Below are 56,587 nucleotides of genomic sequence, written 5' to 3' on the forward strand. Positions count from 1 at the left end.
ACTCTTTTTTACACGAAACCTTAGTCCAAAAGAAAACAATTTTCTTATTTTGACTATTGAACTCAACATATTTTTCATCAAATACCTTGATAGACTTGACAAATGGTAGAAAAAAGCCAAGGCCGACTAGCCTTGACTGAACACTACCAACGAGGATTGGCTTCAAAGATCCAGCGACGGGTCCAACTATGACTTTGCCCCGGCGAAAGCCTAATGGTCTGAATAATTTCTGGACTGACAATGTGGTCAGTAGCCCATAGGAGTAAACTGGTCGGCTTGACACTATCAATCCCAGTTACGCTAGCCTGGGCTCCCTTATGACTGAGTTTCCAGGTAAATGTATCACCGAGGTTTGCCTTATCGGTGCTAAGAACACTGAGGGAAACATCCGTTTCACATTTTTCGAAGGTGATGGCCTTACCATCCGCAATAAAGTTGTTATGGTCATAGCCACCAAAACCTTCTAAGCGATCATGACCCAGATCATTCATATCTGGCAAGTCCAGATGGTAATCCGGTGAAATAGCCATACCGTCGATACTCAAGAAATTATGGCAATATTCTTCTGTTTCAAATGCCTTGTCGCCAACATTGGTGATTGTGGCTTCTAAAATAAGAGCATTCTCCTCGATCCGAATAGTCTTTTCAATCTCAGCAGCAATTCCCAAACAAGCTACCGCTTCTGTAAAAAATGTAGCAGAAGTTTCCGTATGGCTGTAGGTGACAGGATAGGGAATGACCTCATCGTATTTATGGGCAAATTGGTAACCTAGTTCACTATCCTGCTTAATCAAGCCCACACCTAATTTTGGGAAATAGTCACCAACTTGGGCCCCAGCAGAAAAATCTCCTGAAAATTCGCAACACAGCCCTCTACCACCAGACGATAAATGCCGTAGGTTCATAGGCTCATTAGCACCAAAGTGTGTATCGCCATCCAGTGTAACATCTGAAATAAAGCCTGCTCGATCAAAACGAAAAGTATCATTTGGCCGTTCGCCTGGTTCAGAAATTTCAACACGTAAACGATTATTGGTCAGTAAAATCATAAAAACCCTCCTTGATTCAGCTTTATTATAGCACATCAAAGCGGGTTATTCAATATTCATTATATTATTCTTTTGAATTTTTGTCTGGTAATTCCAAGACCATTCGGTATTCTATTCGCTCTGCTCCTAGATTGACAATTTTCTTTAGGCCATCAAAACGGAAGCCAACCTTTTCATAAAAGGCAATCGCACGCGCATTCCCCTCCAATACCCAGAGAGAAACCCGATGGTAGCTCTGCAATTTTTCCAAGGCCGCCTGCATAAGCTGGTAGCCAATTCCTTGATCGTAGTAATCCGCCAGAACATAAAGGGCATAAAGCTCGCCAGCCCCCTGTAAATCTTCCTGACTGCTGGCACCGTAACAGGCAAAGCCAACCACTTGCTCATCCACCATAGCCACCAGGATATTTTTAGGATAGCGAATAGCCCAGTCTTGACACCGTTCCAAGGTGTAGGTCTTTTGGAGAAAATCCTGCGGTAACAAATCAGCATAGGCCTCCTGCCAAGCCTTCCAATGAACATAAGCCTTGCCTTGAATTTCCTTCTCGGTTTCCATATCTTTGATAAACATATACTACCTCAAACTTTTAAGAGTACATTTTATATTATATCATTCTACATGGTATTAACAAGATAAAAAGGCTCTTCCTTACCAAGACAGCAATACCTGACTGGAGAATAGAGAGCCTTTTACTTTCATTAAATTGGATTTTATTGTAAATCGTACCAAATTACAAGCTCTTCCATTATAACTACTAGTCACATCTGAATAAGAGCTACTTATCTTCGCTAGGTTTGATAGGGTCCATCTAGGCTAGATTGACCCTGCCATTTTCTGCAAAAAATCTACAAGAAACCAATTATTTTCCTGATAAAATTTTCTTAGTGATAGTTAGATTTTTTTGGGGGGGGAGAGTTATCTTTAATAAATCATTTGATTGGTAAACAATCATTTTCTAGTAGACAATCTTGCAGCTTTTACCCTAGCTAGAAAGGACGATATATAAAATACCACTACTAGTATATCACCCCCCCCTCATTTTTCAAGGGTTTTGCTTGAATTGTATAAACAATTTTAATATTTACTATTCCAAACCCAAAGCTCGAAATAATCTATCTAAAAATGGGAAAAAGGGAGTGGGAAAGAACTCGACTAGTTAAAAAAGAGTTCGTCTTCCCACCCCCGCACAGTTGATTAGGTCAGATTTGGAGTGTAAAACACGAACAAATCTGCCAATCAACCGCTGCGCTGAGATGTTGACACGAACTCTGAAAAGTGGTGCTAGGCTTGAGCCCAGCCTCTTTCAATAGATTATGGATTGAAAATAGATGTTCTAAAGTCGTTTGTTGATTGCATCAAGGCTTGATAAATCTTGATTTTCAAAGTTGATAGTCGGCTCTTATCGCTACCATAGGATTTATTTTGGATATCCGCATCAATCGCTTCTCTAATCAATCTTTGAAGGTCATCATAGCTCGCAATACTTACTTCTTTCGTTGAGTTTGCAACACCTAATTCATACTGAATCGTGAATGGTTTCAATTTACCTGCTTGGGCCTTATCCACACGCTCCATGAACATGGCTTTCTTGAACTCTTCCCAACTTGCATACTGGCCATTAAAGACTTGGTCAAAGACGTGTTTATCTGTAATCAAGCCTGTATTTTTCTTGTTCCAAGTATCATAAGTAATAGAGTTTTGGTTCATGGCATAATCAGACAACTGATTAGATGCGTATGGTATGAAACCATCTGTGTAACCTTTGGCAGCAATTAACTCAAAGGCCATGCGACGGAACATAAAGTCACCTGGTGAGCCATTTGGATTAGACAAGGCTGAATAGTTACCTGCAAACATCGGAACGCTGTAGTAGCCATTACGTTGTAAGTTTTGGTCGTATTTAGCACTTTGATAGCCATAGCGATCAATGATACTTCCATTGATTAGGTCATCAAACGTAGTCAATTTAGCAGCATCTTCCTCTGTCAGGGTCGTCATTCGGTTACCAGCATGGGTATCTTTACCATTTTCTTGAATGTAGTAATTTTCCAGTTTGAGGAACCAGTCCTTCTTAACGGTATTTGGCTTTTCAAGGACAGTCATTCCTTCGATGTAGTCTAGTAGATAGAGAACATCAAATTGATTGTGGAAATACTGGTTAAAGTCCGCTTCGCTGTTGAAACGAGCAGTCGGATCTCCGACATGCACACGATTAGCAGCGTCACTATTGAAGACAGCATTGAAACCAAGGATTGTTCGGTCGACAGAAGATACGTTTTGGAGCAAGCCATCTGCATATACTTCCATTCCTTGTCCCATCCGGCGACCATATCCTTTAAGATAGGTACTTCCATCCTGGTTATGCACCATTTCATGGGTATAGAGAGTTGTACCATAATTGTCTAGCATATTATAGAGGACATAGAAGGTTTCTTTTCCGTTTGCATAGGCAGTTTTGGTTCCACCCTCTGCATACCACTTGTTAATCGGGCCATAGTAGTCTTGAATTGCATCTACATCGGCGAGTAAATTACGATAGACTTTCTGACCATCTGGGCCATTCATTAGGAAGCCTTCATTATTTAGCACCGTGCGGAAGAGCTTGTCACGATTTTCTTCATCAAGGATCTTATACCAGAAGTCAGCATTGTCCCGCTGCATTTCAGCCGCCTTATCGACCAACTGACGGACACTATCTCGCTTGACAGGATCTTTATAGTCATCTACATAATGTTCATAGGAACCTACTGCTAAGGTGTTCATGTTGCTGATGATGAAGATGTCCTCTTGCGGCAGGGTCAATAGAGGCAAGAGCATCTGACGGTATTCCCAAGCTGGATTGGTAATCTTATCGTAAACAGCAAGTGCGTACTTGCTATGTTTCTCAGCACTTTCTTGCTTGGCTGCCGCTTCTGCAACCTGTGATTTACTCTCAACAATATAGGCCTTGGTTGTTTGTTTGAACCAGTCATTGTCTGATAGATTTGGCAAGAAGAGTTTACGGTAGGCTTCCACCATGTCGAATAGACTAGCCTTGTTATTTTGCTTACCAATAGCTGCAGCATAGGTACTTACGTTGTTATGGGCACGAAGAACCTCATAGCCACCATTGCCAATTGCCAAAATCATATCAAGGGCAGAGGCAGCATCATTTCCAAAGAAATCAGGCTCAAAAATGGTCAATTCTTTGGTATTCACATCCCCGTAATTGATATCATACCAACGGTTCAAGTAGGTCAAACCGAGAAGAAAAGCATCCTTATTATTGGTAATTTTCTCTTTAATATAATCTTCCGCTGCCTGACCTTGACCGTTTAGGCTAGCAACCAAAATCTTACGTACATTACTCTCTAGGTTAGCCTTAACTTGGTCAAAACTTTCGCCAAAGTAGAAATCTTTTGCTGTCCCTGTTTGTCGGTTGGCATCCAATTTAGTTGGATAATTGACAACGGCTTTCATAGCATCTGAATCCAGAACCACTGTAGACAAGCTGCTTACCAAATCATTTACAAGAGAACTTCTATCATTCAAGAAGGACTCTGGCGTGTAAATCAAGTCCGTACCAGCAATGGTGTATTCTACCACATGGTTATTCTTGAAATCTTCAAGGTATGAAACCGCCTTATAATCCACCGTGCCATCCGCATAATGGAGCATGATTCTGTTGATATTAGCTTTTTCAGTATGCACATCTGCTATAAAGGCAGTATCCTTCATTGGAACAACATCAAGCAAACGAACTCTGTTGAGTTTGTCATCTGTCGCAATCTTATTTCCATAGTAAACAAGGAGTTCCTTGTTGTAGAATGGAAGGATTTTCTCCATGTTGTAGTAGGCCGTTTCGTGGTCTGCCTGTGCCTTATCTAGAGTTAGATAATTGACGGAATAAGGGTTAAGATTGAGAGGTTTTGAATCTTCCAAAGTCGCTTGGATGCCCATTGCTTGAACTTTTGCTTGTGCTTCTTCATTCGTGATAGCCTTGACATTGCCCAATGTATCTGAAGTTGTTGTGAAGCCGTCTTTAATCTTACCGGTTGGATTTGCTGGTTGACCGATAATACTTGTCGCACCAGTCATATCGCTGATAACGTTATTAACATTACCACTATATGGAGCATAGGCACCAGTTACTTGGTTGGCACCTGCAATGCCGCCGACTATACCACCTGTTTCTGTCGTCACTATAGAGCCTGTTGCGTACGAATTATAGACACTTCCTGGTACATCGTAGACAAGCATGGTACGTCCGACAATACCACCAGCTACTTGGTTTTCTGTACCTGGGAGAGTAATAGTTGCATCAACCTTGGCATTTCCAACACTTGCCATCGTACCGTTACCCAAGATACCACCAGTTAGACTTGCAGCGGTTCCAGTTAATTCGATACTACCCTTGAAGGATACATCCTTGATAGTTGTATTAGTTGCCGAATGAACTAAACCAGATACGTTTTGCGGTCCTTTTAGGTTGGCTTCTACAGCCACGTTTGTGACTAATGCATTATTAGCATTAACGGCAATGGTAGCAAGAGGATTGGTAGTGCTTGTGCTCAAGTTTGCATTCTTGATATCCAAGTTTTGAACTTTACCACCGAGGTTATAGAAAAGTGGAGCTTTCAAGTTACTAATTGAGAAAGCATAGCCATCATTTACTCCATCCAAACTACCACTAAAATTCTGAACATAAGAAGCTACATCTCCAACAGGGACTTCACTTGCGTCCAAATGAGAACCCAATTTAAATGTGCCGCCTGGATTTGCCTTCATGGCGTCAATCAAGGCCTTGAAGGAGGTATAGGTATTTGCATCCGTCGTCATCTTCGGAATGTAAAACTCACGATTTGCAACGTATTGGCTGTTCTTATCCTCTACCAACTGGTCAAAGGAAGAAACCAATTTGAAGACTGTCTTGCCATCTAAGGTCGTTTCTTCAACGCTAGAAACCGGAAGGTAAACTTCTTTAAAACGATCGGATGTTACCTTGATAAATAGTTCATTAGCCGATGCTGGAAGTTCTTCTAAAAACTCTTGACCGACATACTTACCATCTTTACGGCGGTAAACCGTCACTGCATCAATGTCCTTGATTTCAATCTTCTTGTAAACTAGATCAAACTGGCGCATACTTTCAAGAATAGCTTCTTGCTCAGAGCTTTGTTCCTGCTCTACCATTGTATAGAAAATCTTAGTTTTGACTGTATAGTCTGTGTAGAAGTCCAGATTTTCAAGTGTTAACTGACCATTTGGATCGTCAATAGCTTGTTCCTTAACCAAAGCACCTGTATTGTCATAGAGGAGGGCAACAGCACGGAGGAAGTTGGCTGTTTCATCTGTCAACTTATAGCTGATTGTCGCTGACTTAGCATCGTCATTTTCTACCAGATCTGTGATAATCACTTGTGGTACTTTCTCAACTTTTGTACCACGCGCAATCACTTCATTTACCGGTTGTTCAGTAATTTCTTCGGTAACTGTCGGATTTTCCTGACGAACGCCCTTGATGGTCTTATAGGTTGTAGTAATCGTCTTAGAACCATTGACACCCTTGGTCACTTCTTTAGTTTTACCTTCTAAAAGTGTTGGGTCATCAATGTATTCTGTTTCAAATGGAATATCGACCGTTTCTTTGTCTTCTTCCGTACCTTCAATTGGCTTGGTTCCTTTGAGAACTTCCTTTGTCGTTGGCTCAAGGATAACTTTTTCTGATACGGTTGGATTTGGCTGGCGAACACCTTTGATAGTTTGGTATGTAGTAGTTATTTCCTTGCTACCGTCCTTACCTTCAACCACTACTTTTTCTTCATCCGTGTAGAGGTCAACACTTTCGCTTACCTTGGTTTCAAAGGCAATGGCTACAGTTTCCTTATCTGTTTCTGTTCCTTCGATTGGTTTGGTACCTTTGAGAACTTCTTTGGTCGTTGGCTCAACTAGAACCTTTTCAGTCACAGTTGGATTTGGCTGGCGAACATCTTTGATAGTTTGATATGTAGTAGTTATTTCCTTGCTACCATCCTTACCTTCAACCACTACTTTTTCTTCATCCGTGTAGAGGTCAGCACTTTCGCTTACCTTGGTTTCAAATGGGATTTCAACTGTTTCTTTTACAGCCTCTGTCCCCTCAACTGGAGTTGGGCTAGCGGGTTTCGTGCCACGAGCAACAACTTGAGCCACTGGCTGAGTAGTTACCAATTCAGTAACCGTAGGATTTGCTTGACGAACACCGTTAATGACCGTATAGGTTGTCGTAATAGTGGCAAGACCGTTTTGACCAGCAGTAATGATTTTTTCTTCTCCAACTGGCAAGGTCGCATCGTCCTGATAACTAATCTCGAACGGAAGGACTTTGGTATCTTGCTCTGTTTCCGTGGTAACCACATCAGCTTTCTTTGTACCAAGACGAACAATTTCCGTCACTGGCAAGCTTGTTACGGAGCTTGAAACTTGCTCAGATTTAAGCAAAACACCATCAGCGTAGAAATTCTTGATAACAGTCGTTTGAACTCCAGCTTTACCAACTTGTTCCACATTTCGAGTTCCTTCCGCCAAGGTGTCATCATAGATGACTTGACTTTCAAAAGGTATAGATTCCGTATTTGTCGTCGTATCATCCGTCAGGACTACTGCTGGTACTTCATGCGTCGGAGCTGTATCTGGTAGAGCAGTAATGGGTTTGGTACCAATTTTCACGACCTGATTAACAGGAGCTTGGCTGACCATTTCTGATACAACTTCTGACTGAACCAAGACACCACCAATAAATGTTTGCTTGGTTGCAATAGTCTTTTGACCAGCCTGACCAGCCTGAGCTGTCTGTCTAGTTCCCTCTGGTAAGGTATCATCATAGACTTCCTCTGTTTCAAAAGAAATAGATTCTGTATGTGATGACACTTCTTCAGTAATAGCTACAGCTGGAAGCTCATGAGTTGGAGCAGTTTGAGGAACTTCCGTAACTATGGTTGCCTCAGCTTTCTTGGTTCCAATCTCAATGATTTTTGGTGTGACTGTCTTAGAAATTTCTGACGAAACTTCCTCTTCCTTCAAAAGCTGACCATCTGCAAATGTCTGCTTAATTGTGATAGTACGCTCACCATTTTGACCTTCTTGAACAATTTTTTCTGTTCCTTCAGCCAAAGCAGTATTTTCTACAATCTGAGTATCAAAAGCAAGCACTTCTGACTTTGTAATAATCTTTTCAGAAATCTCAACAGTTGGCACTTGATGACTTGGTGCTGTATTCGGAACTTCCGTAACTGTTTCTTCCGTAGTATCCTTTACAGTTTCTTTTTCAGGCGTTTTTGGGGCTTCAGTAGACAATTTCTCTTCTGCTCTGCTATCTTTAAAATAGCCCACATAGACATAGCCTTCAATTTCAGCAGGCGCTGGCAAGGCCTGGCCTGCTGATCTTTCTACCGCATGGTTGAACTGAGCCAAAATATGACTGGTCAAGGCAGAGCTGGTTGGTGCCAAGAAGCTTGCACCAGTAGCCGCTAATAAAATAACACCTGCAAGCTCCTTCTTCCCTTTTTTGCCAATTTTTATGGCAAGAACAAGGAGAGAAATTCCAGCAAGGGCCATTACGCCTGTTTCCATAACACCTGTTTTCGGTAAAATTTCCAAACGACTGTTTGTATCTACAGCAGTGGATGGCTTGCTTGCTCCGACCGGACGATAGACTAAATAATAATTAGCATCCGTCGCCTGAGCCAAACCTGGCAGGTCACGAATAATCAATTCTTTTTCCGCATCTGTCAATTCTTGCTCAGTTACATAAGTATAATTGATTGACTGAGCACTAACAGATGGTGCAGCCGCAATGGAAGTCGCAAAAAATAGGCTTGCTACCGTTGCTGAAACAAGACCTACTGATAGTTTACGCAGTGAAAAACGCTCTTGTTTCTCGTTAAATTGTTTCTTCATTATCTCTCAAATCCCCTTAAAAATATACCCCTTCATTATACTCTCTCAAGGATAAGGAAACAAGTATTACGGCTCATTATTCGTAGAAAAAATGAATTCTGTCAGAGCGCTGAATAATAGACATATTTACAAGGATTAACTAGTCTACCATAAGAGAAATAATTCAGATAAAAAACGACTGGAATCCTTTTCCAACCGCTATTTATCTTCTTTGATTACATATTCTTCAACTCAATGACCATATCACGAATCTGAGCTGCCAGTTCAAAGTCAAGCACTTCTGCAGCTTCTTGCATTTGTCCTTCCAGTTTCTTGATCATAGCCTTGCGTTCGTCTTTGTTAAGAGCATTGAAGTCCACCACTTCTTCCTTGTCCTGAGTGACAGCCTTGGTCACGCTAATCAGGTCACGGATTTCCTTCTTAATGGTCTGTGGAATGATGCCATGTTCTTCATTATAAGCCATCTGGATCTGACGGCGGCGGGCTGTTTCTTCCATAGCCTTCCGCATAGACTCGGTGATCTTGTCCGCATACATAATCACGTGGCCTTCAGAGTTACGAGCTGCCCGACCGATTGTCTGGATGAGCCCCCGTTCATTACGGAGGAAGCCTTCCTTGTCAGCATCTAGAATAGCTACCAGACTGACTTCTGGCACGTCAATCCCTTCACGTAAGAGGTTAATCCCTATCAGAACATCAAAGACACCTAATCGAAGATCACGTATAATCTCCGTACGCTCCAAAGTCTTGATGTCCGAATGCATATACTTGACCTTGATGCCCATTTCTTTCAGGTAGTCGGTCAAGTCCTCTGCCATTTTCTTAGTCAGGGTAGTGATAAAGGTCCGCTCGCCTTTCTCAACACGGGCATTGATTTCACCTAAAAGGTCGTCCATTTGGCCCATGGTTGGACGGACTTCCACTTCTGGATCCAAAAGCCCTGTCGGCCGAATGATCTGCTCGACAACGGTATCGGTCTGCTCCATTTCATAGTCACCCGGCGTCGCAGATACATAGACAATCTGGTGGACATGGCTCTCAAATTCTTCCCTGCGCAGCGGACGATTGTCCAGTGCACTTGGGAGGCGGAAACCATAGTTGACCAACATCTCCTTGCGAGAGCGGTCACCATTGTACATCCCCTTAATCTGCCCCATGGTCATGTGGCTCTCGTCAATCATAATCAGGTAGTCTTCAGGGAAAAAGTCCAGCAGGGTATAAGGAGGCTCGCCCTCGCTTCGCCCGTCCATGTGTCGTGAATAGTTCTCAACTCCGTTGGTGTAGCCCATTTCCCGTAGCATTTCGATGTCGTAGTCGGTCCGTTGTTTCAATCGCTGAGCTTCTAAGAGTTTTCCTTCTGCCTCGAAGACCTTGAGCTGCTCTTCTAGCTCCGCCTGAATCTTGGCAATAGCCGTTTCCATATGGTCATCGTTGGTCACGAAGTGGGTGGCAGGGAAAATCGCCAAGTGGTCCACATCACCCAAAACCTTACCTGTCAAGCTTTCAATCTCACGAATGCGGTCAATTTCATCCCCGAAAAACTCCACACGGAAGGCGTGTTCATCACGAGAAGCTGGGAAAATCTCCACCACATCTCCACGTACACGGAAACGTCCCCGTTGGAAGTCGATGTCGTTGCGCTCGAACTGGATATCAACCAAGGAATTGAGCAACTGGTCACGGGAAATCTCCTGACCTGGTCGCAGGCTGACCACGCTATCAGCATATTCCTTGGGCGATCCCAAACCGTAGATACAGGAAACAGAGGCCACGACGATGACATCGTTGCGTTCGAGAAGAGCTGAGGTCGCTGAGTGGCGAAGTTTGTCAATCTCATCATTGACCGAGCTGTCCTTCTCGATATAGGTATCGCTGGAAGGAACATAGGCTTCTGGCTGATAGTAATCATAGTAAGACACGAAGTATTCGACCGCATTTTCTGGGAAGAATTCCTTGAACTCACTGTAGAGCTGACCAGCTAGGGTCTTGTTGTGGGCGATGACCAAGGTAGGCTTATTGACACGGGCAATGACCTGGCTCATGGTGTAGGTCTTACCAGTACCTGTTGCTCCCATGAGAATCTGGGCTTTTTCACCCCCCTCGATATTATCCACCAAGGTTTCAATGGCTTGGGGCTGGTCACCAGACGGTGAGTATTTAGATACAAGTTTAAATTGGTTTTCAGTATTTCGATTAATCATAGGTCTATTATAGCAAATTTTTCTTGTGGATAGGATTTGTGAGTTTCTTAACTTTTTTCTAAAAAACTATTGCAATTGTACTAGCTCAGTAGTATAATAATTGTAATTTATTATATTTATCTAGGAGGTTCTTATGATTCAATTTAACCACGTTAGTAAAGCCTATGGCGACACCTTAGCCCTTGATGATTTGGATTTGACCATCGAAAGTGGGGAAATTTTCGGCTTGATTGGGCATAACGGTGCTGGTAAGACAACAACCATCAGCCTGCTCACTTCCATTATCCAAGCCAGTCATGGAACCATCTCCGTCGACGGGCTTAATCTGGAAGAAAATCGAGATGAGGTCAAAAAACGGATTGCCTATGTACCAGACTCGCCTGATATTTTTCTTCACTTGACTGCTTTTGAATATTGGCACTTTATGGGCAAGGTTTACGGAGTGAACAAAGACACTGTTGACCAACGTATCAACAAGCTGGCTACTCTATTTGATATGAGCGCTCGCCAGTATGAGCCCATTGACAGTTTCTCCCACGGTATGCGACAGAAAACCATTATCATCGGCGCCCTCATTCCCAAGCCAGATATTTGGATTTTGGATGAACCCTTGACTGGACTGGATCCCCAGGCCTCATTTGACCTCAAGCAGATGATGAAGGACCATGCCAAAGGTGGTAACACCGTTCTCTTTTCGACCCATGTCTTGTCTGTTGCAGAACAACTCTGTGACCGTATTGGCATTCTCAGAAAGGGACGACTTATCTTCGTAGGTAGTCTGGAAGAATTAAAATCCCAATATCCTGACAAGGACTTGGAAACCATCTACCTAGAATTAGCAGGTCGCCAACAAAGAGAGGCAGGTGAGGTCGGATGAACAAATCTCTGATTTGGGAATTGGTCAAAATCAATATCCTCTACTCCAACCCGCAACTGCTAGCTTCCGTCAAGAAAAAACAAAATAAGAATAAAGATGGACGTTTTTCAGCCTATCGGAGCATCCTTATCCAACAAGGCTTCCTCATTCTGATGATGGCTATTCTCTACTCCGTCTTCTTTCTAGGGATTGATTACAAACGGTCCACAGGTTTCTTCTCCCTACAACTAGCCCAATTTGCTATACTGGCAACCGTATACGGTTTCACAGGCTTCTTTTCTGTCTTCTACGACAGCAAGGACACCAAACTCTATCTACCTCTTCCCTTAAAAGCAAGCGAGGTTTTTATCGCCAAATTCTTATCGGCTCAAGGTATGGTCTTGCCCTTCCTCATCCCCTGCCTCTCTCTTCTTATCATTACCTATTGGCAAATAGGTGGACCAGCCTTTGCACTTTTTGCCTTGCCAAGTTTTATTCTCCTATGGTTCCTAGTCAACCTTCTCAATATGATTTTTATGCACTTTATCGGAGAAATCTTGACTAAGAGCCCACATAAGACAACCATTTCTACCATTCTTCTGACAGGCTCATCTCTGGTTTCAATGGGAGCGCTTATGTTTCTCCAATCCCAGCAGACTGTTTCCCTCCAATCAGATGGTTTTGTTCAGTTTCCAGAATTGCCACTTTTTGTCGGTTTCCACTACATCATCAGCCAACCAATTTCGTTGGGGACAGTTATCAATCTCATCCTTCCTATTTTCTTCATGTTGGGATTGGTCCACTTTGCCTTTAAAACTGTTATTCCGAATTATTTCCAACAGGTTTTGGCGATTGATACTGCTTCATCAAAACGTAAGGTCGGCAAACCAAGGAAATTACCTCAGAATTTAAATCAGGCCCTTATCAAACACCATTTATCTACCCTCAACGATAGCAACCTGATGGTACAGACCTTCTTGCAGTCCTTGGTGATGGGGGTTGCCCTGCTCCCTTCAATTTCAAAAATTACTGAAGGTGGTAGACTGGGTGTTCTTTCATGGGAATATTTCGGAATTGCTTTATTGGCTGGCTTCTTGCTAGGTAGTATGTTTGCTGGGTCAACGACCTTTATCGGAACAGCCATGTCCTTGGAAAAAGAAAATTATCACTTTATCCGTACTTTGCCCATTAACTTCAAACAGTTTATTATTCAAAAGTTTTGGGTGATTGCTGCGGTTCAATTCCTGGTTCCGACTTTGCTCTATCTCATGTTAGCCCTATTTGTCATGAAAGTAAACATGATCTTAGCCCTCTTCTTTGGTCTAGGCATACTTGTTTCTGCCCTACTAACTGGTCAAATATACTACTGGCGGGACCAACGCCTACTCATGCTCAACTGGCAGAATTCCAACCAGCTTTTCGGTCGCGGAGCAGGGCAGTGGCTGATTGCTGGTTCCATCATACTAACAATGATTCTCGGAGCCATCTTGCTCGTCATCAGTAGTATAATGGCTGGTATCATTGGTCCAACCTTAGTAAGCTCTGGTCTGGCAACCTTAATAGTCGTCCTTTCAGGATTACTCCAGCTCTTTCTCTATAAATCCTATTGGCAAAAATTGTAAAAAAAACCAGATTTCGCTCGTCGAAATCTGGTTTTTGAATGCTATTAGTCTTGTTCAGCGTAGTATTCTTGACCGTAGCCTGCTACTTCAGCATTGACTTGCCAGTGGATACCGAATTTGTCTTGCAAAGAACCATAAGCAGGTGACCATGGCACAGCTTGCAAGTCCATCGTAATCTTCATGGCACCTTCAGATAGTTTTGTGAACAAGTCTTGGGCAGTTTCTGCATCATCCGTAATCAAGGCAACTGTAATGTTGTCACCAACTGAATAAGGCATTTCTGGATTATTGTCAGAAAGCATGAACCGTTGTCCGTTTAAACGGAATTGGGCATTCATGACAAAGTTTTCCAATTCTGGTGGGCAGTTTGGCACAAAATCTTTATACAGATTGACTTGCTCTACCTCTGCACCAAGTGCATTTTTGTAGAATTCAATCGCTTCTTGACCGTTACCGTTAGTTACCAAGTAAACTTCCATTGCTTTTAGCATGGGATACCTCCAAATTTTTGATAGCCCATTATATCACGAGTTAGTTATACGGACAAATTTTTTGTTTAAAAAAGTTGAGTTGCCATCAACTCAACTTATACTTTATTCATACCCGCCACCAGGAACTCCGAAGTATTCTTCTAATGTTAGTCCTGAATTGTAAATATCCGTCGCTTCTTGTCCAATATAACGGACATGCCAGGTTTCCGCCATGTAACCTGTCGAGCTTTCTTTTCCAGGCAAATAACGTACGATAAATCCATAATGATGGGCGTTATCAGCCAACCACTGGGAAGCAACTGGTTCTTCCAAAAGATTGCCGTAGCTATCTAAAAGATCAAAGGCAAGACCTGTCTGATGCTCACTATAACCTGCACGCGCTGAATAGGTATCCGCTGCTGCTTGACCATCTTGATTGACATAGGATTGGTAGAGGCCAGCCTGGGTTTCATAGGAGCGGAAACCACTATAATTATTGGAAATGGCAAAACCGTATTCCTGCATATCTGCAATCAACTGCTGGAAAGCTGCCAAGGCTTGTGGATCCTCACCAGGAGCATAAGTTGCGGCAAGAGGGTGCTTCTTATTAGCGATAATGACTTCCCCATATTTTCCTTGAACACTATAGTAAGACCCGTTATAAGTAGCGGTTGTTGCTAGCTCAGTCTGACTGCTTGTAGCTTCCTCACCAGTCGTCGAACTTGTTTCTGTTGAACTGGTAGAACTTTCCTGAGTTTCTTGACTAGAGCTAGCTTGCACCGGCGAACTACTAGTGGTAGACTGGCTTGATGCTGAACTACTGCTACTTGATGGACTGGCATCCGTTAACTTCTGACCACAGGCTACTAATAAAAGCACCATCGGAAGTAATAAGCCTAGTTTCTTATACATTTCTCTCCATCCTTTCGTCTATTCGTCATATACCTTTATTCTAACATAAAATGAATTAAAAGATTGGACAGAACCAGCTCCAATCCCTAACTTTCCAATTAGCAACTCCATATAGAAGGGCCAGCTATTATTTCAAAATCCCAAATAATTCCTGGTAATTGGAAATGATATAAGTCGGCTGGGCTGAACCAGTCAAGGCAGATTTTGTTGGATTATACCAGACCGAATCCATGCCCGCATTATTTGCGCCTTGGATATCAGCTGTCAAGCTGTCACCAATCATGAGAAATTTGGCCATATCTGAACAGCCAATTTGCTCTGCTATTTTTTCATAAAAATCAGCCGCAGGCTTCTGTGTCCCCATCTGTTCTGAGATAAAGACCTGCTTGAAATAGGGAAGGATTGGCGAATTCTGCAATCGATTTTCCTGAATATAGGTCACGCCGTTGGTCGCCGCATAGAGCTGGTAACCACGGTCAACCAGTTCTTTAAGTAATAGGTCTGCACCTTCAAATATCTGACCTTGCTGACCAATAAATTCTTGATAGCGGAGGGCCATTTCACGACCATCCACTTCCCTCCCAAAATGTGCAAAGGTTTTGGAAAAGCGCGTGTTAATCAATTCTTTCTTGGTAATTAAACCTTTTTCAAGTTCCTTCCACATGCCTTGGTTGAGCGGACGATAGATGGCTTTAAAGGCCTCTATATCCTCCACATCCATGAACTCCAAAAATTGAGTGAGGGCTACTTCTTCTCCTTGGTTAAAATCCAAAAGTGTGTGATCAAGATCGAATAATAAATATTTATATGACAACTTTATATCCTCTCTTTTACTAGTGTTTCTGCCTTTTCCGTGCCTAAGCTCTCCAGCGTTGGGTTTTCTTCAACATCATTGGATAGCTTGCTTTCATGAGAAATTTTATAAATGCATTTCCTTGACCATTTGAAATAGCATGTTTCCCCTTTATAAGCATTTGTTCAAAGGTAATATCTGGCTCTAAAAATTCACCATTGGCATAGCAGTAAGAGCAAAACAAATTAGAGTGGCTGCCGTCTTTCTCTGATCCACGAACATCTTGACCATGCAAATTTAAGGGCATGGCACAAAATTGACAAAATTTTTCCATTATTTTCATACCTCATTTTCGAAAATAGTCTATTCTATCATAAAGAAGTCTGTTTTTTCTACTCTTCCCTACTAATCGGTGCCAGACTTGCCAGGACCTTCTTAAGTCCCATCTCTGGGAAATTGATTTTGAGTTCTTGGTTGCTGCCTGTACCTGATACTTCAAGAACAGTTCCGCGACCCCATTTCTTATGGACAGCGATGTCACCAACTGACCAGTTGGTGCCTGAGCCTGACGATTTGTTGCTTGATGCGAAGGGCATACTGCCTCCGAGCTTGGCAGATGGTTGTACGGTTGCTTTTCGACCTTGCATGGCCTCTTGTAAGCTCATACCTTGTCCAAACTGTGTCGCTCTGCCATTGACATAAGAGGCCTTAAAGCTGGTATTGGCTGGACGAGCAAGACCTTGATAGTCCAATAGGTCGCTGGAGATTTCTCGAATAAAGCGGCTTGGCTGATTGTAGTTGCTGCGACCAAAAAGGAGTCGAGAATTGGCATTTGTCAGATAAAGGGTCTTCTCTGCCCGTGTGATACCCACATAGGCAAGTCGACGTTCTTCTTCTAGCTCATCCTCATCTTCTGCTGCGCGACTGAGTGGGAAGACATTTTCTTCCATACCAATTAGAAAGACAACAGGAAATTCCAAACCTTTGGCTGCGTGGAGAGTCATGAGGGTGACCTCCGATGCCTCACGGCTATCGTCGTCCGTATCAGCAATCAATGCCAAATCAAGCAGGAAACGAGTCAAGCGATCCAGACCTGTTTCTTCTTCCTCAGTATTCTTCTCATCGAAGTTTTTGGTCACAGATAGGAATTCTTGGATGTTTTCAATGCGGGCATTGGCTTCTAGTGTGTTCTGAGCTGCAAGGGCATCGACATAGCCTGTTTGCCGCAAGACAGCCTCGACTACTTGGGTCACGGTCAAGTCATCCAGTTGATTGCGGAGCTTATAGAGAAGGTTGGCTAGGTCGAATACTGCCTGCGCTGCCTTGCCCTTGACTGGTGACAACATAATATCCTGCGAAGCCTCCAGTAAGGACATGCCATGTGTGTTGGCAAAATCGCGGATCTTATCGACTGTGCCAGGTCCCACACCACGCTTAGGCTCGTTGACAATACGTTCGTAGGAAATATTATCCGATGGGTTGGCGATGATATTCAAATAGGAAATGACGTCCCGAATTTCCTTGCGGCTGTAGAACTTGGTACCACCGACCATTGTGTAAGGAATGTTGGACTTAAGCAGGGCTTCTTCAATGGTACGGGATTGGGCATTGGTCCGATAAAGAACGGCAAAATCCTTATAAGCCTTGCCTTCTCTGTTTAACTGGTCAATCTGCCCTGCAACATAAATCGCTTCATCATTCTCATCTCTGGCACGATAATAGGTAATCAAACCCCCTTGGGCATTCTGGGTCCAGAGTTTCTTAGGACGACGGTTGCGGTTGTTTTCGATGACTTCATTGGCTGCCTGCAAAACAGTCTTGGTCGAACGATAGTTTTCCTCCAAAAGAACGACCTTGCTTTCTGGATAGTCCTTTTCAAAGTCTAGGATATTCTGCATATCTGCCCCACGCCAGCCATAGATTGACTGGTCCGCATCACCGACCACACAGATATTCTTGAAACGCGATGCCAAGAGCTTGACCAACTGGTACTGGGCATGGTTGGTATCCTGATACTCATCAACATGGATATACTGGAATTTCTGCTGGTAATAGGTCAGGACCTCTGGATTTTGATCAAAGAGGCGGAGCGTTAACATGATCAAGTCATCAAAGTCAACAGCCTCTGACTGCCTTAGTTCCTTTTGATAAGCCGTGTAGCATTTTGCGACAATCTGCGTGTATAGATCACCTGCCTGGGCTTCAAATGCCTTGTCATCAATCAAGTCATTTTTGGCATTGGAAATGGTTCCCAGGATAGAACGTTCACTCCACTTTTTCGGATCTAAGTTAAGATTTTTCAAAATCCGTTTCATGAGTGTACGCTGTTCACCTGGATCGACAATCGTAAAATTGCGATTGTAGCCGATATGGTCGGCATCACGGCGCAAAATACGGACACACATGGAGTGGAAGGTCGCAATTAAACAATCCTGAGTTGCAGGATTGAGGGCATAGGCCCGCTCCTTCATCTCCCGTGCTGCCTTGTTTGTAAAGGTAATGGCCAAGATGTTCCACGGGTTTACCATCTTTTCATCAATCAAGTAAGCGATACGATGGGTAAGAACACGGGTTTTTCCCGAACCAGCCCCTGCCATAATCAAAAGCGGGCCTTCAGTTGTCTGCACCGCTTCCGCCTGTCTGTCATTCATTCCGTTTAATAATAGGTTCATTTTCTCATACTTTCTCTAAAAAATCATTCTCTCCATTATACCAAAAAATCTCTCGATAGGCAGTTCAATGTGATAGATGGCAAGCAAAAAAGCCCAGAGATAATCTCTGAGCCTTATGTATCAAAAGATATTATTTAGCACCAAGTGCTGCTACTGTGATGTAGTTGTATGGTTTGTTGAAGTGAGGCAAGAAGAACAAGTCAGTCAATGCCAATTTCTCAATTGTTACGCCTTCTTGGATTGCCAATGAGAAGAGGTGGATACCCAATGAGATATCTTCACGAGCTGCCATTTGAGCACCAAGGATACGACGTGAATCTTTATCGTAAACGATCTTGATAGTTACTGGGAAGTTACCATGCTCCATGAATTCTGGTTTTTGGTTGTCAGTTACTTCAGTAACAGCAGCGTTCAAGCCAAGACGAGTAGCTTTTTCAAGTGTCAAACCTGTTGATACAAGGTTAAGACCATAGATAGAGATACCGTTAGAACCTTGTACACCGATACCTTCAAGGTCAGTACCACAGATGTTGTGAGCTGCTACGATACCAGTACGTACTGCGTTTGAAGCCAAAGCGATGTAGCTTGTGTCGCCAGTAGCGTTGTCGTAGATAGTTGCACAGTCACCGATAGCGTAAACGCCTGGGATTGAAGTTTCTTGGCGTTTGTTTACAAGGAAGGCACCGTTACGGAAGCGCTCAATTCCTTCACCTGCAAATGCAGTGTTTGGGCGGAAACCAACAGCCAAGATAACCATGTCAACATCGTATTCGTTCTTGTCAGTGATGATTTTTTCAACTTTACCGTTACCAGCAACTTCTTGAACTGTTTCACCGAAGGCAAGTTTGATACCGTTGTCTTCCATGTTTTTAGCCATAAGGTCTGACAAGTCGCGGTCATAGTAACCAGCCAAACATGTGTCTACAACGTCGATAAGGATAACTTCTTTACCTTTACGTTGGAAAGCTTCAGCAAGCTCAACACCGATATAACCAGCACCAACAACTGCTACGCGGTTGATGTCTTTGTTTTTCAATTTTTCAATAACATCTGCTGAGTTTTGGTACAATTTAACGAATTGCAAGTTTTCAAGAGTTGCTTCAAATTCAAGAGAACCTTCTTTGATTTCCGCACCTTTGATTGGTGGCAAGATTGGTTGTGAACCAGTAGCAAAGAGAAGTTTGTCGTATGCTTCAACATGTTCTTGACCGTTTACAAGTGCAGTAACTGTTTTTGCTTCGTAGTCGATAGCTGTAACAGGTGACTCCATGTAGACTTTCGCGCCCATGCTTTCCAATTGTTCTTTATCTGAGTAGAAAAGTCCTTCTGGACCAGCAATTTGCTCACCAATCCACAAAGCCATACCACAACCCAAGAATGAGATGTTTGAGTTTTGGTCAAATACAACGATTTCGTTTTCTTGACCGTAGTTTGTCAACATAGTTTTGATTGCGGCAGTACCTGCGTGGTTAGCACCGACAACAACGATTTTAGACATAAGTAAAATCTCACTTTCAAAATAAATATTTTTTTACATCATCCATTATACTACAAATTTGTTACCGATTTCAAAATTTTTGCTCAGAAAATCACATTTTTTTCTTTAAACCTGTGGCTAAGCCTTAAAAGCAGCCTAAACATAGTCTACATTGTAGCCATTATTTTTTAAATCATTGCCAAAGACAGGTTGTCAACATAAAAAATCCCATAGGCACGAACTACGGGATTCAACTAGTTAGATTGGGATTAACTAATTTGATTATACGCTAATGGTTGGTTGTTTACAAATACTTTTTAAATATAGATTGTTATAGCTTTTGACTATAACAAAAAGAACAGGGAAGAAAGTTAACTTCGCCACTCTCCATATCTTTTCTTTATCGAATTTGCTCAAAGCGTAAATGAACGACAATCTTGTCAGCATATCCATTACGTTCCAAATCACGTTGCAAACGATAAGAAATATAATGTTCAGCTATGGTAATATAACCGGCATCCAATAAACGATGCTCAACTTGTGACTGAACCATGCTAATAGTTGGACGTTCTGTATGAGCTTCTTCCAAATCAAGCACGACTTTTTTAGTCACTTGTGCTAGGTTCTTCCGCCATGTATCGTCGATTACATATACAGTTTGAGCTGCCTTGATAATGGCTTGGTAAATTTTTTCTGGATCAAATTCAACAATTTCACCACTTCGTTTAATAACCTGCATATCAAACTCCTTTCTGGTTTTCAGTAAACCCTTTCATACTTCTATTATCTAGGTTTTTCCGCATTTTGTCAAGTTTTCTTTTCATAAATTGGTCTAACATTATTTCTCCTCAAACCATTTCTTATGTTATAATGTAGCTATCACTATCAAACAAAAGGAGAATTGTATGATATCTGCAATGCCAAAGCGTCAAGAAATTGATGTGCAATTAACATGGAATACAGATTTGTTGTTCCCAACCCCTGAAAATTACCAAGAACACCTATCTGCCTATGCCAAACAGGTCGAAGCTTTCGAAGTCAACTATAAAGGAAAGTTGTCTGATAAAGAAACCATCGTAAGTGCTCTCACAGAATATGAGAAAATTGTTATTCTGGATAGCAGACTTTCTCACTATGCGTTTCTTCCACTCGAAGTCGATAAGATGAACACTGAGCTTGCTAGCCTAGCCAACGAATACGACCTCGTTTCTGCCAAGGCACGTCCTCAACGAGATTTCCTCTATTCAGAACTTGGTCAGTTAGATGAAGCCTTTCTTCTTGAATTAAAAGAAGAACAACCACAATGGGCTGCTTTCTTTGATGCTATTCTACGTGACAAACCTCATCAACTCCACCCACTTCAAGAAGAGCTTCTCTCAAACTTTGCACCAACATTTGGTCAGCCTTATAACAATTACGGTGTGACCAAGTTTGAGGATATGACCTTTGATAGTTTTGAAGCCAATGGTGAAACACTTGGAAACAGCTATGTTCTCTTTGAAAATGATTATGAACTCAGCCACGATACCGAAATCCGTCGCAATTCAGCTGCTGGTTTCTATTCAACCTTGAAAAAATACAAGAATACTACCGCAGCGACATATCTATCTCATATCAAGAATGAGCAAATCGAAGCTCGCTTGCGTGGCTTTGACAATACCATTGACTTCCTCTTGCATCGTCAAAACGTTTCCCGTGACCTCTTCGACCGTCAGATTGATGTTATCATGAAGGAATTGGCTCCACACATGCGCCGCTTTGTGAAATTGGTTGCCAAGGCTCATGGTTTGGATAAAATCACTCATGCTGACTTGAAAATCAGCTTGCCATCGGAATACAACCAACGCATCACACCTGAAGAATCTAAGCAATTCTTGATTGACTGCTTAGGCATTCTTGGTGAAGATTATGTGAAAATGATTGAACAATCATTTGATGAGCGTTGGATTGACTTTGCTCAAAATGAAGGTAAGGCTACTGGTGGCTTCTGTGCTACTCTTTACGATGGACCATCCTATATCCTACTCTCATGGACAGGCTTGATGAATGAGGTCTTGGTATTGGCTCACGAATTGGGGCATGCTGGTCATTTCCAATGGGCGAAAAAACAAAGCGTACTTAGCTATGAGCCTTCTCTTTACTTCATCGAGGCTCCATCTACTGCTAATGAAGTCTTGACATGTAACACCCTTTTGAAAAACAACCTAGACCCTGGCTTCCAGGCTTACTTGATTAGCGAGTTGATCAGCCGTACTTACTTCCACAACATGGTCACTCACTTGCTTGAAGCAGCCTTCCAACGTGAAGTCTACACTCGTTTGGACAATGAAGAATACCTCAACGGTGATATTCTCTGCCAAATCAAGTTGGATGTCATCAAGGAATTCTGGGGCGAAGATTTTGAAATCGGTGACGATGCAGGTCTGATCTGGATGCGTCAACCTCACTACTACATTGGTTTGTATCCATATACCTACTCAGCTGGTTTGACCATTGGTACAGCCATGGCGAAACAGTTGGAAGAACATCCTGAAGAAGTTGTTAAAAAATGGTTGGAAACCTTGTCACTCGGTGCAAGTCTTTCTGCCCAAGACCTTGCAAAACACGCAGGTGTCGATGTTTCGACTGATCAACCACTTAAAGAAACCATTGCCTATGTCGGCTCATTGGTGGATAAATTGGAATCACTAATCTAAGACACATAAAAGACTTGAACGTATTGGTTCAGGTCTTTTTGTCTATTCTTTCTTGATACCAATCTTTGATATAGGTCAATTCATCCTGACTTAAAAAATGTCCCTTGTCAAAACGAGCTAGGTTGGCTCTGGGAAAGGCTGACACTCTCCAGTCATCTACAAGATTTTTAAGAGTCACTGGCTCAATCAACACATCATTCTGTCCCAGTGTAAACAATATCTCTGCTCTGCTATTTTCCATAGGAAAAGCATAATCTAAGGCTGAAGGGTGGAGCAAGATATAATTGTCCGCCAGATTTGACTGCTTGGTCAACAAGCCCATGATAAAGTTTGCACCGTTTGAAAAACCTACGAAAGAAATCTGACGATAATCTCGGATGCCCAAGTCCTGCCAAAAATCCAGAAAAGCCGACAAGCGAATTTCAAAATCGACAAGATCCAACTGACCGTCAATCAGCGGTGCAAAGAACCGCCTTTCCCTGCCTTGGCCCCAACTTCCATCCAAGGAAAGGACAAAAGCTTCTGGATCCAGCTGTTGACGGAGAAATAGCATGGATTCCTTATTGCCACCTGTGCCGTGGAAAAAGACCAAAAGACGGGGACTGGTCCCTTTGATAAAGCGATAATCCATATCTCTTTTCTCCTAATAACGGTGGGAGAGATTTTTTTCGATTTCCTGTCTGTCCTCTTCAAAAAAACTTGGCAAAAACAGTTCAACATTATCTAGCTGCTTATCTTGTCTTGGCATAGCAGCCTCTCTTTCGCCAGCCATGGTCGCAACTTCAAACATGAGATAATTTGGCGCTTGGAAGTACAAGGAATGCATGAAATCTCGATTGATAATACCAGAATGTGGACGATTGATGAGATTTAAGCGACTAATCAGGTCTTCCAAGTCGGACTCATCTAAGACACCAAACGCGATATGATGAATAGCCCCAACTCCCATCACGCTGATTGGCGACCCTTGGTCAAGAATCAAATAAAGTCGATGTTGGAAGGTGTTGTCAAAGAGTAGAGAAATCACCATCTTATCTTCAAAGACAAATCGGCTTTCCTCGACAAATCCAAAGGTTTCGGTCAGCAAACTTAGTAATGCCTTTTCTTCACGAATTCGCATGTGAAGACTGGCAATACCAAGTATGGCGTATTCCGATGAAATTTCATCTGTTTCATACGGAAATATTTCTCCAATTGAGTCATGATAGCTCAAGCCAAGCAACTGCCCATCTTCATCTTGGAAATACAAGATATGCCCCTTTCCAAAGGCCTGAATTCCTTCGTTTTCCACTGCAAACTCTGTCAGTCTTTTCTGCCAGAATTCCAAGGCAGCAAAATCTTTAACCAGAAAAACGGTTCGTTCCAAACGATTGCTGCCAGTCCGATGCCTAGGATGATTGGGCATATCAAAAATGGTAAATTCCGTTCCATAGCGGCCCTCATCATCACCGAAAAAGAGATGATACATGCTTGAATCTTCTTGATTGACAGTTTTCAAGGTCAATTTTAATCCGAGAATATGATGATAAAAATCATAGGCCTGGTAAATATTGCCAACTAAACTTGAAATATGATGGATACCTGTATTATTCATAAGCACTACCTCATTTCTATCTGAAATTTTATCACTAATTAGTTGTAAAATCAAGAAAAATGCACAAAGAAAACACCTGAATGTCTTCAAGTGCTTCTAGGAGATTATATGAAAAAGATGGTTTTATTATAAGGCACTTTCCTTAAACTAATCTAAACTAAAAACAACTAGAATAAATGTTCTAGCTGTTTCTATCTATTATAAAATGAAGGAGAGGATTAAGCCACCTAGTATACCACCTACAAGTGCTGCAAGTAGATTATTTGTCGCTTTACCAACTTTTCCGCCTCTGGCTGCCGAAGCAACAAATAAGCCGATACCTGCTGCCAATCCCATGTCAACCCAAACTGCGCCAGACTGGGTCATGAGCCCAACACCGTGGTTAAGGGTCCAAATTGTTCCGACAATCATAGAAGCTGCCATCCATCCTCCAATGGCACCCCAGTGCTCAACCATTTTTCCCCACATCATGCGAATGACAAATGGGAAGATAAAAGCACCTACAATTGTTGCGATTGCTTGTTGAATTGTCATTTCTACTCCTCCTTAATCTTTTTCCATATCTTCTTCGACTTTTGCAGCAACCAAGCCACCCAAAACAGCGCCTACTGTAATCAGAAGAATGGTTGGAAGAGAATCTGCCAGTGTTCCAAATCCATTGAGAAAGGCATCACGGAAAATACCACACAGCGCAATTCCCAATCCCATATCGACAAAAGCTGAATCAGAATCGTGTTTGATTAGACCTAGATAGTGGTTCATAAACCACATAGGTCCAATGATAATAAAAGCCGCGAAGAAACCACCGATAATACCATAAGCTTCTGCAAATGCTCCCCAGACACTCATGACAATCATACCAGCAATCATATAGCCAATAGTTGAACGTAAAAATTTCATAACTTCTCCTCTTGTATCAATCTCTTATTGATAAACTGGTGGGGAGCTTCTTCCATAGAAGAACAAGCTCCTACCTACCAATAGATTATTTTTCTTTTAGATAGCTCAAATCATTTTTGTGCAAGGTTTCCGCAAGTAAGCCTTCCTGTTGAGCCACTTCTTCCTCTGACCAAGCATAATAGGCTGCCATTTCCTTGATGATTTCAGGTGCTACTGCATCCAATTGCTCACGCATGAAGAGCATGTAGTTGGTACGACGGAGAAGATAATCCACTACTGTCAAGGTCATTTCTTCCTTCATAGCATAGTGAAGAGAAAGCAAATCACGCTTGTTAAGGGCAGACACAGCCTCTACTTTATGGTTCAAGGCAAAGACTTTTGGAGCATTTGATCCGTACAAGTTAGCAAGATAGAGGGCATCGTCGTAGTCCAAACCTTTTTTCACACCTAATTGAGCCAAGTGTTCGATTTCTTCTGCTACATTAGCTGGGTTCAATTCACCACCAGATACAGGATAGGTCTTAGAATTGATGAGTTTAAAGCTACGACCATGCTCTTCTTTGAGGATATCTGCTACTTTTTCTAAAGCACCTTCTGCCATCTTACGGAAATCGGTAATTTTACCACCGGCAAGTGTCAGCAAACCATTGTCATCACGGTCAAGGGCAGAACCACGCGATACAGCAGACGGATCCAAGTGTTTTTCAGAAACACTACCTTCCAGATGGGTCAAATCGTGTTCCACATCGTCACGAGTCTTTTCATTGTTCAAGTAGCCTTTGACCGTTTCAATCAGGCTATTAAAGCTGTCATCGCTGAGCTTACCATTATTTCCACCATTGTAGTCGGAAGCACCATTTCCAGACAAGAGAGGACGAAGACCTGCCCAACCGCTCTCAATGTCATCCAAGGTCAAGTTTGCTTCTGGGAAGCGATTGTTGACAATATCAAGCAGGTAGTCAACGTCTTCTTGAGTTACCATCGGATTCGCCAAATCACCAGTATAGTCCGTATCGGTCGTACCAAAGTAGGTTTTATTTTCACGTGGAAGGACAAAGACCATGCGACCATCTGCATGACCTGTATCAAAATAAGTCGGCTGTGGCACAGACAAGCGAGAGCTATCGACAACTAGGTGCACACCCTTGGTTGGACGCATTTGAAGGACACCTGAACCTTCGCCACCCAGATTTCGTACTTCATCACTCCAAGGTCCTGTTGTATTGATAACCAAACGCGCACGAATTTCAAAGGTGCTGTCTGTCAATAAGTCACGAGCGACAATTCCGACAACTTTTCCAGCCTCATCCTTGATGAATTTCTCCGCTTTGACACGGCTAGCAATCAAGGCACCATCTTTGGCTGCCCGTTTGATATTTTCAATTACTAGGCGAGCATCATTGTTACGGAAGTCAAGGTAAACTCCACCTCCAAGTAAGCCTTCTTTTTTCAAGTGAGGTGCCCGTTCTAGGACTTCTTCTCTCGTCAACACCTTATTGGCAAGGTCTGTATTGTTGACGCCAGCCAAGAGGTCATAGAGGTCCATAGCCACTTTCAAGCGAAAGAGACTAAAGGTCGAACCTTCTTCATCATAGACTGGAAGCAACATTGGGTCTGGCTTGGGAATGTGAGGCGCAATATTTTGTACAACCGCACGTTCTGAAACTGTATCGGAAACCACTTCTACATCAAATTGTTTGAGGTAACGAAGTCCACCGTGAACCAATTTTGTTGAACGGCTGGATGTCCCCTCGGCAAAGTCTTGCATTTCAATCAAGGCTGTTTCCATGCCACTAGCAGCAGCTTGGAGGGCTACGCCAGCCCCCGTAATCCCACCACCGATAACCAGCAGGTCCAACTGTCTATCTTGCATTTTTTCAATCGCTAAGCGACGTGTTTCTTTTGAAAATTCCATGTTTTCACACTTTCTACTTCTTTACTCTTCATCCAACTGTGCAAATAATTGCGTTGCAGCAACTGCTTTTTTCCAGCCTTTATAGAGCTGTTCTTTGCGCGCTTCGTTCATAGCTGGCTGGAAGGATTGACCAACTGCATTTAATTCTTTCAATTCATCCAAATCTTTCCAGAAACCAACTGCCAAACCTGCCAAGAATGCTGCACCAAGAGCAGTTGTTTCAAGGTTTTGAGCGCGTGCGATTTCGATACCCAAGATATCTGCCTGGAATTGCATAAGGAGACTGTTCATGGCTGCACCACCGTCAACCTTCAAGACTGAAATATCAATCCCTGTATCCAATTGCATGGTATCAATAACATCACGAACTTGGTAGGCAATGGATTGTAGTGTAGCTTTGACGAAGTCTTCTTTGGTTGTTCCGCGAGTTAAGCCGAATACTGAACCACGCGCATCTGAATTCCAATACGGAGCACCAAGTCCAGTAAAGGCTGGTACAACATAGACTTCATCATTGCTAGTAGACTTACGAGCAAGTTCTTCTGACTCAGGTGAAGTTTCCACCATTCTCATGCTATCACGAAGCCATTGAACCGCAGAACCCGCGATAAAGATTGAACCTTCAAGAGCATAGTAAACTTTTCCGTTGATTCCATAACCGATGGTAGTCAAAAGGCTATTTTCAGATAGCTGCATTTCTTCACCAGTGTTCATCACAATGAAGGAACCAGTTCCGTAAGTATTTTTCACCATACCAGGCTCAAATGCCAATTGTCCAAAGAGTGCTGCCTGTTGGTCTCCTGCCATACCTGAGATTGGAACTTCTGCGCCGTAAAAATGGAATGGAGCAGTTGTACCGTAAATTTCAGAGTTTGAACGAACTTCCGGCAACATGGCTTTTGGAATGTTAAGCAAACTTAGAATCTCATCATCCCACTTCAACTCTTCGATGTTGTACAACATGGTACGAGCCGCATTTGAGTAATCGGTCACATGGCACTTGCCGTTGGTCAATTTCCAAACCAACCAAGTATCGATGGTTCCGAAAAGAATTTCACCTTTTTCAGCACGTTCCTGCGCACCTGGTACTTGGTCTAGAATCCAACGAACTTTCGTTGCTGAGAAGTAAGCATCGACTACAAGACCTGTCTTTTTATGAATCATATCCGCATGTCCATCAGCCTTGAGTTGGTCAGCGATATGAGATGTTTGACGAGATTGCCATACAATGGCATTGTAGATTGGAAGACCTGTTTCTTTATCCCAGACAACCGTTGTCTCACGTTGGTTTGTAATCCCAATCCCTTCGATTTGGTCAGGACGAACACCACTTTCGATAAAGGAACCTGCAATAACAGACTGAACAGAATTCCAAATTTCGTTTGCATTGTGTTCTACCCAGCCTGGTTTAGGAAAAATTTGTGTAAACTCTTTTTGGTAGCTACCGACTTTTTCACCCTTTTTGTTAAAGATAATGGCACGCGAACTCGTTGTGCCCTGGTCAATGGCCATGATGTATTTTTCAGTTGACATAAGATGTCCTCCTAAATTTATATTGTTTTTGAAAACGCTTCCGTTTTCTTGGTAACTCTATTCTAACTCATTCTTGTGAATTTTTTCTATCATTTTTTTTAAAAAAATAAAAAAATCTGATAAAAACTAGTTAGAAACGGCATTCTAACAAGCTTTTACCAGCTCATAATATTTTTTAATCGTCAGTATTAAAGAATTGAATATTTCACAAACTCGCTCTCACAGATTATCTATGTTCAATCGGAAATTTATGCTCCTGGATAAGCTTTTTTGATTCAAGTAATTTCAATTGATACAATTCTTGAATCATCCCTTTCAAGGCATGGATATCCCTTTCCTTGATCCTATCAGTTATATAATAAACAGGCAAATCGGTAGTCTGAAAATAATCTGTAATCAATAAATCTACTACTGTCTCTGCATTAAAGTAATCAATCTGGACCTGTCGATTGCCTTCCAGTCTTTCCCTTAGTTGCATCAGTTTAGGATAGGAAAATACTTCGTGTTGAGAAGAAGCAAAACCAACCTTTACCTGAATCGGCTCAACTTGACTTAAGTAAGTGAACAAACTTTCCAGCATGGAAACTAGATGACTACTAGACTCATTCTTCCAGTTTCTCTTTCGGTAAATTGTCTGGTTGACCTGCTGAATAATTCTCTCCGATTCCTCCCTGTATGTTCCATTTTCGACTTCTTCCAATAGGATAGAGGATTGAAAAAAGTAGAGTTGACTCATGATTTGGTTAATATGGTACAAACCTTCTTCTGACACAGCATATTGCCCACCAGTAAATTGTCGAATCTCTTGAACGACTCTTGAGGTAGCTTCCATAACCGGACCACCAAAACCTAAAACTTGTTCCAATTGGTGGGGAGCCAAGATAAAATGACTAAATAGAAATGCAAAAAGAGACATACTTTCGCCTTCTTGAAATGTAACTGCTTGTTGCTGAATAAGTGTAAAATACATTTTTCTCAAGGCCTTATAAAATTTATGTTCTAGATAGGGCTCCATCAACTGATATAAGGGCTTAAAATCTAATTGATTCAGTTTAAATCGCTTTTGAGCAATCACAAGCCATAATAAAACTGAGTCAGCCTGTCTTTTGTTCAAGTTTGATTGGTAGAATCGTTCAAAAACAGGTAATAATCTCTCTAAATCCGTCAACAAATGACTGCTTTGCCAACTAGATAGCTCATTTGTCAAATTAAATAGCTGATGATAGAAATAACGAATTTGGAGTTCACTGCCCTTGAGTCGCCCTCCTTTGATACTAATTTTAAATTCAGATAAGAGTTGATTGAGACTTGCTAACTGGCGATTCAAGGTCGCTTCACTTAACAGTGTATCCTGCGCTAACATTTGAACTGATAGATGATCCTTATCAAAAAGAGCGCAGAGAATTTGGTATTTCACACTCGACCCACACAGAAATGCTATGATTTCTTGACGACTCAAGTTTCCCTCTCTCTTTAAGAAAATCTGCTCTTTTGACATTTGGAATTCCAAGCCCAATCCTTCATCGTTGGCTTGCTCATTAAAGGTTTCAATATAGCGAACAAGAGTTGATTTGGAGAGTTCGAGATAGGCACAGACTTCCTTTAGAAATGGTTGATCTTTTCGATTTTCCAAATAAAGAAGCAGTTGATAGATAGCACGTTCTCGTTTTTCAAATAGACGGTCAATCTGCATATTCCTCCTCCTTCTCTCCATTATTTTGTCGAATCCATTCTTGGGCTGCCTCCACCATCAGTGGGATTAAGGGGGTCTTTCCAGGCAGGCAGAGCCATGATTGCTTGACCAAGTCATAGACAGTTAATCCTTGTGAGATAGCCAAGGACAAGGTATTCATTTGCTCGTAACAATCACTTTCAGAAACCAACTGACTTCCTAAGATTCTCCCGGTTTCTTTTTCTACAATCAATTTGAAATCTACTAACCTGCTATCCCATTTTGACAGCTCACGCTGAATCCGAATGGATTGACTGTCCAACCATAATGTTGCCTCACTCTCCGTCAAACCAAGGCTGGTCACACTATATCCAAACACATGGGTTGAAACAATTCGTTGGGCTTTTGATAACGCAGATTTCTTGGCAAACAAGTTTTGAGCTGCCATGCGTCCCGTCATTATGGCATGCTGAATCATTGGATAATAGGCACGACCAAAATAGTCAACTGGCAGACTAACTAAATCTCCTACCGCAAAGATATTTTTCTGACTCGTTTCCAAGTAATCATCCGTCCAAATAGTCCCATTGGGCAATAATTCAAATTTTTCTTTCACAATCACTTGATTGGGACGCAGATTTGTCGATGGTAATACTAGGTCAACCTGATATCTGCCCTTCATGGTAGAGACTTCAAGCCCCTGTTTTCCTTCATTCAACTCAATACGATTGACCGTTTCCCCAAAATGAAGGCTAATCCCGCTTTCTTCCAATGACTTACCAAGATTGTCCACCATTTCAGCATCTACATATTTTGCAAGGATGGAATCCTGGGCTTCAAAGACATGTAGTTCTAGGTCTAATCTTGACAAAGCATCCAAACTTTCTAAACCAATTTGACCTGCCCCAATAACCGCAACTGACCTTGCCTTGGACAGAAGGTGGAAACTCTGTTGTAGTTGGGAGTAGGTTTTGGTTTTTATAAAAAATGGTTCAATAGATTGGTCAGCCCAATCCCATGACTGACTTGCCCCCATCGCAAGTATCAATTTGTCAAATTTTTTTGTATCTCGTTTCCCCTTGTGTTCAAGAGTAATTGAAGAATTTTCTGGCGAAATGTCGATACATTCTGTAGAAAATTGGCAAGTAATCTCCAATTGCAAAACCTGGTCCAGTAATTCGATTCGTGCTTGGTGCCAATCAGAAATTTTTCCAGTCAATTTCCAATTCAAGGCATTTGGAAAATAGCCAACCTCTTCTTCGCGATCAATAAGCGTCACTCTAGCATTTTCATATAAAGTTTTACATTCTATCGCTGCACTCAAACCAGCAAAAGAAGCTCCGATAATAACAATGTCCATACTTAATACTTAATCCTTTTATCTTTTTTAGTTATTATATCAGGAATGACAAAAATTTGAAAAGGCTTGCAACTGAAAAACACACCAGATAACTGACGTGTTTCACTTTATTATTAATTTTTAATAATCTGGTCGTACAACTCCTGTTACTGTGGCCTTAGTTGCTTCGTAGTCGCCGTCTACTACAACTTTGATAATGCGTTTGGCATCTTCTTCTGGGCATGGTACCAATGGTAAGCGGAGCGGGCCAACTTCAAATCCAAGATAGTTGAGAACTGCCTTAACAGGAGCAGGACTTGGATAGGAGAAGAGGGCATTGACTTTTGGAATGAATTTGCGTTGAATAGCGGCTGCTGTTCGGATGTCTTGTTGTTCAATGGCAGTAAACATCTCATACATTTCATCGCCATTTGTATGGGAGGCAACCGAAATCACACCATCTGCCCCCAAGTTCATGGCATGGAAGGCATCTCCGTCTTCACCAGTATACACCAAGAAATCCTCTGGCTTGTTTTCAATCAAGTAAGCCATATTGGCAAGGCTGGTACACTCTTTTACACCAATGATATTTGGATGTTCTGCCAAACGCAACATGGTTTCTGGCGTCATTTCAACTACGACGCGACCTGGGATGTTGTAGATAATGATTGGTAAATCAGAGGCATCTGCAATAGCCTTGAAGTGTTGATACATTCCTTCTTGAGAAGGTTTGTTGTAATATGGCACGATGGCAAGACCTGCCGCAAAGCCTCCGAATGCCGCTACTTCCTTAGCAAATTCAATCGAATCGCGCGTATCGTTGGTACCGATACCTGCAATCAAAGGAACACGACCGTTGACAATTTTTTGCACGGCAGCAAATAATTCTAATTCTTCCGCGTGAGTAAGGGTTGGACTTTCAGCAGTTGTTCCTGCCAACAAAATCCCTTCCGTATGGTGAGCCAATAGATACTCAACCAACTCTGGTAAGACTGCATAATTTATCGAACCATCCTCATTGAATGGTGTAATCATGGCTGTAATAATTTTTACATCTCGTAACTCTTGAATAGACATGGAACCTCCTAGTCAATAATTTCATATCCAGCTTTCTGAAGAACTTCGATAGCCGCTGGGAAATCCTTAGCTTTAGTTAATATGTAGTCAGTATTGAAAGTAGATATTGCAAAAATACTAATTTTTGCTTCTGCTAGTAATTGACTAATTTGTGAAAGGATACCTACTAATGAGAAGTCAAGTACCCCCTCAACACGAAATGCTAGCCATCCTTTATCCTCTTCAATAACATTACTTGGAACTTCTTGGCTCAGACAAACGAGTGAGTTTTCTTGATCTGTCTTACCGATAAATACATAGGAGCTCGCCAAATTAACCTTTGTAAAATCTTCAAGTTTACAAACTGAAAAATCACCTTTAATAATTTTAAGTTTCATATATTTACGTATACTTTCTAATCACTCGCTAGAATTTGACTGATTCATATGGAATATTTAATAGTTTAAAAAGAGGCTAAAAATAAACTTATTTCAATTCAAATTTCAATTCTGCAGTTGGACGGACCAAGCCACGTTCATGGAGGGTTTCAGCAATTTGCACAGAGTTCCATGCAGCACCTTTGAGCAAGTTGTCAGAAACCACCCACATGTGGATTCCATTTTCCTTGTCCAAATCCTTACGGATACGACCGACAAAGGTATCACGGCTACCAACGGCGTTAATAGCTTGCGGATACACTTGGTTCGCCACATCATCTTCCAAAACAGCACCTGGGAAGGCTGCAATGGCTGCTTTTACCTCATCAATCGGAGCAATTTCTTTGGTTTCAATGTAAACAGACTCAGAATGGGCAGACAAGACTGGGATACGGACACAGGTTGCAGAAACGGCAATGCTGTCATCTTCCATGATTTTCTTGGTTTCTTTTGTCATCTTCATCTCTTCATAAGTGTAGTCATTTTCAGTGAAGAGGTCGATTTGTGGAATGGCGTTGAAACCGATTGGGTAGTGCTTCTTATCGCCTCCAGAAGGAAGAATGTTCGCTTCTACCGCTTTGGGCTCAACACCGTCATTCAAAACAGAACGAAGTTGAGCCTGAGTTTCCAAGATAGCTCCCATACCAGCACCAGAAACTGCCTGATAGGTTGATACGATAATCCGCTCCAAGCCCCATTTTTGACGAACAGGTTCAAGAGCAACCATCATCTGAATAGTTGAGCAGTTTGGGCAAGCAATGATACCATTGTGAGCATCTAGTGCGTGTGCATTGACTTCTGGAACAACCAAGGGCACATCTGGATTTTGACGGAAATACGAAGTATTGTCCACGACAACCGCTCCTGCTTTTACTGCATAAGGAGCATACTTGGCAGATGTAGAACCACCAGCTGAGAAGAGGGCAATATCCACTCCTTCAAAGGCTGTTTCTGTTGTTTCTTCAATGACAATGTCCTGTCCCTTAAACTGCAAGGTCTTGCCTGCTGAACGAGCAGAAGCCAAAAAACGCACTTTCTCGATTGGAAGGGTTGACTCTTCCAACATTTTAATCATTTGGGCACCAACTGCACCAGTCGCACCAACAACAGCTACTACATAAGCCATAGAAATCTCCTTTAGGTCAATTCTTCAAAATTTTCTAAAAATTTGTTATTTCATAATTATACCATAATATTTTCAAAAGAAAAGCCCTGAGAAAACTGAATTTCTCAGGACTAACTTCTACTGACTTAAACAGATGAAACAACCATCCGTGAACGTTGTTCAATTTCCTCAGGTGTCAGAACACTATTATAAAACATGAATTGACGAAGATTGAGCTCATCAACTGTCCAACGTAGTTCTGTCTGACGGCGTGTGCCACCAACCTGTACATAGTCCATAGCAGTTGCAGAGGTAAATGGAGCTTGTGTCATGGTCGTTTGTCCAGACAATTTTCCATTCACATATAATTTGACCAAGAATTGACGACTTGTCCCAACTTGTTCATAGGTCATGGCAACAGTATTCCAGTTCCCATTGATGAGGCGCTGGCTGGCATCTGTAATATGACCAATCGTCTGACCGCTACTGCCAATACGGCTTTCAAATCTTAATTGACCATCCCGCACAATGAGAGCTGAGTACTCATTTTTTAGACTGGCACTCGATGTGGAGAATAGGCTATAAAAACCTGAAGTTGTGCTGGCTTTAAAGTCCATGAAAATTGTTCCACTATTGATAGCTAGAAGACTATCTTTGACAGTGCTAGCTAGCTCAATACGCTTACCATTCTGGGCATTGGTTTGAAGTGGCTCCAAACTCAGTACCTGATGATTGGCAAAGGATGGCTCAGCTTGACTTGGAATGTATTCAAATAATTCCACTTCTTTCAAGGTCATCATGCGATTATTGATTTGATTTGGGCGTACACGCGCCTCCAAAATAAGCAATTCGATTCTATCTGCTCGAATATCTCGACTAAATTGATAGGTTTCAATTTCTCTTTCGTAAGGCACAGATATTTCAGCCGACTGGTGAACCAAGTTAGCGCCATTGTAAGCCTTTACTTGATACTTGGTAACCGTACCATTGTTATTGATACGCTTGGTCATAACCAAACTATGCAATCTGGTTGCTTGACCATTTGTCGTCTGAATAGTGATTGTCTGAGGCAAGGTAATTCGATCTGTCAAATTCCAACGCAATTCTGTCAGACTTTCCTTATTGCCATCCATCAAATTGGACAACCCACGTCTAAAGGTATCCTCATAGACATTTTCACCACGAACAGTTAAACGAGAACTGTCAATCTTTTCCACTCTAAACAAGGGCTGTTCTTCAACGCTACTTCCCACCTCGTACAATTCAACCTCTTTGATTGTCATCGTACGATTATTGAGAACTTCTGGTCGGAATTTAGCTTCTATAATAATCAAGTCAACCTTATTCGCAAACACTCTGCTTGTGAACTTATAATGATCTTCTGTCTGGGCATAAGGAACTTCAATAATCCCTGAATCATGTGTTAAGTTTGTCCCATCGTAAGTTTTAATACGATACTTGGTTACCGTACCGTAATTATTGATACGCTTGAAAAGAGCCAGCTTATCGAGTTGAATAGCCTGATTATTACGTGTCTGAATTGAAATAGTCTGCGGAAGTCTTACCTTGCTATTACTCAAATTCCATCGCAATTCTGTTAGTGTATCTAGGTTGCCATCCATCAAATTAGCCAGACCGCGTCGATGACCATCCTCATAAACATCTTCTCCTCTCACTAAAAGGCGGTCCACTGTAACTTTCTGACTAGACGTAGCCAGTGACGGTTCAAAAATAGCCTTTAAATAGACCTGTTGATTTTCCGGTGTCACAATAGCCCCACTAACAAGCCCGTCAAAAACAAGCACTCCTGTCGTAGAATTCCAATTATAAACCAAGGTCCTAGCATCCAACTGTCCGATGTAGCTCAGTTGGTGACCTGATTGGATCCGTAATTGAGGACGTCCCAAGGCCAACACCGGTTTAGTGAAGGACAGATATAACCGATTATCACGACCCAAACTAACAGTTTGTACGGCACTGGCGTAACTTGTACTCACAGGTTTTGTCAAATAATCCCAAGTGACCGTTTTGTAATATAAACTATAGGCATTCTGATTACCAGTCGTATGCTCGTAGAGAATACCAAAGGTATCATTGCCCAGATATTGAATGGAGTTGTAGGCGAAATTTCCTTCCTGAATAAGAGTATGATGGGTCCAGATTAAACGACCATTAGTCGTAACCTCTGCCAAATGGATAGTACCATTGGTACGATTACGGTCAGGACCAGCTGCATTGGCTAAAAGAACATATTCTTTACCATTACGAACGTGACGAATAGCCGACAATTGAACATAAGGATCATGAACATCTTCCATCACCTCTAGCTCTTTCAACCAGGTTTGACCTCCATCTAAACTTGTTGCCACACGTACCTTACCAGCTAAACCACGCATAAACATTTTCAACTGACCATTCCCCAGTTGCACTAGGCTTGCTTCTGTTCCCTGTTCTTTTCGATTATTCATCGTACTAGAGTGCAAAACAGTTCCATCAGCTAAGGGACGATCATCATTGAAGCTTTTACCAGATTTCCAGGTCCTACCATGATCATCTGAATAGAGTACAAGAGCCGATTGAGAACCATGTAAACCAGTCACCCAGTTGGCAGAATAGGCAGGCACAACCAAACGCCCTTTATTTGGACCAGTATGAAGGACAATGCCTGTACCAGGACCCAGACCTAAAAACTTCATGTAGTCTTTTTTTACACTAGGTGTAATATCTGTAGGTCTAGACCAAGTTCTTCCATCATCATCACTATAGGACATCCAAATATAGTTGGCATTTGCTACACGAAATAGACCTGGGTCGGCAGTTTGATTATAAATATTCCCTATCAATTCTTGATCATAGTACAAATCGCCCATATTTGCATAGGCTGGACTTGTGTCGCGAATATTAACACGATAGAGGGTAATTTGTCCATCTGGTGTATAAACATAGCCATTTTCTCTCAAAGTAAAGGGTCTATCATTCTTGTTACTATAAAGATTTAGATAGGATTTTCCATCGATGACGGTATACTCTACCTCTCTTTGAGACGGCATTCCAAATAAGGCTTGGCCTTCTGGATACATATCGTAAATAGCAAAAATTCGTTTCGTTGTAGGGTCTTGAACAAGAGCTGTATCGATGGTTAAAGGAGCACCAATCGTCGGATTACTTGCCTTGGCATTATTTTTTAAATCAACTATTTTAATGGTCGGTCCCCAAGTAGTTCCATTATCCGAACTCCGTTTAACAGCCTGCGCAATATCGCCCCAGTCACCTGAATGGTCATGACGCATATCTGTAGCAGCAATCAAGGTTCCTTTATCCGTTCTTAACAGAGCTGGAATACGAAAACTTGCTGCCCCTTCTGGACCTTTCTGACCAGCTCGTCCGCCTTCAAAAACCACAACTTTTTCAGAGATTCCGGTCCTTTCCAAACTATCTACTGGGAAAGTTTCACGAGCAAACAAAGCAGAACGACGAGCAATCTCCTCAGCTGTCAAAACTTTATTATAAAACGTAAAATTGCGAACGTCCATCTGTTCAATACCCCAACGCAAGTCGTTACCACGTTTGGTTGCACCAAGCTGAGCATGACTCATTGCTGTCGCACTGGTAAAAATTCCTTGACTGGCTCTGGTTATACCAGACAATTGACCATTAATGTAGAGTTTGATATCCATTTCTTGGCTATTCAAGACTTTTTCATATGTCATGGCAACAGCATTCCATTCACCATTGACCATATTGGCATCCATCTGAGTAACATTGGCAATGGTCCGTCCGCCATCTACACGACTTTCAAGAATAATACTGCTATCCTTTGCAATCAGAGCTGTATATTCATTTGCCTTTGTATCACTTGATGTCGAAAATATACTATGAAAACCTGCATTTTGGCTAGCCTTATATTCCATATATATAGTGCCATTCTCAGACTGCTTAATCAACTGTTCAGTACCTTCGTCTAGGACGTGGCGTTTATCGTTACTAGAATTTAATTGGGCACCTTCGACCTTGGTAACTTCATTAGCTTCAAATTCCTTGGCTGGACTATCTTCATTTATTGTGACGGATCCGCCACGAAATTCCATTGCAGTATTGGAGTGGAGAAGGGAACCTTCTCCTACTGGTAATTGCTGTATATGAGGGTCAGTAAATACTGGAACCTCTACTCCAACAGCAGCTGGGTCTACCACCTCTTCACCATCTAACTCCGTATTTTCAACTACTGGTTGAAGGACAGCAACTGCTTGCTGGTTCTCAACAGTCGTCACAAGCTCTTGCCCCTGAACTTGTTTGACAAAGAAGAAAGCAGGTAGTATCATGCTTGAGAATAGGGACACCTTGTAAATTGATGATTTGGTAATCTTTTTCATATAATCTCCACAATTATTTTCCGTCCTAGTTAATCACAACCAGGAAGTAGTAAAAGAAAAACACTAATTCCTTATCTCAGCTAAAAACAAGGAATATATCTAGTATTAGATTATCATCAAAAATTGATTATAGGAAGCATTTGGTGCAATAGGAACATGAACTACTAGAAAAGAAAAAAGCCCACCTCAAGGGTGGGCAAGGGCATCGTTTCCGATGAGATTAGAAGGTTCACAGCATCTAACCAAGGTCCGCTCCTGCGTTTCAATCTAATGAAGACCTCCCTAGCGTCGAATGTGACAAAGTCACTACTCGGCTCATCGCATGAACCTATTCTACCATAATCTGAAAAAATTGCAAGTCACACTAATCTAAACGTTCTTGAATAGTCACTTGTACTCTATCACCAGCCTGTTTTCCAATAGCAACTCGAATAGCCTTTTGAACGCCAATAATGTAAGAGATATTGCCTGCTTCATCCTTAACTCCCATATTGACAATGGAACCATCGTAGGGATGACCGTCAAATGTCGCGGTTACCTTGACCCTCCCCTTGCCAAACTCTTCTCGTATATCATAGGGAAAGATGACATAGGCTCCACCCTTGTCTGGCACTGGATGGATAAGGGCTTCAAATTCATAAACTTTAGACATGGTCCCTCCTAGATGTACTTACTAGCCTCGCGAATGGACAAGCCTGCCATTTGGGAACGGTATTTGTCAAGAAAAGTTCGGACCCAGTCAGGATTGGTCTTAGAATAATCCCGTAAGCTCCAACCAATTGCCTTGTTGATGAAAAATTCTGTCTGATTGAGATTATTGACCAGGATTTTCTCCAACAACTCTATATCTGTCTTTTCTTTCTGCAAGAGTTGGTGGTCAATGGCAATTCGCCTCAACCAGAAATCATCATCCACACTCCATTCCAAAATGGTCTGCTTGGCCTCTGGATTGTCCAAGACAATCTTACCAACTAGCTTGTCTAGACCGTCAATACTATCCCACCATGACTTTGTCTGAGCAAGCTTTTTCAAACGGGGTAGGTCGGCTAAAACCAAATCCTTTTTCTTTGTCACCAGATAATCAATAGCGATATACTGAAACTCACGATAGGGGCTAGCCCAACAAGCCTCTACAAAATCCCAGTTAATTCCCTGAGCCTTGAAATCTTTGAAAAACTGCTTGGCAACTTTTCGGCGGTCAGGCGTTCGTACACCTAAGAATTCAAAGTTATTTTTCATATAAGCTTTCATAGGCTGGGCTTGACTAGCATCAGCCACAGCATTGAGCCGTTTCTCTAGTTCTTCAATTTTCATCCATTTCACCTACCAAAGATTTTTGAAGCCAGACAATATCGTGCCAGGTATCAAATTTATAACCAACTTTTTTGAAATGAGCCACCTGTTCGTAGCCCCGTTTCTCATGGAGGGCTAGGGAAGCTGGATTGGGCAGGGCGATACAGGCTAAAAAATTCTTAAAGCCACGCGCCGTCAAGTCTTCTTCCAAGGCATCATATAAAAGACTTCCGATTCCTTTTCCACGTGCCTCTTGAGCAACATAAACAGACAATTCAACTGTCCAATCGTAAGCGGCACGATCTTTGTAGGTTGAAGCATACGCATATCCCACAAGAGCTCCTTCTTCTTCAGCGACTAGATAGGGAAATTTCTCCAAAGTCTTTTTAATCCGACTAGCAAATTCTGCCACAGTCGGCACTTCTGTTTCAAAAGTAATGGCGGTACCTTCAACATAAGGAGCGTAGATAGCCACCAAATCTGCAGCATCCTCTATCTGAGCTGACCGAATGTTTATCATCTAGTTCTCCAACAATTCTCTGTCATAAATAGTATAGTCACAACGGTAGATAATCAAACGCTTGCCGTCAATTAAGAGTTCAGAAGTCTTAGGCGCATCGGAAGCATAGAGGGACACCTTATCACCAGCATAGGTCGCTAGAGGTGTTCCGTTTTGCGAACGAATTAAAACAACCTTTGCTTTTCCTGTAAAATCATTTTTTAAGCTAGAAACCATCCGATTAACAATGGGAATAGATGGATCATAGTTGACCATATCTACAGAAGATTGATACTTGGCAAATAAATCCTCCAAACCTTCTTCTGCAGCAATCAAGGACGAACCAACATGGTCAATTTCATAATTACCAAGTGTCACCTTCAAAACAGACGAATCCGCATTGGAATAGCCTTCGGCATCCACGGAGTCAAACTCCTCATTCCGCGAAATCGATAAGGATTTACCAGACATTTCATCGATTAACTGAGAATTTTCATCAAATGTCCGAACTGTCATTTCCAAACCAATCCATTCTTCCTTGGTATTTTTCCACCAATTTGAAATCGACTGACAGGCTGACAAAGTAAACAAACTTGCGACTAAAACAGCACTAAGTGCTAGTTTTTTATTCAATCTCATATAAAACCTCCAATGGTTGATACCTTATTGTAACATGGAAGAAGAAAAACCGCCCTATCGGACGGTCATTACACCATTAAAAATTAAAGACGTCATTCAAATTCTCAGCCATAGTCGGATGGGTGAAAATCTGTGTTTTAAAGTAGGTATAAGGGATTTTATTATCAATGGCCATAGCAATCAGGTTAATCAGCTCCTCAGAATTGCGACCAAAGAGAGTCGCACCCAGAACAAGCTTACTTTCCTTATCCACGATAACCTTGAAAATGCCTTTGAGGTCATTATTGACATGGGCGCGTGGCATATTGGCAACAGGCAATTCATTGGCAATGTAGTCGTAACCCGCTTCTTTGGCTTCCTTCTCGGTCAGACCGACACGAGAAAGCACAGGCGTGATAAAGACGCTGGTTGGGATTGACTTGCGTTGGCTCAAGCTGTAAGTTCCAGTTCCAGTCAACTTGCCAAAAACGATACGGAAGTCGTCTAGAGATGTGTAAGTGAATTGTGGACCGCCATTGACATCGCCCACTGCATAGACACCTGGAACAGTCGTTTCGCAGTAGTCATCCACCTTAACAGCACCATTTTCCAAAAGCTCAATCGCCGTATTTTCCAAGCCCAAGTCAGCAGTATTTGGTACCCGACCTGTCGCATAGAGGACAGCATCAAAGTTAGCTGTTTCACCATTGACAGTCACGGCAACTTGCTCTCCTGCAGCTGCTACTTGCTCGATTTTCGCACCCAAGACAAAGGTCACGCCAGCTTCTTCCATATACTCCTTAGCTAGCTTGACAACCACTTCCTCTTCTCTTTGTAAAATAGCAGAGCCAGCTTCATATACCGTCACCTGACTGCCGAGTTTGCTGTAAAGTCCAGCAAATTCAAGGCCAATGTTACCACCACCGATAATTGCCAACTTGTCAGGACGAACCTCCAAATTCTGAATGCCAGTACTGTCATAAACGTGAGCTGTATCCAACAAGCCAGGAATTGGAAGAACACGCGACTTGGCACCTGTGTTAATGATAACAGTTTCAGCAGTTAACTGAAGGCTTTCTTCTCCGGCAACTACCTCCACAACCTTGTCAGCCACAAAGCGCGCGTGACCTTGATAGAGATAAGCTCCACTGCCTTTCAAGACTGCTTCATTTTTATTCCGTAAGCGAGTGGTCACGGTTTCTTTTTGCTCCATGACCTGTTCAAAGGTCCAGTTTTTATCTGCTGCTACCAAGAGGGTCTTGGTTGGAATACAGCCGATATTGATACAGGTGCCACCAAACATGGCAGGATTTTCCTCAACCAAAGCTACCTTTTTACCAGCTGCAGAAAGCTTTCCTGCTAAGGTCTTTCCAGCCTTACCAAAACCGATAACTAACAAATCAAATTGTTCCATAAGATACTCCTTTTGTTTTTTCAACCCTAGTCTATCAAAAAAGAACAGTTTTGGCACAATTCTGCTACGGCAGTAGAATTTTGAATTACTTTAGCAAAAAAACAGATAAAAATTAGACAAGATGGCATAATTTTTGCTACAATGTATCCATACACTAATTTATTAATACAAAGGAGTTTTCAATGCGAAACATATTACACTATTGTAAAACCTACTTCCCCATCCTTTTAGCCAGCTTTGGTTTTGTAAAAGGCTGTCAAATGATATTTGAAGAGTTGGCCAAACCAAATGGCATGGAAGCCAAGTATCCCTTATTTTTACTGACTATTTCTGTTGCTGCCCTTTATATCATTCCCCTGGTCTATTTTATCCGCTATTTGGAAAACCGCTATGCTATTTCCAAAAAAGTCAGTCATTTAAGTTGGATTTTGGGACTAACTGCCGGAGTGGCTTTTTCAGACTATGGACACACTGCTATCGGTTACTTTTTGCTAGAGATTGTTAAGGTCAGTGATGATTTTCGTTATGACTGGGGGGCTGCTGTTTCTGCCCCGTTTGCAGAAGAGTTTGGCAAGGCTCTGGTTGTTCTCTTGGTTTTACTAATTGCAAGAAAAATAACTCTCAAACATGCCTTGGTCAGCGGTATGATTGCGGGTCTCAGTTTCCAAATTGTTGAAGATATCATGTTCACTTTTCGTGATATGTTTATTGGTAAACTGGATGGGTTTGAGACCATTATCGGTCGTGTTGGACAGGCTGGTTGGACCCACTGGGTATTTACCATGCTCTTTGCTATTGGCATGGTGGCACTTTTTACCAAACAAAAAGCCATGTCAATAGTTCAAGGTCTATTTTGGATTGCGGCAAGTATCAGTCTGCACTTCTTCTTCAATTCTCCATTACACACTGGTATGTTGACAACCCTACTCCCAATGGCTAGTGTCTTGCTGGGACTTCTTGCCTTTCGAACTGTTGATACATTTGCAGAATAAACTAACAAAGAGACTAAATGATAAGCATAAAATCACCTTTACTAATTGTGATTCTATGTTTTTTTATCTAATCATCTTTATGCTATCCTGACTTTCCAACCCACCTCACCAGTTCCTTTATCCTAGCTTTATCTTAACTTTTTAAATTCGTTTTAGAAAGGTTTGTAAATACCGAGAAGTATGATTAAAAAGTTCTCTCACATCCTACTTTTTCATCAAAAATATATGGTATATTGACATCTTGATTTTACTCTTGTATAATTAAAGTGATAAAAATAAGTTAGGAAGATTTACTATTAGAAGTTGAAAAATAAAACATGTCAATTGGACTGTGGTTCGTTAATAGAAGGGAAACAAGATGAAAAACAAAACTATTTTTATGATTGCATTGACTCTAGGATTATTATTACTATTTTGGAGAGGTTCACCCCTTAATGCAGCAGAAAGCAACTCTTATATAGCAGACCATAGTCAGAAAGTTGAGTTGGACAATCTAACCCTACCAACAGAAGTTAGAGTGGGCGATTTTGGACAAATACGCCGTAGCCTCTCGGATAGTTACTACGACTTAGAATTCAGTCTTGATTTTGAGGTAGAGGATGCTTCTGTGCTATCAATAGGAGAAAAAGGAGATTGGAAAGCACTTAAAGCTGGAATAACATCCGTTACCGTCCTTCCAGCACAACCAGATAAAAAACAAAGTTTTTTAAATGAATTATCACAAAAAAATTGGACTTATTTTCCTGGTGTTTATTTAGGACAGACTCCCGTTTCTTCACATCAACAATCTTCCCCAGAAAAGACGACCTTCACTGTAACCGTCCTCGAAACAAATGAACCCGACCAATTAGACACTCCAATTCCTATGTATAGACTATATAATCCAGTTAACCACGAGCATTTTTATACCTCAGATGAGCATGAAAAAGATTATCTGGTAAAAATTGGATGGGGAAATGATGAAGGAATTGCTTGGCATTTCATAAATGCTACTTCAAATGACAAACCTGTTTATCGTCTCTATAATCCCATTCTCAAAGACCATCACTATACCTTGGATAAACATGAGGTAAACGTTTTAACAAGTCGATTTGGTTGGAAACAAGAAGGTATCGGATGGTATTCAAATGGAAACAAAGAAGTGCATCGTTTGTTTCATCCAGGATTAGTCAGTGGTTCCCATCACTATACCTTGGATAAAAATGAAGTCAGAGTACTTCAAGAAAGAGGTTGGATCTATGAAGGTGTCGCTTGGTATGCTTATTAGGTGGAGATGGAACATTCATTTCAAGAATTATAAAAATTACTGAGGAGACACATTCTACAAATAGTCAGACTATTTCTCTAAATAAAGAGCGTCTAAACTCACATAAACAGAAAAGCATAGACTCATTTTACCTAAATAAAATGAGTCTATGCTTTTTTCTTGCCAGCAATCCTATTTTATAAACTTCTATTGTTCTATCTAGAACAAACCAATAGCTGTTCCATCTTCTGCCACATCCATATTGAGGGCTGCAGGGGCTTTTGGAAGACCTGGCATGGTCATAACATCACCTGTAAGAGCAACGATGAAACCTGCTCCCAATTTTGGAACGAATTCACGGACTGTAATGTCAAAGTCTGTGGGTGCACCAAGAGCAAACTGATCATCTGAGAAGCTGTATTGGGTCTTGGCCATGCAGACTGGCAATTTATCCCAACCATTCTTAGCAAATTCAGTCAATTGATTACGAGCCTTCTTCTCGAAAACGACACCAGTACCACCGTAGATTTGGGTAACAATCTTAGTCACTTTTTCTTCTAGGCTATCGTCTGCCTTGTAAAGACATTGGTAATTAGCTGCTTGGTTTTCAATAGTAGCAACAACTGTTTCAGCCAATTCAACACCACCGTCAGCACCATTTGCCCATACGCTAGCCAATTCAACAGGTACACCAATCTCAGCACAAAGTTCTTTCAAAGCTGCAATTTCGTCAGCTGTGTCAGATACAAATTCATTGATAGCGACGACTGCTGGAATACCGTATTTCTGAATATTTTCAACGTGACGCTTCAAGTTAGAAAAACCAGCTTTCACTGCCTCTACATTTTCAGTTGAAAGTTCTGTCTTAGCTACACCACCATGCATTTTTAGGGCACGAAGAGTGGCGACAATGACCACTGCATCCGGTGCTTTTGGAAGATTTGGAACTTTAATATCGAGGAATTTCTCTGCTCCAAGGTCAGCACCAAATCCTGCTTCTGTGACCGTATAGTCGGCCAAACGCAGAGCTGTTGTGGTAGCGAGCACTGAGTTACAGCCATGAGCGATGTTAGCAAATGGACCACCGTGGACAAAGGCTGGCGTGCCATAGATAGTTTGGACAAGGTTTGGTTTGATAGCGTCTTTCAAAATGAGGGTAAGAGCACCTTCTACTGCCAAATCCCGCACGTAAACTGGACTGCGATCGAAACGATAACCAATCACAATATTTGCCAAGCGTTCTTTCAAGTCATTGATGTCAGTCGCCAAACACAAGATTGCCATGATTTCAGACGCTACCGTAATGTCAAAACCATCTTCACGTGGAATACCATTGAGCGGCCCACCCAAGCCAACCGTCACCTTACGAAGCGCGCGGTCGTTGAGGTCCACGACACGTTTCCAGATGATACGGCGCTGGTCAATGCCAATCGCATTTCCTTGATGTATATGGTTATCAATCAAGGCAGAGAGAGCATTGTTGGCAGTCGTAATGGCGTGCATATCGCCAGTAAAGTGTAAGTTAATATCTTCCATTGGCAAGACTTGGGCAAAGCCACCGCCAGCAGCTCCCCCCTTGATACCCATAACTGGACCCAAAGAAGGCTCACGGAGGGCAATCATGGTTTTCTTACCAATTTTTGACAATGCATCAGCCAAACCGATAGTAATGGTTGACTTGCCTTCTCCTGCAGGTGTTGGGTTGATAGCAGTCACCAAGATTAGCTTACCAGGCGCATTGTCTTTTACCGCATTGATTTTATCAAAGGACAATTTTGCCTTGTATTTTCCATAGAGTTCAATATCGTCAAAACTGATACCAACTTTTTCAACGATTTCAGTAATGGGTTTCAAGGTCACACTTTGTGCAATTTCAATATCTGTTTTCATGAGAGCTCCATTTCCATATTTTTCACAAACATTATACCATAGAAAAAATGATTTTCGCATATTTTCCGAAGTTATTACAGATAATGTACGGTTTTTAGATACAATTATTCCCGATGAAACCACAATCATTTCAGTTAGGGAGATGATTTAGTAAATCTTTGTGAAAAGACCTTCTCAGAAACTTTACGAAAAATGGAAATTCTAGTACAATATGAACATGAAACTATTGATTACATCAGGTGGTACCAGTGAAGCCATTGACCAAGTTCGTGCTATTACCAATCATGCCTCTGGCAATCTTGGAAAAATCATTGCTGAACAGGCTTTGAGGATTGGACATGAAGTCACGCTTGTCACTACCAAGCAGGCTATTAAACCTGAACCACAGAAGAATTTAACCATTATTGAAATTACAAATGTTGAAAGTTTACAATCAACTTTAGAACCCTTGGTCAAGACCCACCATGTCCTCATTCATAGCATGGCCGTATCGGATTATACACCTGTTTACATGACTGGCTTGGAGGAGGTTCAGGCAACCGAAGATATTACTAGCTTATTGGATAAGAAAAATGCTGAAAGCAAGATTTCTTCCAAGGATGACTACCAAGTCCTTTTTCTCAAGAAAACGCCTAAAGTCATCTCCTACATCAAGAAATGGAATCCTTCTATCAAACTGATTGGATTTAAGCTATTAGTCGATGTTTCTAAGGAAGAATTATTTGCTGTTGCCCGCCAAAGCATTGAACGCAATGGTGCAGATTATATCCTTGCTAATGACTTGACAGACATCAAGGGCAATCAACATATTGCCTATTTAGTAGACAAGACTTCCGAAGTTCAAGCTCAGACGAAAGAAGAAATTGCCCAACTCATTTTGGAAACTCTCGAAAAAGGAGAAAAACATGGCTAACATTACTCTGGCTGTAACTGGCTCCATTTCCGCCTACAAGGCTGCTGATTTAACCAGTCAATTGACCAAGCTCGGCCATCAGGTAACTGTCCTCATGAGCCGCTCTGCTATGGACTTTATCACGCCCTTGACCTTCCAATCCCTGTCAAAAAATCTGGTCCACACAGATGTCATGCTGGAAGAAAATCCTAGTTCTATCAAACACATTGATATTGCCAAGGCGACAGATTTATTTATAGTAGCCCCTGCTTCTGCCAATACCATCGCTAAACTTGCGCACGGACTGGCTGACAATATGGTCACTGCAACAGCCCTTGCCCTGCCCCCTGGAACTAAAAAGCTGATTGCCCCTGCTATGAATACCAATATGTACCTGAATCCTGCCACACAGCAAAATCTCAAAACCTTGACAGAATACGGCTTTGAGGAAATTAAACCACGCGAAGCCCTGCTGGCCTGTGGTGATTTTGGGACAGGTGCCCTAGCTGAAATCGAGATTATTTTAGAGAAAGTGAGTTCTATTCTGAATGAAAACTAAGAAAGCCAACCAAGTCGCAACCCTAGCTATTTTTATCGCTGTTATGGTCGTCATCGAAACCATCAGTCAAGCTATCTTTGCAGCCTTTGTCCTCCCAGTCAAACCGACTGTTACCCATATACCCGTTATTATCGCAAGTATCATCTATGGTCCTCGTATTGGGGCTCAACTAGGTGGTTTTATGGGGATTATGAGTATCATCCGCAATAGTATTATTCTTTCACCTTTGAGCTATGTCTTCTCACCTTTTGTTGAGAATGGAAATCTCTACTCAGTGCTCATCGCACTTGTACCACGGATTTTGATTGGGATTACTCCTTATTATATTTACAAATTGTGGCAAAACAAGGCTGGTCTTGCACTTGCAGGATTAACCGGAACAGTCACAAACACCTTCTTTGTACTGTCAGGAATTTTCTTTTTCTTCGGCGGGGTCTTCAAGGGTGATATAAAGGTAGTCCTAGCAGCCATTGTTTCTGTCAACTCAATTGCTGAAATGGTGATCGCAACTATTCTAACCCTTGCAATAGTCCCAGTCTTACAGAAAGTTAAAAAATAAATATCAGAAAATCACGTGAAAGCGTGATTTTTCTTTTCAAACATGGTATAATGAAAGCGGTTAAAAGAAAATTATATAAGGAGATATGCGATGACTTATCAAGAAACCTATCAAACATGGCTCGACTTTGCAGACCTTCCAGACTACTTGCGTGAAGAATTAGTCGCAATGGATGAAAAGACCAAAGAAGATGCCTTCTATACAAATCTTGAATTTGGTACAGCTGGTATGCGTGGCTATATTGGCGCTGGTACTAACCGCATCAACGTATTCGTAGTCCGTCAAGCTACTGAAGGTTTGGCAAAGTTGGTAGAATCAAAAGGTGAAGAAGCTAAAAAACGTGGTGTAGCTATCGCTTACGACTCACGTCACTTCTCTCCAGAATTTGCTTTTGAGTCTGCTCAAGTATTGGCAGCACATGGTATCAAATCTTATGTATTTGAAAGCCTTCGCCCAACTCCTGAATTGTCATTTGCTGTTCGTCATTACAACGCCATCGCAGGTATCATGGTGACTGCCAGCCACAACCCGAAAGAATTTAACGGCTACAAGGTTTACGGCGAAGACGGTGGACAAATGCCACCTGCTGATGCCGATGCATTGACCAACTTCATCCGTGCCATCGACAATCCATTTGCAGTTGAATTGGCTGACCTTGAAGCAAGTAAGGAAAATGGTTTGATTACAGTTCTTGGCGAAGAAACTGACGTTAAATACCTTGAAGAACTCAAAGACCTCAACATCAATCCTGACTTGATTGCTGAGTATGGAAAGGACATGAAGATTGTTTACACACCACTTCATGGTACAGGGGAAATGTTGGCTCGTCGTGCTCTTGCACAGGCTGGTTTTGAGTCTGTTCAAGTTGTGGAAGCTCAAGCAACTGCTGACCCTGACTTCTCAACTGTCGCTTCACCAAACCCAGAAAGCCAAGCTGCCTTTGCCCTTGCGGAAGAATTGGGCCGTGAAGTCGGTGCAGATGTCCTTCTTGCAACTGACCCTGACGCTGACCGTGTTGGTGTTGAAGTTCGTCAAGCTGACGGTTCGTACTGGAACCTTTCTGGTAACCAAATCGGCGCTATCATTGCTAAGTACATCCTTGAAGCCCACAAGCAAGCAGGTACACTTCCAGCAAATGCTGCCCTTGCTAAGTCAATCGTATCCACTGAGTTGGTAACTAAGATTGCTGAAAGCTACGGTGCTACCATGTTCAATGTCTTGACTGGTTTCAAATTCATCGCTGAGAAAATCCAAGAGTTTGAAGAAAAGCATAACCATACTTACATGTTTGGTTTCGAAGAAAGCTTTGGTTATCTCATCAAGCCATTCGTACGTGACAAGGATGCTATCCAGGCTGTACTTATGGTTGCTGAAATTGCTGCCTACTACCGTTCTCGTGGCATGACCTTGGCTGACGGTATCGATGAAATCTTCAAAGAATACGGCTACTTTGCTGAGAAAACAATTTCTGTTACACTTTCTGGTAAAGATGGTGCAGAGCAAATCAAGGCAATCATGGCTAAGTTCCGTGACAATTCACCAGCCCAATTCAACGCAACAGACATCGCTGTCTTTGAAGACTTTGCCCTTCAAACTAAGACAGACAAGGATGGCAACGTAGAAAAACTCACTACTCCTCCATCAGACGTCTTAAAATACACCTTGGCAGATGATTCATGGTTTGCTGTTCGTCCTTCAGGAACAGAACCAAAAATCAAATTCTATATCGCAACAGTCGGTGAAACACTTGCTGAAGCAGAAGAAAAAATCGCCAACATCGAAAAAGAAATCAACGAATTTGTTGGGTAAAATTAAAAGCAAAAAGAGTCGCAGATGAACTGCACCCCAAAAGTTAGACACAAAATCTAACGATTGGGGTGTTTTTCTTATGAAATTAAGTTATGAAGATAAACTAGAAATATATGAGCTTAGAAAGAGTGGCGTGTCGTGGGTCAACCTTAGCCAGATATACAAGGTCACTATTGCCAATCTCACCTACATGATAAATCTCATGGATCGATATGGCGTGGAAATCGTTGAAAAAGGTAAAAATAGGTATTATTCACCTGAATTAAAGCAAGAAATAATGGATAACGTCTTGATTCATGGATGTTCTCAACTCTCAGTTTCCCTTGATTATGCCTTGCCAAATCGAGGAATGCTTCCCAATTGGATAGCACAATACAGGAAAAACGGGTATACTATTCTTGAAAAACCAAGAGGGAGACCGAGCAAGATGGGACGTAAACGCAAGAAAACCTGGGAAGAGATGACGGAATTAGAGCGCCTTCAAGAGGAAAATGAACGTCTTCGAACTGAGGTGGCCTTCCTAAAAAAGTTGAGAGAACTTCGCTTGAGGGACGAAACACTAGTGCGCGAACAGCAGAAACAATTAGAGATATGGTCCAAGGAGGATTCCGACTAGACCTCCTACTTGCGACAGCTAAAATGCCTCGCTCAACTTATTATTATCAAGTCAAGCAACTGGATAAACCCGACAAGAACAAAGCAATTAAGGCTGAAATTCAAGCCATTTATGATTACCATAAAGGTAATTACGGCTATCGTCGGATTTATTTAGAACTCAGAAATCGAGGTTTCTTCATCAACCACAAAAAGGTGCAGCGCTTGATGACAGTCATGGACTTAGCTGCTCGTATTCGTCGTAAGCGCAAGTATGCTTCTTACAAAGGTGAGGTGGGTAAGAAGGCTAATAATTTGATTAAACGTCAGTTTGAGGGCTCTAAGCCTTATGAAAAATGTTATACCGATGTGACGGAGTTTGCTTTGCCTGAAGGGAAACTCTACTTATCGCCTGTTCTTGACGGCTATAATAGTGAGATTATTGATTTTACCCTGTCTCGGTCACCTGACTTGAAGCAGGTTCAAACCATGCTTGCGAAGGCTTTTCCAGCAGATTTATACAGTGGGACTATTCTCCACAGCGATCAAGGTTGGCAATACCAGCACCAGTCTTACCATTACTTTTTGGAAACCAAAGGCATTCGACCATCCATGTCCCGCAAAGGGAATAGCCCAGATAATGGGATGATGGAGTCTTTCTTTGGCGTCTTGAAAACAGAAATGTTTTACGGATTTGAAAAGAGTTTCAAGTCTCTGGATCAACTGGAGAAAGCTATCACTGATTATATTTTTTACTACAACAACAAACGAATCAAAGCAAAATTAAAAGGACTTAGTCCTGTCCAATACAGAACTAAATCCTTTCAATAATTATTTGTCCAACTTTTTGGGGTCAGTACACAGACGCGACTCTTTTTTTTTATGAATAATGAGAGAGCAAAGTATTCGCTCTCTCTAACTCTAGCTTTCAACAATCCACTCGGTTGACAATGGGCAACTTTAATACAAGTAGTTTCAATGCACTAGTTATTTCTTCTTATTAAAGTTCCAGCCAAAGATAAGCTAGCAACAATAGCACCTCCACTCATAATCAATATGAATGTTGAGTCTGTTTCACCTGTATTTGGCAATACCGCTACTTGTGTCCCTGGAGTTACCACAACTTTAAGTGGTTCTGATTGAACTGGAACACTTGGAGTAACCAGTGGGGTAGGTGGAGTCAAAGCAACTGGAGGAATTGGAACTACTGGCGCAGTTGGAACTGCCGGTTGAGCTGGAACTACTGGCGCAGTTGGAACTGCCGGTTGAGCTGGAACTACTGGCGCAGTTGGAACTACCGGTGGAGTTGGGACTACTGGTGGAGTTGGAACTGCTGGTGGAGTTGGAACTGCTGGCACAGTTGGAACTGCCGGTTGAGCTGGAACTACTGGCGCAGTTGGAACTACCGGTGGAGTTGGGACTACTGGTGGAGTTGGAACTGCTGGTGGAGTTGGAACTGCTGGCACAGTTGGAACTACCGGTGGAGTTGGGACTACTGGTGGGGTTGGAACTACCGGTGGAGTTGGAACTGCTGGCACAGTTGGAACTACCGGTGGAGTTGGGACTACCGGTGGAGTTGGGACTACCGGTGGAGTTGGAACTGCTGGTGGAGTTGGAACTGCTGGCACAGTTGGAACTACCGGTGGAGTTGGGACTACTGGTGGGGTTGGAACTACCGGTGGAGTTGGAACTACCGGTGGAGTTGGGACTACTGGTGGAGTTGGAACTGCTGGTGGAGTTGGAACTGCTGGCACAGTTGGAACTGCCGGTGGAGTTGGAACTGCTGGTGGAGTTGGAACTGCTGGCACAGTTGGAACTACCGGTGGAGTTGGGACTACTGGTGGGGTTGGGAGATTTGGATCACAACCACAATCTTGACCATCTACACCGTCTCTACCGTCTTTACCGTCTCTACCATCTCTACCGTCTCTACCGTCTTTACCATCACGGATAAAGGTGGTTTCTCGTGTGCCGTCTGGTTTGACAATAGTAATCGTTTGACCTGGGTTACCATTTTGGTCTGTGCCTGGGGTTACTGTGACTTCTGAATTCTTACCGTCGCGGCCGTTGAGAATGGTTTGACGGCTGATTTCCTGACCATCACCATCTTTGATGATAATGGTAGTACCGATAACCTTGTCTCCCTCACGAACTTCGATTTGTTCTACAAGTGGAGACTTGCCATCCTTACCGTCAACACCGTCTCTACCATCTTTACCATCACGGATAAAGGTGGTTTCTTGAGTGCCGTCTGGTTTGACAATAGTAATCGTTTGACCTGGGTTACCATTTTGGTCTGTGCCTGGGGTTACTGTGACTTCAGCACTCTTACCATCGGCACCATTCTTACCGTCTACACCGTTGAGGATAGTTTGACGGCTGACTTCGTTACCATCGCCATCTTTGATGATAATGGTTGTACCGATAACCTTGTCACCCTCACGAACTTCGACTTGTTCTACTAGTGGGGACTTGCCATCGCGACCATCTTTACCATCTACACCATTCTTACCATCTTGACCTTTGGCTCCATCTTTACCGTCGCGGATGAAGGTAGCTTCTCGTGTGCCATCTGGTTTGACGATAGTAATCGTTTGACCTGGGTTACCATTTTGGTCTGTGCCTGGGGTTACTGTGACTTCAGCACTCTTACCATCGGCACCATTCTTACCATCTTTACCATCACGGATAAAGGTGGTTTCGCGACTACCGTCTGGTTTGACGATAGTAATCGTTTGACCTGGGTTACCGTTTTGGTCTGTGCCTGGGGTTACTGTGACTTCTGAATTCTTACCATCGCGACCGTTGAGAATGGTTTGACGGCTGATTTCCTGACCATCACCATCTTTGATGATAATGGTAGTACCGATAACTTTGTCGCCTTCACGAACTTCGATTTGCTCTACTAGTGGAGACTTGCCATCCTTACCGTCAACACCGTCTCTACCGTCTTTACCATCACGGATAAAGGTAGTTTCATGACTGCCATCTGGCTTAACGATAGTAATCGTTTGACCGGTATTACCATCTTGGTCAGTGCCTGGGGTCACTGTGACTTCTGAATTCTTACCATCGCGGCCGTTGAGAATGGTTTGACGGCTGATTTCCTGACCATCACCATCTTTGATGATAATGGTAGTACCGATAACTTTGTCGCCTTCACGAACTTCGATTTGTTCTACAAGTGGTGACTTGCCATCTTTTCCGTCGCGACCATCTGCACCGTTCTTACCGTCTTGACCTTTAGCGCCATCTTTTCCGTCGCGGATGAAGGTAGTTTCTCGTGTGCCATCTGGTTTGACAATAGTAATCGTTTGACCTGGGTTACCGTTTTGGTCTGTGCCTGGGGTTACTGTGACTTCAGCACTCTTACCATCGGCACCATTCTTACCGTCTACACCGTTGAGGATAGTTTGACGGCTGACTTCGTTACCATCGCCATCTTTGATGATAATGGTTGTACCGATAACCTTGTCACCTTCGCGAACTTCGACTTGTTCTACTAGTGGTGACTTGCCGTCTTGACCTTTGGCACCATCTTTACCATCACGGATAAAGGTGGTTTCTTGAGTGCCATCTGGTTTGACAATAGTAATCGTTTGACCTGGGTTACCATTTTGGTCTGTGCCTGGGGTTACTGTGACTTCAGCACTCTTACCATCGGCACCATTCTTACCGTCTACACCGTTGAGGATAGTTTGACGGCTGACTTCGTTACCATCGCCATCTTTGATGATAATAGTAGTGCCGATAACCTTGTCACCTTCGCGAACTTCGACTTGTTCTACTAGTGGTGACTTGCCATCTTTTCCGTCGCGACCATCTACACCGTTCTTACCATCACGGACAAAGGTAGTTTCACGACTGCCATCTGGTTTGACAATAGTAATCGTTTGACCTGGGTTACCGTTTTGGTCTGTGCCTGGAGTAACAGTGACTTCGGCACTCTTACCATCAGCACCATTCTTACCATCTTGACCATTGAGGATGGTTTGACGACTGATTTCATTACCATCGCCATCTTTGATGATAATAGTAGTGCCGATAACCTTGTCACCTTCGCGAACTTCGACTTGTTCTACTAGTGGTGACTTGCCATCCTTACCGTCAACACCGTCTCTACCATCTTTACCATCACGGATAAAGGTGGTTTCGCGACTACCGTCTGGTTTGACAATAGTAATCGTTTGACCGGTATTACCATCTTGGTCTGTGCCTGGTGTCACTGTGACTTCTGAGTTCTTACCATCGCGGCCGTTGAGAATGGTTTGACGGCTGATTTCCTGACCATCACCATCTTTGATGATAATGGTAGTACCGATAACCTTGTCTCCCTCACGAACTTCGATTTGTTCTACAAGTGGAGACTTGCCATCCTTACCGTCAACACCGTCTCTACCATCTTTACCATCACGGATAAAGGTGGTTTCGCGACTACCGTCTGGTTTGACAATAGTAATCGTTTGACCGGTATTACCATTTTGGTCTGTGCCTGGGGTCACTATGACTTCTGAATTCTTACCATCGCGACCATCTACACCATTATGAATGGTGGCGATTTCTGTACGCTGACCTGTAGAAGACACATTGTAAACTTTTACACTGCCATCTGGTTGAAGCTCTGAAACGACGGAGCTACCATTGGCACCATCACGACCGTTGGTACCGTCGACACCGTTGCGAATGGTGGCGATTTCTGTACGCTGACCTGTAGAAGACACATTGTAGACTTTTACACTGCCATCTGGTTGAAGCTCTGAAACAACTGAGCTACCATTGGCACCATCGACACCGTTGCGGATGGTGGCGATTTCAGTGCGCTGACCTGTAGAAGACACATTGTAGACTTTTACACTACCGTCTGGTTGAAGTTCTGAAACAACTGAGCTGCCATTGGTACCATCCTGACCTTTGGCACCGTCGACACCGTTGCGGATGGTGGCGATTTCAGTGCGCTGACCTGTAGAAGACACATTGTAAACTTTTACACTACCGTCTGGTTGAAGTTCTGAAACAACTGAGCTACCATTGGTACCATCTTGACCTTTGGCACCATCGACACCGTTGCGGATGGTGGCGATTTCAGTGCGGTCACCTGTAGAAGACACATTGTAGACTTTTACACTACCGTCTGGTTGAAGTTGTGAAACAACTGAGCTACCATTGGTACCATCTTGACCTTTAGCACCATCACGACCGTTGGTACCGTCGACACCGTTGCGAATGGTGGCGATTTCAGTACGCTGACCTGTAGAAGACACATTGTAAACTTTTACACTACCGTCTGGTTGAAGTTCTGAAACAACTGAGCTACCATTGGTACCATCTTGACCTTTGGCACCGTCACGACCATCGACACCGTTGCGGATGGTGGCGATTTCAGTACGGTCGCCTGTAGAAGACACATTGTAGACTTTTACACTACCGTCTGGTTGAAGTTCTGAAACAACTGAGCTACCATTGGTTCCATCTTGACCTTTGGCACCGTCACGACCATCGACACCGTTGCGAATGGTGGTGATTTCAGTACGCTGACCTGTAGAAGACACATTGTAAACTTTTACACTACCGTCTGGTTGACGTTCTGAAACAACTGAGCTACCATTGGCACCATCGACACCGTTGCGGATGG

At 42.4% G+C, this 56,587-nt stretch carries 40 protein-coding genes; 10 read left to right on the plus strand and 30 right to left on the minus strand.

Annotated features, from left to right (window positions below):
* Window positions 1-143: 143 nt before the first annotated feature.
* The 4 genes from C1G53_RS09355 to uvrB form a co-directional block, all read right to left on the minus strand.
* Window positions 144-1,049 (minus strand): hypothetical protein, encoded by a 906-nt coding sequence (locus tag C1G53_RS09355; RefSeq protein ID WP_105118455.1) that lies wholly within the window; start codon window positions 1,047-1,049, stop codon window positions 144-146.
* A gap of 64 nt (window positions 1,050-1,113) precedes the next feature.
* A complete protein-coding gene (locus tag C1G53_RS09360) occupies window positions 1,114-1,620 on the minus strand; it encodes a GNAT family N-acetyltransferase (RefSeq protein WP_161941401.1) in 507 nt (168 codons plus the stop codon).
* A 741-nt stretch (window positions 1,621-2,361) separates the two neighbouring features.
* A complete protein-coding gene (locus tag C1G53_RS09365; RefSeq protein WP_105118456.1) occupies window positions 2,362-8,967 on the minus strand; it encodes a ZmpA/ZmpB/ZmpC family metallo-endopeptidase in 6,606 nt (2,201 codons plus the stop codon).
* Between the two features lie 215 nt (window positions 8,968-9,182).
* Window positions 9,183-11,168, minus strand: a complete 1,986-nt coding sequence (gene uvrB / locus C1G53_RS09370; protein WP_105118457.1) for an excinuclease ABC subunit UvrB — start codon at window positions 11,166-11,168, stop codon at window positions 9,183-9,185.
* A gap of 133 nt (window positions 11,169-11,301) precedes the next feature.
* On the opposite strand from uvrB, the gene C1G53_RS09375 reads away from it, so the two are divergent.
* Window positions 11,302-12,045: an ABC transporter ATP-binding protein gene (locus C1G53_RS09375; protein WP_105118458.1), complete on the plus strand. Its 744-nt coding sequence runs from the start codon at window positions 11,302-11,304 to the stop codon at window positions 12,043-12,045.
* Entirely contained in the window at window positions 12,042-13,646 is a 1,605-nt protein-coding gene (locus C1G53_RS09380; RefSeq protein WP_105118459.1) for a permease, read from the plus strand. The genes C1G53_RS09375 and C1G53_RS09380 overlap by 4 nt, the downstream gene beginning before the upstream one ends.
* Before the next feature lie 44 nt (window positions 13,647-13,690).
* On the opposite strand, the gene C1G53_RS09385 is transcribed toward C1G53_RS09380, so the two are convergent.
* The 7 genes from C1G53_RS09385 to C1G53_RS09415 form a co-directional block, all read right to left on the minus strand.
* Window positions 13,691-14,137: a VOC family protein gene (locus tag C1G53_RS09385; RefSeq protein WP_105118460.1), complete on the minus strand. Its 447-nt coding sequence runs from the start codon at window positions 14,135-14,137 to the stop codon at window positions 13,691-13,693.
* Between the two features lie 102 nt (window positions 14,138-14,239).
* Entirely contained in the window at window positions 14,240-15,028 is a 789-nt protein-coding gene (ldcB, locus tag C1G53_RS09390) for an LD-carboxypeptidase LdcB/DacB (protein WP_105118461.1), read from the minus strand.
* A gap of 127 nt (window positions 15,029-15,155) precedes the next feature.
* On the minus strand, window positions 15,156-15,842 hold the full coding sequence (locus C1G53_RS09395) for a YjjG family noncanonical pyrimidine nucleotidase (RefSeq protein ID WP_105118462.1): 687 nt from the start codon (window positions 15,840-15,842) through the stop codon (window positions 15,156-15,158).
* 43 nt (window positions 15,843-15,885) lie between these two features.
* Window positions 15,886-16,164 (minus strand): zinc ribbon domain-containing protein, encoded by a 279-nt coding sequence (locus tag C1G53_RS09400; RefSeq protein ID WP_330847477.1) that lies wholly within the window; start codon window positions 16,162-16,164, stop codon window positions 15,886-15,888.
* A gap of 49 nt (window positions 16,165-16,213) precedes the next feature.
* A complete protein-coding gene (gene pcrA / locus C1G53_RS09405; RefSeq protein ID WP_105118464.1) occupies window positions 16,214-18,493 on the minus strand; it encodes a DNA helicase PcrA in 2,280 nt (759 codons plus the stop codon).
* 130 nt (window positions 18,494-18,623) lie between these two features.
* Window positions 18,624-19,991 carry a H2O-forming NADH oxidase gene (nox, locus tag C1G53_RS09410; RefSeq protein WP_105118465.1) on the minus strand — a complete coding sequence of 456 codons (1,368 nt, stop codon included), beginning with the start codon at window positions 19,989-19,991 and terminating at the stop codon, window positions 18,624-18,626.
* A gap of 379 nt (window positions 19,992-20,370) precedes the next feature.
* The gene (locus tag C1G53_RS09415) at window positions 20,371-20,709 is read right to left on the minus strand and encodes an ATP cone domain-containing protein (RefSeq protein ID WP_105109201.1); all 339 of its coding nucleotides are present in this window, start codon (window positions 20,707-20,709) and stop codon (window positions 20,371-20,373) included.
* A 166-nt stretch (window positions 20,710-20,875) separates the two neighbouring features.
* On the opposite strand from C1G53_RS09415, the gene pepF reads away from it, so the two are divergent.
* Window positions 20,876-22,666, plus strand: coding sequence for an oligoendopeptidase F (pepF, locus tag C1G53_RS09420; RefSeq protein ID WP_105118466.1), 1,791 nt, complete (start codon window positions 20,876-20,878; stop codon window positions 22,664-22,666).
* A 28-nt stretch (window positions 22,667-22,694) separates the two neighbouring features.
* Here pepF and C1G53_RS09425 read toward each other — a convergent pair whose 3' ends face one another.
* The 17 genes from C1G53_RS09425 to C1G53_RS09505 form a co-directional block, all read right to left on the minus strand.
* Entirely contained in the window at window positions 22,695-23,297 is a 603-nt protein-coding gene (locus tag C1G53_RS09425; protein ID WP_238139137.1) for an alpha/beta hydrolase, read from the minus strand.
* A 12-nt stretch (window positions 23,298-23,309) separates the two neighbouring features.
* Entirely contained in the window at window positions 23,310-24,260 is a 951-nt protein-coding gene (locus C1G53_RS09430) for a VOC family protein (protein WP_105118467.1), read from the minus strand.
* Window positions 24,261-24,458: 198 nt separating this feature from the next.
* Window positions 24,459-24,794 carry a Lin0368 family putative glycerol transporter subunit gene (locus C1G53_RS09435; protein ID WP_105118468.1) on the minus strand — a complete coding sequence of 112 codons (336 nt, stop codon included), beginning with the start codon at window positions 24,792-24,794 and terminating at the stop codon, window positions 24,459-24,461.
* A gap of 12 nt (window positions 24,795-24,806) precedes the next feature.
* A complete protein-coding gene (locus C1G53_RS09440) occupies window positions 24,807-25,160 on the minus strand; it encodes a Lin0368 family putative glycerol transporter subunit (protein WP_105118469.1) in 354 nt (117 codons plus the stop codon).
* A gap of 85 nt (window positions 25,161-25,245) precedes the next feature.
* The gene (gene glpO, locus C1G53_RS09445) at window positions 25,246-27,075 is read right to left on the minus strand and encodes a type 1 glycerol-3-phosphate oxidase (RefSeq protein WP_105118470.1); all 1,830 of its coding nucleotides are present in this window, start codon (window positions 27,073-27,075) and stop codon (window positions 25,246-25,248) included.
* Window positions 27,076-27,096: 21 nt separating this feature from the next.
* Window positions 27,097-28,608 carry a glycerol kinase GlpK gene (glpK, locus tag C1G53_RS09450; protein ID WP_105118471.1) on the minus strand — a complete coding sequence of 504 codons (1,512 nt, stop codon included), beginning with the start codon at window positions 28,606-28,608 and terminating at the stop codon, window positions 27,097-27,099.
* Between the two features lie 226 nt (window positions 28,609-28,834).
* Window positions 28,835-30,301, minus strand: a complete 1,467-nt coding sequence (locus C1G53_RS09455) for a helix-turn-helix domain-containing protein (RefSeq protein ID WP_105118472.1) — start codon at window positions 30,299-30,301, stop codon at window positions 28,835-28,837.
* Window positions 30,291-31,640 carry an FAD-dependent oxidoreductase gene (locus tag C1G53_RS09460; protein WP_105118473.1) on the minus strand — a complete coding sequence of 450 codons (1,350 nt, stop codon included), beginning with the start codon at window positions 31,638-31,640 and terminating at the stop codon, window positions 30,291-30,293. The genes C1G53_RS09455 and C1G53_RS09460 overlap by 11 nt, the downstream gene beginning before the upstream one ends.
* Window positions 31,641-31,760: 120 nt before the next feature.
* The gene (gene dapA / locus C1G53_RS09465) at window positions 31,761-32,696 is read right to left on the minus strand and encodes a 4-hydroxy-tetrahydrodipicolinate synthase (RefSeq protein WP_105118474.1); all 936 of its coding nucleotides are present in this window, start codon (window positions 32,694-32,696) and stop codon (window positions 31,761-31,763) included.
* An 8-nt stretch (window positions 32,697-32,704) separates the two neighbouring features.
* A complete protein-coding gene (locus C1G53_RS09470; RefSeq protein ID WP_105118475.1) occupies window positions 32,705-33,073 on the minus strand; it encodes an ACT domain-containing protein in 369 nt (122 codons plus the stop codon).
* An 88-nt stretch (window positions 33,074-33,161) separates the two neighbouring features.
* Complete coding sequence (locus tag C1G53_RS09475) at window positions 33,162-34,238, minus strand: aspartate-semialdehyde dehydrogenase (RefSeq protein ID WP_024381757.1); 1,077 nt, start codon at window positions 34,236-34,238, stop codon at window positions 33,162-33,164.
* Between the two features lie 125 nt (window positions 34,239-34,363).
* A complete protein-coding gene (locus C1G53_RS09480; RefSeq protein WP_105118476.1) occupies window positions 34,364-38,590 on the minus strand; it encodes a sialidase domain-containing protein in 4,227 nt (1,408 codons plus the stop codon).
* Window positions 38,591-38,954: 364 nt separating this feature from the next.
* Window positions 38,955-39,242, minus strand: coding sequence for a DUF1905 domain-containing protein (locus C1G53_RS09485; protein ID WP_105118477.1), 288 nt, complete (start codon window positions 39,240-39,242; stop codon window positions 38,955-38,957).
* 8 nt (window positions 39,243-39,250) lie between these two features.
* Complete coding sequence (locus C1G53_RS09490; protein WP_105118478.1) at window positions 39,251-39,904, minus strand: DNA alkylation repair protein; 654 nt, start codon at window positions 39,902-39,904, stop codon at window positions 39,251-39,253.
* Window positions 39,894-40,403, minus strand: a complete 510-nt coding sequence (locus tag C1G53_RS09495) for a GNAT family N-acetyltransferase (RefSeq protein WP_105118479.1) — start codon at window positions 40,401-40,403, stop codon at window positions 39,894-39,896. Before C1G53_RS09495 ends, C1G53_RS09490 begins: the two co-directional genes overlap by 11 nt.
* On the minus strand, window positions 40,404-41,021 hold the full coding sequence (locus C1G53_RS09500) for a DUF5052 family protein (protein WP_105118480.1): 618 nt from the start codon (window positions 41,019-41,021) through the stop codon (window positions 40,404-40,406).
* A 76-nt stretch (window positions 41,022-41,097) separates the two neighbouring features.
* Window positions 41,098-42,414: an FAD-containing oxidoreductase gene (locus tag C1G53_RS09505; RefSeq protein ID WP_105118481.1), complete on the minus strand. Its 1,317-nt coding sequence runs from the start codon at window positions 42,412-42,414 to the stop codon at window positions 41,098-41,100.
* A 182-nt stretch (window positions 42,415-42,596) separates the two neighbouring features.
* Between C1G53_RS09505 and C1G53_RS09510 the strand changes: the two genes are divergently transcribed.
* On the plus strand, window positions 42,597-43,406 hold the full coding sequence (locus C1G53_RS09510) for a PrsW family glutamic-type intramembrane protease (RefSeq protein WP_105118482.1): 810 nt from the start codon (window positions 42,597-42,599) through the stop codon (window positions 43,404-43,406).
* A gap of 358 nt (window positions 43,407-43,764) precedes the next feature.
* Window positions 43,765-44,673, plus strand: a complete 909-nt coding sequence (locus C1G53_RS09515) for a hypothetical protein (RefSeq protein WP_105118483.1) — start codon at window positions 43,765-43,767, stop codon at window positions 44,671-44,673.
* 198 nt (window positions 44,674-44,871) lie between these two features.
* Here the strand turns inward: C1G53_RS09515 and C1G53_RS09520 are convergent, their stop codons facing one another.
* Complete coding sequence (locus tag C1G53_RS09520; protein ID WP_105118484.1) at window positions 44,872-46,542, minus strand: formate--tetrahydrofolate ligase; 1,671 nt, start codon at window positions 46,540-46,542, stop codon at window positions 44,872-44,874.
* A gap of 217 nt (window positions 46,543-46,759) precedes the next feature.
* On the opposite strand from C1G53_RS09520, the gene C1G53_RS09525 reads away from it, so the two are divergent.
* The 5 genes from C1G53_RS09525 (at window position 46,760) to C1G53_RS09545 (ending at window position 51,786) form a co-directional block, all read left to right on the plus strand.
* Complete coding sequence (locus C1G53_RS09525) at window positions 46,760-47,455, plus strand: phosphopantothenate--cysteine ligase (protein ID WP_161941402.1); 696 nt, start codon at window positions 46,760-46,762, stop codon at window positions 47,453-47,455.
* Entirely contained in the window at window positions 47,448-47,993 is a 546-nt protein-coding gene (gene coaC / locus C1G53_RS09530) for a phosphopantothenoylcysteine decarboxylase (RefSeq protein ID WP_105118486.1), read from the plus strand. The genes C1G53_RS09525 and coaC overlap by 8 nt, the downstream gene beginning before the upstream one ends.
* Window positions 47,983-48,552, plus strand: coding sequence for an ECF transporter S component (locus C1G53_RS09535; protein WP_105118487.1), 570 nt, complete (start codon window positions 47,983-47,985; stop codon window positions 48,550-48,552). Before coaC ends, C1G53_RS09535 begins: the two co-directional genes overlap by 11 nt.
* Window positions 48,553-48,642: 90 nt before the next feature.
* Window positions 48,643-50,361, plus strand: coding sequence for a phospho-sugar mutase (locus C1G53_RS09540; protein ID WP_105118488.1), 1,719 nt, complete (start codon window positions 48,643-48,645; stop codon window positions 50,359-50,361).
* Window positions 50,362-50,440: 79 nt separating this feature from the next.
* A protein-coding gene (locus C1G53_RS09545; protein WP_192873122.1) for an IS3 family transposase occupies window positions 50,441-51,786 on the plus strand; the annotation gives its coding sequence in 2 pieces (ribosomal slippage) (window positions 50,441-50,882 and window positions 50,882-51,786; 1,347 coding nt in all).
* Window positions 51,787-51,938: 152 nt separating this feature from the next.
* Here the strand turns inward: C1G53_RS09545 and C1G53_RS13190 are convergent.
* Window positions 51,939-56,587 (minus strand): LPXTG cell wall anchor domain-containing protein (locus tag C1G53_RS13190; RefSeq protein WP_192873123.1); only part of this gene is annotated, 4,649 nt, incomplete at its 5' end.

It is taken from the genome of Streptococcus suis (assembly GCF_002960445.1).
GTDB lineage: Bacteria > Bacillota > Bacilli > Lactobacillales > Streptococcaceae > Streptococcus > Streptococcus hyiners.

Bases quoted from the DNA above. Each gene is read 5' to 3' on its own strand.
- C1G53_RS09355 (WP_105118455.1), bottom strand. From the start codon at position 1,049: ATGATTTTACTGACCAATAATCGTTTACGTGTTGAAATTTCTGAACCA.
- C1G53_RS09360 (WP_161941401.1), bottom strand. From the start codon at position 1,620: ATGTTTATCAAAGATATGGAAACCGAGAAGGAAATTCAAGGCAAGGCT.
- C1G53_RS09365 (WP_105118456.1), bottom strand. From the start codon at position 8,967: ATGAAGAAACAATTTAACGAGAAACAAGAGCGTTTTTCACTGCGTAAA.
- uvrB (WP_105118457.1), bottom strand. From the start codon at position 11,168: ATGATTAATCGAAATACTGAAAACCAATTTAAACTTGTATCTAAATAC.
- C1G53_RS09375 (WP_105118458.1), top strand. From the start codon at position 11,302: ATGATTCAATTTAACCACGTTAGTAAAGCCTATGGCGACACCTTAGCC.
- C1G53_RS09380 (WP_105118459.1), top strand. From the start codon at position 12,042: ATGAACAAATCTCTGATTTGGGAATTGGTCAAAATCAATATCCTCTAC.
- C1G53_RS09385 (WP_105118460.1), bottom strand. From the start codon at position 14,137: ATGCTAAAAGCAATGGAAGTTTACTTGGTAACTAACGGTAACGGTCAA.
- ldcB (WP_105118461.1), bottom strand. From the start codon at position 15,028: ATGTATAAGAAACTAGGCTTATTACTTCCGATGGTGCTTTTATTAGTA.
- C1G53_RS09400 (WP_330847477.1), bottom strand. From the start codon at position 16,164: ATGAAAATAATGGAAAAATTTTGTCAATTTTGTGCCATGCCCTTAAAT.
- pcrA (WP_105118464.1), bottom strand. From the start codon at position 18,493: ATGAACCTATTATTAAACGGAATGAATGACAGACAGGCGGAAGCGGTG.
- nox (WP_105118465.1), bottom strand. From the start codon at position 19,991: ATGTCTAAAATCGTTGTTGTCGGTGCTAACCACGCAGGTACTGCCGCA.
- C1G53_RS09415 (WP_105109201.1), bottom strand. From the start codon at position 20,709: ATGCAGGTTATTAAACGAAGTGGTGAAATTGTTGAATTTGATCCAGAA.
- pepF (WP_105118466.1), top strand. From the start codon at position 20,876: ATGATATCTGCAATGCCAAAGCGTCAAGAAATTGATGTGCAATTAACA.
- C1G53_RS09425 (WP_238139137.1), bottom strand. From the start codon at position 23,297: ATGGATTATCGCTTTATCAAAGGGACCAGTCCCCGTCTTTTGGTCTTT.
- C1G53_RS09430 (WP_105118467.1), bottom strand. From the start codon at position 24,260: ATGAATAATACAGGTATCCATCATATTTCAAGTTTAGTTGGCAATATT.
- C1G53_RS09435 (WP_105118468.1), bottom strand. From the start codon at position 24,794: ATGACAATTCAACAAGCAATCGCAACAATTGTAGGTGCTTTTATCTTC.
- C1G53_RS09440 (WP_105118469.1), bottom strand. From the start codon at position 25,160: ATGAAATTTTTACGTTCAACTATTGGCTATATGATTGCTGGTATGATT.
- glpO (WP_105118470.1), bottom strand. From the start codon at position 27,075: ATGGAATTTTCAAAAGAAACACGTCGCTTAGCGATTGAAAAAATGCAA.
- glpK (WP_105118471.1), bottom strand. From the start codon at position 28,608: ATGTCAACTGAAAAATACATCATGGCCATTGACCAGGGCACAACGAGT.
- C1G53_RS09455 (WP_105118472.1), bottom strand. From the start codon at position 30,301: ATGCAGATTGACCGTCTATTTGAAAAACGAGAACGTGCTATCTATCAA.
- C1G53_RS09460 (WP_105118473.1), bottom strand. From the start codon at position 31,640: ATGGACATTGTTATTATCGGAGCTTCTTTTGCTGGTTTGAGTGCAGCG.
- dapA (WP_105118474.1), bottom strand. From the start codon at position 32,696: ATGTCTATTCAAGAGTTACGAGATGTAAAAATTATTACAGCCATGATT.
- C1G53_RS09470 (WP_105118475.1), bottom strand. From the start codon at position 33,073: ATGAAACTTAAAATTATTAAAGGTGATTTTTCAGTTTGTAAACTTGAA.
- C1G53_RS09475 (WP_024381757.1), bottom strand. From the start codon at position 34,238: ATGGCTTATGTAGTAGCTGTTGTTGGTGCGACTGGTGCAGTTGGTGCC.
- C1G53_RS09480 (WP_105118476.1), bottom strand. From the start codon at position 38,590: ATGAAAAAGATTACCAAATCATCAATTTACAAGGTGTCCCTATTCTCA.
- C1G53_RS09485 (WP_105118477.1), bottom strand. From the start codon at position 39,242: ATGTCTAAAGTTTATGAATTTGAAGCCCTTATCCATCCAGTGCCAGAC.
- C1G53_RS09490 (WP_105118478.1), bottom strand. From the start codon at position 39,904: ATGAAAATTGAAGAACTAGAGAAACGGCTCAATGCTGTGGCTGATGCT.
- C1G53_RS09495 (WP_105118479.1), bottom strand. From the start codon at position 40,403: ATGATAAACATTCGGTCAGCTCAGATAGAGGATGCTGCAGATTTGGTG.
- C1G53_RS09500 (WP_105118480.1), bottom strand. From the start codon at position 41,021: ATGAGATTGAATAAAAAACTAGCACTTAGTGCTGTTTTAGTCGCAAGT.
- C1G53_RS09505 (WP_105118481.1), bottom strand. From the start codon at position 42,414: ATGGAACAATTTGATTTGTTAGTTATCGGTTTTGGTAAGGCTGGAAAG.
- C1G53_RS09510 (WP_105118482.1), top strand. From the start codon at position 42,597: ATGCGAAACATATTACACTATTGTAAAACCTACTTCCCCATCCTTTTA.
- C1G53_RS09515 (WP_105118483.1), top strand. From the start codon at position 43,765: ATGAAAAACAAAACTATTTTTATGATTGCATTGACTCTAGGATTATTA.
- C1G53_RS09520 (WP_105118484.1), bottom strand. From the start codon at position 46,542: ATGAAAACAGATATTGAAATTGCACAAAGTGTGACCTTGAAACCCATT.
- C1G53_RS09525 (WP_161941402.1), top strand. From the start codon at position 46,760: ATGAAACTATTGATTACATCAGGTGGTACCAGTGAAGCCATTGACCAA.
- coaC (WP_105118486.1), top strand. From the start codon at position 47,448: ATGGCTAACATTACTCTGGCTGTAACTGGCTCCATTTCCGCCTACAAG.
- C1G53_RS09535 (WP_105118487.1), top strand. From the start codon at position 47,983: ATGAAAACTAAGAAAGCCAACCAAGTCGCAACCCTAGCTATTTTTATC.
- C1G53_RS09540 (WP_105118488.1), top strand. From the start codon at position 48,643: ATGACTTATCAAGAAACCTATCAAACATGGCTCGACTTTGCAGACCTT.